A 57,671-nucleotide genomic window follows, 5' to 3' on the forward strand; every position below is an offset into this window, starting at 1 on the left:
GCGATCGACCGAGATTGGAGCCATATCGACCTGGGAAGACGCAGGACGGGCGTTTGCACGCCCGTCCTGCTAACTGCGAAAACGCCGGTTACGGCACGAGTGTTCGGCTAACAATGAAAATCAACCTTTACGCCGGTTGCCGAGCAGCGCCGACCCCTGAGCGATCAAAGCGTTTTGAGAATCGCCAAACCGCGCACAAGGGCCCGACTCGCGGCAATCGGCTCTACGCTCACGCCCTAGGGCGTCCTTCCGTAAAACCAAAAGCCGGCACCCCCGTTAACATGCTATACGCTCTGAGCATTGAATACATGGGGGGGGGCTTGCAATTAACCAGCGCTTCCTAAAGCGCGTTTCTTGCCGCGTCAAGCACAATGCCGATAAGAATATCACTCTCGCTCACCGTGAAGCCGTCAAGATTCGCAAGGTCCATGACCGCACCCAGAATCACAAGGCCCGCCGGAAAAATACCCGCCCGCTTGGGCTGGATGCCTGCAACCTTCATGCGTTCGGCGAGCGGCAACGCCCACATGCGCTTAGCCACTTCGTCGAATTCAGTGCGCGTCACGCGAGTACCATGAACCTTCGATGAGTCATAGGGCACCAAAGCGTCTCGCACGGCCACCACACTCGTGGGCGTCCCCGCAACCGCAACAAGACGGTCGCACAAATTGCGCGTTTCGAAAAACGGCGCGAGAGTCTCGTGCGCCCATGCCGAAGCCGCAGCAAGCTCGCCTTTCGTCGGCGGGTCACCGGCCAAGAATCGCTCCGTCATGCGACGGCAGCCGATGTTGAAAGAATGCGATGCTCGCACCGCAACATCAGGCACAAGGTCGCCAGCCGATCCATTCGCTCGACCAAATACCATCTCGGTCGAACCGCCACCGATATCGGCAAACAGCAAATCCTCATTGCGAAAATCATTCGACGCACCCAAAAACGACAGCGCCGCCTCACGCTCGCCCGGAATCACCGACAGTTCAACGCCGACTTCACGCAGACGCGACACGAATACTCCCGAATTGCGCGCATCGCGACTCGCGCTCGTGGCAAGAGCGACCACGCGATCGACCGCACATGCATCAATAACCTTGCGGTACTCAGCGACCTGGGCAACCGTGCGATCGATTGCCTCAGGCAAAAGTTCGCCTGAAGCATCGACCCCTTCGCCCAAATTCGTGATGGCGCTTTGGCGAGCCACCTGCCGCGTGCCCGAAGCATCCACGTCCGCAACGAGCAAACGGCTCGTTACTGTTCCGATATCGATTGCAGCGACCCTCATGCGACGCACCTTTCTGCTCGCTCTTCCATCTTGCTTTCATTGTAAAGAAAGAGCCGGGGAATTTCCCCGGCTCGAATCGTGCTTTATTGAGCGTCGCTATACCCGAAAAGAGGGTCGAGCACGCCCGAGTACCATGTGTCGGGCGTTTTCACGCTCGCGGAATCGATTTGAGAATGCACCGTATCAGGCGTCGACGACGTTTCGTCTTCAGAAAGGCCAACCACAACGCCAGCGGTCTCGCCCTTCGACACCCAACCAAGCTGCTCGCGCGCAACATCTTCGATGCCCTCGTCGGTCGAAAGCCGATCGATGTCGCTTTGGATAGCTGCGTTGCGCTCGCTGAGCAGGGCGTATTCCGCCTCAAGCTTGTCTTGCGTGCGCAAACCCACGTAATACTGCTGCGCCATAGGATACAAGAACCAAAGAGCCGCGGCGATGCAAATCAAAATGCCGAGCGCATAGACCCAAATCGGTGCGCTCAAATGGGCTTTTGTCTGCGACGCGCGACTTGTGGCAGCCGCGCCTCGGCCGCCACGAGCACTGCGTCCCTCGCTCGAACCGCCAAGGTCGTTGAAAGCTCGCTTATGATTACGACCCATCTCGCCCTTGTAGACCGCCGCCCGACTGCCCGCTTGCGCAGGAGCGCCAGCGTCGCCTCCAAATTGGCGATTGAAAAGCTTCTCGGCTTTGGCCTTGGCCTTCGACTTCTGACGGCGCTCCTTTTTCGAAAGGCGCGAACCATACGACGTCTCGTCCTCGTCATTCTCGATATCATCGGGATCGAATACCTCGACCGCAGCACGGGGCTGCGCCGATGCGCCACGCGAGTTGCGCGACTCGTCCGAACGAGAGGAGCGGCGCGAATTCAAGCGGGCCGAACCGTCGCCGAAGAGCTGCTCGTCAAGATCGTCGAATGCCGAAAAAGCACCCAAATCGAAGCCGGACGGCCTCGACGCCTTTCGGTCCGATGCCGAGCGCGAGGAGCGAGCCGGACGCGAACTCACGCGCGAATTCGCCGCGAACGATGCTTCGCGGTCATCGTAGGGAGTCGGCTCAACGATAGGCTGGATACGTCCAGAGCGCGTGACTTTCGAGAATCGGGCACGTTCGCCGCGGGCGAAACGGTCGCTTGAAAACGAATCGAGCGATTGGGAATAATCGAGCCCGCGAGCGGAAGAGGTTTCGCCAACAGCATGAGAGCCGACACGACCCGATGAGGCATAGACGTCGCGACCGCGCATGGATGCGCTTTCGTCATATCGAGCAGCACGCGACTCAACAACATCTCGCGACGCACGCGAAGATGCGCGGTTCGAGCCGTCAAATGAAATGATATTGCTGCTGTTGCGCGACATAAAAAAATGAGGCCCCTTGCATCGTGATGTGTTTGAAGTGGATGTAATGCTGTGAGCTAGTTTCCGTTCATGATACCACGCAGACGGCAGGCGCGGCATCCAATCGACCACGCGCATGCTTATTTTCACGAACAGAAAACAAGCCCAGGTTATCGCGCTGTATCCTCCCTCAACGCAAAAGGGCCAGGGAGCAATCCCCTGGCCCTAGCGCATCACTTCTGCGCAACGAAAACGTTCGAGTTAGATAACCGAAATCGTACCCGTCGCAATGCACACGATGCTGATCACGAAGAACGCGACAATAGCGGCGGCAACCACCTTGTCGAGCGTTTTCGGCAGGAACGCCTCGTTACGCTCTTTCTGGCCATACCAGTACAAAACAATGCCCGGCGCAAACAGAATGGTCGTGATCATGAGACCCGTAAGGCCGCCCGCGTAAATCAGGAAGATCGAGTAGAAGAAGCCGACGATGCCAATACCGCGGTAGAACGCTAGTTTGCCGCCCGTAACGCCTTCGAACCCGTCCTTCTTAAACGCACACACGAGCAAGAACATCGAACTGAAGAAGTACGGAATCAAAATCATCGAAACCGACACGCCATAGAAGAACTGGTACGTTTGCTCAGAGAACAAAATGATGATGAGGAACGCCTGAACGATGAGGCAGGTCACCGTAAGGGTGACGATAGGGGCGCCCTTGCGATTTTCCTTCGCGAAGACTTTCGGGAACACGCCCTGCTTCGCAGCCTCGTGAGGACATTCGGAAGAGATGATGGTGTAGCCCAGCATGGCACCCAGAAGAGACAGGGCAACGCCCAAATTCACAAGTGCCGCGCCCCACGGTCCAACGACGGCCTCGAGCACGCCCGCCATCGACGGGTTGGGAAGCTCTGCAAGCTCAGCGCGAGGCATAACGCCCATGGACAGAATGGAAACCAGCAGGTAGATGCACAGAATGCCAATGAATGCGGTGACGGTTGCGCGGCCTACGTCTTTGCTGTATTTCGCGCGACCGGAAATGGCGACAGCACCCTCGATGCCCAAGAAGATCCAGATGCTCACGCCCACGGTGCCAACAACCTGATCCCACAAGCTCGGTCCATCGGGCTCGCCCCAGAAGTTGTCCATGAAGATTTCCGGGTCGAAGTGCATGCTGAACAGGATTGCGACGATCGCAACGAACAGCGGAACCAGCTTGGCGATAGTCGTGATGATGTTGACGCTCGCAGCCTCTTTCACGCCGCGGCTCACCAAAAGCCAGCAAATCCAAACCACGATGGATGCGCCGATGACCGAAGGAAGGTTATTACCCTCTCCGAACAGGGGAACGAAGTACGAGATGGACGCGAACAGAAGCGTGGTGTAGGAAACGGTGGCAAGCAGCGCCGAAATCCAGTAGCCATAGGCCGAAATGAAGCCCATGAACTCGCCCCAACCTGCGCGAGCATACGAATAGATGCCGCCCACCAATTCAGATTTATATTTGCTCAGTGCGTAGAAGCACATCATGAGCGAGAAAACGCCGATGCCGCATACGACCCAGCCGATGAGCACGGCACCCGTATTCGCGCCCGCCGCGGCCATATCGCCGGCCATGGTGAAGACGCCACCGCCGATAACGGCGGTAATCACGGCCGCAATAAGATGCGGCAGCGACAGGCCATTGGGATCGTTCACCTGAGATGACGAGCCCCCGTTGGACTTTGCCATAGTATTCCTGCTTTCTTTAGCGACTCGTTGAAACACCGAACACCCCTGCACAGCGTTTCAACATAACTCATTCACTATACCCCACATAGTGCAGGGTTTTCGGACGAATTCGTCCCAAGTTTTCCCGCGGCAACAAGAAAGCCCCAGCAACTGCCAGGGCTTTCGCGATTCACTCTTGCGCAAAGTCGATTCGACGCAAAACTACTTGATGTTGTAGAACGCATCCTTGCCAGCATATGCGCCGGACATGCCGAGTTCTTCCTCGATGCGGATGAGCTGGTTGTATTTAGCGATGCGGTCGCTGCGGCACGGAGCGCCCGTCTTGATTTGGCCGGTATTCATGGCAACGGCCAAATCGGCGATCGTGGTATCTTCGCTCTCGCCAGAGCGGTGGCTCATGACGCACGCGTAACCGGCTTCCTTGGCCATCTCGATAGCCTCGAGCGCCTCGGTAAGGCTGCCAATCTGGTTCACCTTCACCAAAATGGCGTTGGCGACGCCCATCTCGATACCCTTCTTCAGACGCTCGGTGTTCGTGACAAACAAGTCGTCGCCGACAAGCTGCACGCGGTCGCCAATGCGATCGGTAAGAAGTTTCCAACCATCCCAGTCTTCCTCGGCCATGCCGTCTTCGATGGAGATAATGGGGTACTTATCGACGAGCTTCTCCCAGTAATCGACCATTTGCTCGCTCGTGTACTCAACGCCTTCGCCTGCGAGGCAATACATGCCGCGCTCAGCGTCGTAGTATTCCGTGGAAGCAGGGTCCATGGCAAACATGATGTCGCTGCCCAGCTTGTAGCCCGCGGCCTCGCATGCCTGAACGATGTATTTCAGAGGCTCTTCATTAGTCTTCAGGTTGGGAGCGAAACCGCCCTCGTCACCCACGCCGCCACCGAGGCCAGCTTCATGCAAAACCTTTTTCAACGTGTGATAAATCTCGGCGCACCAACGCAGGCCCTCGGCGAACGACTCAGCGCCAACAGGCATAATCATGAACTCCTGGAAGTCAACGTTGTTGTCGGCATGCACGCCGCCGTTGAGAATGTTCATCATGGGCGTCGGCAGCACATGGGCGTTTGCGCCGCCAACGTAGCGATACAGCGGCAGCTCGCTCGACTGGGCAGCGGCACGTGCGCAAGCGAGAGAAGCACCCAAAACGGCGTTCGCGCCCAGGTTGCCCTTGTTCGGAGTACCGTCGACGTCAATCATTTCGGCGTCGATAGCACGCTGGTCGCGAGCGTCCATGCCGATAATCGCTTCGGCAATTTCCTCATTCACATGGGCGACGGCCTTCTGAACGCCCTTGCCAAGGTAGCGGTCCTTATCGCCGTCACGCAGCTCAACAGCCTCGAATGCGCCAGTAGATGCGCCAGACGGAACGATCGCGCGTGCGAACGAACCGTCGTCGAGGGTAACCTCGACCTCAACCGTGGGGTTGCCGCGGGAATCGAGAACCTCTCGGCCGTAGACGTCGAAGATGATGCTCATGAAGTTTCCTCCTATGATGAACGAACCGGGGCCTACAAGCCCCGCCCTAACAGCGAAATTGTATACCACACACGAAAGGGCGATGCGGCAAACGGCGCAACTTAGCCGGCAAAGGGGCTCGAGCAACGGAGACTGGCGTACGAAGCATCGTCCAAAGGCGCTTTTTGACCCCTTGCAAACAGTCTCCTTTACAAGAGAACGCCCATAAAAATGCAGAAGACGGAAAAAGCCGCGACTAAAGCGACCGAACGCGGCCCCACGCGCTGCTCGCCGTGCAAGCATGTACGAACTCCGAGCGCACCATAACATCGAGCCTCCATGGCACATGCCAATACGCTCGCATGGCGAAACAATCCCACGAGCATCGCAACGAAAGCCCTACCCCGCTGCACTATCTTGTTCACAAGGCCACCATCGTCGAAATGCGCACACCGCGAACGTTGCGCCTGGCACACGGTCACATATTCGTCAAAACACGCCGGAATGAAGCGAAGAGCGAGCGAGAACGTCGTCGAAATATCGTCAACAGGAACCCCAAGATTCCGAAGAGGGCTCATCAAGCCCGAAAATGCGCGGGTGAACTGCGCGCTGTCATACGCGAGGGAGACCGAAAGCGCAGCCAAAGCAAGAACGATGATGCGTGCTGCATAGAAAAGCCCAGCACCAATGCCATGGGGAATTTGGGCGATGACGGTACACGCGAGAATGAATGCAAGCGGAGCTATGCATGCGCCCATATTGCGCAACGAAATACGAAAATACAGAAGCACCGCGACCAAGAGCAGAACAAATACGCCCAATCCCACCCACGTTGCCACGAAAAATAGCGAAACCGAATACGCAAATAAGCCCACAAGGGCGAAGCGAGCGTCAAGCGGAGTCGAATTATGTTGTGCGGACATGAGCATGCCGCAAGTATAAAAGAGGAAGGCCGAAGCCCTCCTCTTGAAATGCGTATTCCATTGTTTTCGCCCCGAGAAAGCCCGAGCAAGAATCGAGAGAACCTACTCCCCTGCCTTATTGGCATTGCGCTGCGAGACTTCCTTGGCCATTTCAGCCGCTTTGTCGCCAACTTCTTTCGCGGTGTCCATGAGCTTATCGCTTACAGCTTTCGCGTCATCCAACGCCTTCTCGGTCGCATTCTTCGCCTCGTCGATAAGGCCCGGAATATTTTCGCGCGCCTGGTCGGTCAACGCCTGGCGCTTTTCGCGAGCGCTTGCAACGACGCTTGGGGCCTGTTCTTGAGCGGTATCAATCATTTTGTCGGTCGCAGCTTTCATATCGCCCGCTAATTCCTGCGCGGCATCGATTGCGCTATTGAGGATTTTTCCAAACTCAGACATGAGATGCCTCCTTGCAATAGGTTCCCCTCGTCTTTATATGGTAACGCAAAAACGCCGCCCCGAAGGACGGCGTTTGTTTTGCTATATTCCCGTTGAAAAGCGAGTTATTCGGCTTTTTCCTCGGTAGCAGCTTCAGCCTCGACGGCTTCTTCAGCCTTGGGCTCTTCGACGGTCTCTTCGGCCTTGGCCTCTTCAACCTTCTTCGGAGCAGCCTTAACAGCTTCGGCCTTCTTCTCAGCCTTCTTCACGGGCTCGGTCACGAGCTCCATGATAACCATGCTAGCGTTGTCGCCCTTGCGGGTGCCAAGCTTCATGATGCGAGTGTAGCCACCCTGGCGGTCGGCCCACATGCCCTGCTGAACCTTCTCAAAGATCTCGCGAACGAGCTCTTTGTCGCCGAGAGCGGCGATAGCGAGACGGCGAGAATGCAGGTCGCCACGCTTGGCCCAGGTGATGATGCGGTCGACGTCGGGACGAATCTCCTTAGCGCGGGCTTCAATGGTCTTAATGCGATCATTGGTGAACAGCGCCTGCACCAGGGACTTCTTCATGGCCTTAGTATGGCTGGCATCGGTGCCCAGCTTGCGGCCCTTCTTGTAATGCCTCATCGTGTAGTCTCCTAGTTATTGCTTCAAGTTGAGGTCCATAGAGATCAGCTTGTCCTTGACCTCTTCGATGGACTTCGCGCCAAAGTTGCGGATGTTGAGCAGGTCGTTCTCGGAGAACTCGACCAGCTGACGCACCGAATGGATGCCTGCGCGCTTCAAGCAGTTGTAAGAGCGGACGGAAAGGTCCAAATCCTCAATCTGCTTGTCGAGCTCGGCGTTGGCCTCCTGGCCCTCCGGTGCGAAGATGGACGGAATCTCGCCCTCTTCCTCGTCGACAATATCAGCCAGCGAAAGGAAGGCACCCATGTACTGGTCGATGATGTTCGACGCACGACACACCGCTTCGTTAGGAGCGATGGAGCCATCAGTCTCAACTTCGAGAACCAGCTTGTCGAAGTCGGTGCGCTGACCCACACGCGTGTCGCTCACTGCGAGAGTGCAACGACGCACGGGAGAGAACAAGCTGTCGACGTGGATAATGCCAATGGGGTCCTCGGTGCGCTTGTTGCGCTCAGCCGAGACGTACCCACGGCCCACGCCAATGCGGATGCTCATGTTCAGCGTGCCGCCATCGGCAACGGTGCAAATGACGTGCTCGGGGTTAATGAGCGTGAACTCGGCGGGAACCTTCACATCGGCGCCGGTTACCGTGCACGGGCCCTCGACCGAAATGGTGGCCGTGGCTTCCGTGTAGTCCTCAGAGAGGGCCGAGAAAACAAGGCCCTTCACGTTGAGGACGATATCGGTGACGTCTTCGATGACGCCTTCAGCGGTCGTGAACTCATGCTGAACGCCTTCGATCTGGATAGCCGTGGCTTTGGCTCCGTCCAGCGACGACAGCAGAACGCGACGCATGCAGTTACCCAGCGTGTATCCGAAACCACGCTCAAGCGGCTCGACGATGAAGCGGGCGACGGTGTCGTTCACTTCTTCGGTAGTAACGGTTGGCCTCATGAACTCTGCCATAGTTTGTAAGCCTCCTTAAGCCGCGGTTAATTACTTCGAGTAGAGCTCGACGATAAGCTGCTCGTTGATGTCCAAATCGATCTGGTCGCGGTTGGGGAGAGACAGCACGTTGCCCTGAAGCTTCTCGATGTCAACCTCGAGCCATGCAGGAACCTGCATACGCTCATTGGAAACGAGAGCGCTCTTGATAACGAGCATCTCCTTGGCCTTGTCGGCCACAGCAACGACATCGCCGGGGCGAACGCGGTAAGACGGAATGTCGACGCGCTTGCCGTTAACGGTGATATGACCATGGGAAACGGTCTGACGGGCTTCCTTGCGGGTGCGAGCAAAGCCCAGACGGAACACGACGTTGTCGAGACGCGACTCAAGGATGCGCATCAGGTTCTCGCCGGTGATGCCGGGCTGACGCTTAGCCTTGTTGAAGTAGCCGCGGAACTGCTTCTCCAGAACGCCATAGATGAACTTGGCCTTCTGCTTCTCGCGCAGCTGCATGCCGTACTCAGATTCCTTACGGCGACGCTTGGGCTGGCGAATGGATTCCTTCTTAGAGCTGTAGCCGAGCACGACCGGATCAATACCGAGCTGGCGGCAGCGCTTAAGAACCGGAGTTCTGTTGATTGCCATAGTGATTCGATCCTCTCTTAATTAGCAGCGGCGACGCTTGCAGGGGCGGCAGCCGTTGTGCGGGATGGGCGTGCAATCCTGAATGCTAGAGACCTCGAGGCCAGCAGCCTGCAGGGAGCGGATGGCGGTCTCGCGACCAGAGCCGGGGCCCTTCACGAAGACGGCGACCTTTTTCAGGCCATGCTCCATAGCGGTTTTGGCAGCCTGCTCGGCAGCCATCTGCGCAGCAAACGGGGTGGACTTACGAGAGCCCTTGAAGCCCACGGTGCCAGCAGAATTCCAGGAAATCACGTTGCCCTGAGGGTCAGTGATGGAAACGATGGTGTTGTTGAAAGTGCTCTTGATGTGAGCCTGTCCCACCGCAATGTTCTTGCGCTCGGAGCGCTTGATGCGGGTGCGAACGTTCTTTTTAGCCATGTGTCAAACCCCTACTTCTTCTTGCCGCCGATTTGCTTACGCGGGCCCTTGCGGGTGCGAGCATTGGTGTGGGTACGCTGGCCACGAACGGGCAGACCCTTGCGGTGACGGAGGCCACGGTAGCAGCCAATCTCCATCAGACGCTTGATGTTCTGCGAAACCTCGCGGTGCAGGTCACCTTCGACGGTGAGGTTCTTGTCGATGTATTCGCGGATCTTCTGCAGATCGTCTTCGGAGATATCCTTGACACGGATGTCAGGGTTAACGCCGGTCTCTGCAATGATCTTCTTGGCGGTCGTGTTGCCGATGCCGTAAATGTAGGTCAAACCGATCTCGATGCGCTTCTCGCGAGGGAGGTCGACGCCGAAAAGACGAGCCATGGTATATCTTCCTCTCTCTTTTTAGCCCTGGCGCTGCTTGTGACGAGGGTTCTCGCAAATGACGAGGACCTTGCCATGACGCCTAATGATCTTGCACTTGTCGCACATCTTCTTGACCGAAGGACGGACCTTCATGCTTGTCTCCTTTGAATGTGCGGCTTCCCTTCGGCTGACGGATTTGCCTCTGGGGAACCATTTACTCTTCACTCTATGAAACACGCCCAGCCGCAGGCGATGTTTTCACTTTTTGCGCCCCGAAGGGCATGCGCTTGAGAGCGCACTAAAGCACCCTGCCGGCTCACTTGCGCGATATGGCGGGTGCAACGTACCGCTTATTTAAAGCGATAGGTGATACGGCCACGGCTCAGGTCGTAAATCGAAAGCTCGACCGTGACTTTGTCGCCGGGCAGAATCTTGATGTAATGCATGCGCATCTTGCCAGAGATATGAGCGAGAATCTCATGGCCGTTCTCGAGCTCGACTTTGAACATTGCGTTCGGGAGAGCCTCCAGAACGGTGCCCTCAAGTTCGATGACGTCTTCTTTAGCCAAGAATCTTCCTCTTCCCAAACTCTGTCGATTACGCTGTGCGCACTGCAAACGCAGCGACCGAATACTTTACCAGAGGTAAGGCAGAATCGCACGTATATTGATTAAGCTTTCACGAGGACACCACAACCCATGGCGCCTTCGCGTCGCACGTTGTGCATATTACCACGTTTTTCCCGTCTCCTTAGAACGTTCACCTGCGTTTTTCGTCTTTTTGTGAAACTTTATTTTAAGGAACTGCATACCGTTTTGGATATTGGTTTCTTATAGGAACCTATACCCTTTTCGGAAGAGTTGCCACAAGACTGAAACGGAGACGCTCGGGCGCGTTGGAAGACTTTAAAAGCCTCGCCCAATACCCCAGTGTTACAATAGAGCCATCGAAGGCGCGCATACCAATGCACGGCAAACTCAAGGGATTGGAGCCGTTATGTCAATGCAATACAAGCGTATTTTCGCTGCTCTCGATGGTGCGAAAACTCAGGAAATGGTCGCCGAACGCGCGATTGAGCTCGCTGCAAGCGAGCATGCCGATTTGGTGTTTGGCCACGTGGTTGATTCCGTGCCCTATGAGGCGGCAGGCACCGACTTTGCCGCACTGGCAATGGACATGAAGAAAAAGCTCGAAGAATCGCTCGGCGATATGCTAGAAGCCGCCCGCAACAACCCCGACATCCCCTCTGTTGGCGTCGTCGTGAAAGCCGGTCGCATTACCGAGACTTTGAACGAGGAGCTCATCCAGCCGTTCGATCCCGATTTGGTCATTTGCGGCGAGCGCGGCCTGAGCAACATCAAGTACGTGTTCGTTGGCAGCGTTTCCACGTACCTCATTCGTAATTTGCGCTGCGACGTCCTTGTTGTAAAACAGGATTAATTCAGTACGAACAACGGGAGCCCCTGCGGCTCCCGTTTCTTTTAGGTAGCTTAGTACCTTTTCGATACTTACTTTCTTTTTATTTAGTACTTAGTTCCTAGAGATTATTTAGGATATTTACAACTTCAAGAAACTAAAACAGACCGTCGACCATCTCGCGGGCACGCTCCCCCGTCGCATGTGCATGAATCGTGCGCGTGCCATCTTCAGACACCTTGAAATCGAGTACGAGGCAGTCGTCGGGTGCGGCCTCTTCGAATTTATCGCCCCATTCTACAAGCGACACGCCATCGCCTTCGGTAATGCCGTAATAGTCGATATCTTCGAGCTCTTCGGGCTCTTCCAAACGATACAAATCGAAGTGATACAGCGGCAAGCGGCCATCGTGGTATTCGCATACCAAATTGAACGTGGGGCTTGTGGGAACTTCGGCAATACCGAGTCCCGCAGCGAAGCCTTGCGTGAAGTGGGTTTTGCCCGCGCCCAAATCTCCCACGAGCAAAATCACATCGCCTGGCTGCACACGCTCAGAAATCGCGCGAGCAAGTTGCTGGGTTTCTTCAACGCTATGGCTTACGTACGGCATGCAAGTCCCTTTCTGAATGCCATCCCGAACGTCGAAAGCGAAGCGTCGGGCAATAAAAAGAAGGTCCCGTTGCCGGGACCTTCCGAACAAGCTCTTCGATTGTACGCGAATTCGACTTACAGCGCGAAGTCTTTCTCGCCCTTGAAGACCGCCAGAGCGTCGGCGACGCTGTAGTCAGCGAGGGTGATGGCGGAAATCGCCTTGGTCAAACGCACGGCCTCGTCGAGGGAGCGCTGGTGAATGTTGCGACCAGTCGCGTTGCCGCAGGCATGGCCAACATGGATCTGATCATGCAGCTGCGTGAGGAACGTTTCGGCGTCGACGGTGGAACCGCCAGCGCACACAAGGCCCGTGCGGCCAGCAGCGGCGGAAGCGACTGCGAGGTTCTCGGCGGAGGTTGCTTCGTCGGTGGCCTTCGGCGGGTTCACCTTCACGAAGTCGGCACCCAGGCACAGCGCGACGCCAGCGGCGCCAGCGATGAGGGCAGGAGCCTTCTCATCGGCAACAGCCTTGCCGCGAGGGTAAATCCACAGAACCACAAGCAAGCCGGCGGCATGGGCCTCGGCGATGAGCTGGCCGGCCTCGGCGAGCATGGTGCTTTCGTATTCAGAACCCAGGTAGATGGTGTAGCCCAAGCCCACCACGTTCACGCCGTTCGCGCGCATATCGAGCACGGCCTCGAGGTCGTGCAACTGCGGGCTGTAGGGATCGTCCTGGGCGGTTTTCACAAGATTGGTCTTCGAATTCATCTTGACCAGGTAGTTGACCTCGGGATAATCGGCAGCATAACGAGCAACGAGGCCGCGCTGGCCGGCGCACACGCCGCACACGCCTTCGCTGGCAATTTTGAACAGATGCTCGGGATCGAGGTCGGCGGGGTCGATGCCTTCGCCGTAGAAGTCGCCATTGAGATGCTCGATCTTCTGGTCGCATGCGAACAGCATCAAACGGCCGGTACCGCGCGTGGCGGCCATATAATTGTCAATGTACGTCTCGCGAGCGTCGGCGCTCACGTCGGCGGGAACCTTCACCTGATCACGGGTGATTTCGGGCATGTCGTTCCTCCTTGTGAAGATACGGTTTGCAAACGTCATCACCGCAGACGGCGCGATGGCCGCTTCGCGTATGACCAATCAAGTTTAGCCGATGCCGCACAGCTTCAAAGCGCTTTCACAGGAACGGCAGCGACATCGCCGCAGACGGCGCGATTTTGAGGGCGGGCGCAATATGCCCGCAGGCAACACTATTCCGCGTATGGAATAACGGGGAATTGCGGCTCGAGGGCACGCTTGAACGCATACGCCTCCACACGTTTGGTAATGCGTTCGACCTCTGCCGCGTCATAGCCGGCAGCAACGAGTTGCTCGACGCTTTTGCCGCGTTCTTTGTAATCGATGAGCAGCTTGTCGAGCTCGGCATAGGTGGTGCCGAGCGAGGTCTCATCTTGCTGGCCGGGAGCGAGCTCGGCACTCGGCGGCTTCACGAGCACATGTTCGGGAATGGGGGCCACCCGTCCCGCCGCTTCAGCGTGAGCATTCACCCAACGTGAAACTGCATACACGTCGGTTTTATACAAGCCGCCAATAGGGGCATAAGCGCCAGCCGTATCGCCATAAAGCGTGGAATAGCCCATCATGGCCTCGCTCTTGTTGCCAGTGTTCACCATGGTCCACCCGTAGAAGTTCGCAAGCGCCATGAGCACAATCATGCGGCATCGAGCCTGGGTGTTCTCACCCGCCGTTGAGCGATCGAAACTCGGGCACAGGTTCGACAACTGACTCTCGAACACCTGATATGCCTCCGCGATGCTTACGCGCTCGGCACGAATACCCAGGTTGCGGGCAAGTTCCTGAGCGTCGACCAAGGAATGTTCGGTGGAATAAGGACCGGGCAGCATATAGCCGTGCACGTTTTCGGCGCCGAAGGCATCCACGCACATGCATGCAACCAGGCTCGAATCGATTCCGCCCGAAAGTCCCAAAACAACGCCGCGGCCTCCAATGCCCTCTACGAATTCTTTCAGGCCCGCAACACAGGCCGTATATTGCTGTTCAGGGTTCATAGCACGCACTTCCTTTCACGTTTTTGAAAGTCTAGCTCAAGGCTGTTTCTAAGGCATTTCGAACAACGCATGACAATAAAATAAAGAAAAGCGGCCGCGCACCTTTGCGCAGCCGCTTGAAATCGAGAAAACAATGGCGGTCTCTCAAATGCCACAAGGGGCGCTCCGCTCGATTCAAAAGGAACCGCTCTAGCCAACCTTCACCCCAGATGATTCCAGCATAACAGGCTTAGGCCTGCTGGAGCGCATGGATGCGATCGCGCAGCCAATTGGCCCAAGCGTCAACGCCCTCACCCTTCGTCGCCGCGATGGGGAAAATAGGTGCCTTCGGATTGAGTTGGGCAACTTCGTCGCGGAAAGCTTTCTCGTCGAAATTGAACACGCTCATGGTGTCGACCTTGTTCAGGATGATGGCCTCGCTCGCCTGGAAAACGCCAGGATACTTCAGCGGCTTGTCGTCGCCTTCTGGCACGGACAAAATCATGACCTTGGCGCCTTCGCCCAAGTCGAAATCGGTGGGACACACGAGATTGCCCACATTTTCGACAATGATGAGGTCGAGGTTGTCCAAGTCGAGCGCATCGACCGCGCGGCGAATCATGTCGCTTTCAAGATGGCACGCGCCACCCGTGTTGATTTGCACCGCAGCAATGCCCTGAGCGCCAATGCGCTTCGCATCGACGTCGCTCGCGATATCGCCTTCGATAACGGCGATGTTGAACTCGTCGCGCAGCGCTTCAATGGTGGCAAGAATGGTAGACGTTTTGCCTGAGCCGGGGCTTGCGAGCAAATCGAGCACGAACACGCGCTTTTCGGCGAACAGTGCGCGGTTCTCCTGCGCAAGGCGATCGTTCTTGTCGAGAATGGGTTGTTTCATATCTATTTGCATGGGATTCCTCCTCTTCTAACGCTGCGCTCAGTGTAGTGCATTTCGTGCGCGATGCGACGCGCGGCGGCACCGCAGCACACCAATGGCATGTATCGCGCGGAAACGGTATTGAAGGCGAGATGAACGATTCGTCAGATGTTTCCCTTGGCTTTCTTTCTGCAATGACCACGCCTGAAATGAGCGCTACAATATCTGAAACTATTTTTGCGGCCGATCGCGGCCGCCCGAGCGAAACGAGGATCGCAATGTACGACGGCGAAGGCCAGCCGGGACGCAACGACGAATGCTGGTGCGGCAGCGGCAAGAAGTACAAGAAGTGCCATTGGCAAACCGATGAACACCTGCAAGAGCTCTATGACAAGGGCTACGAGGTTCCCACGCGCGACATTCTGAAAGGCCCCGCTGACATCGAGGCCATCAAAGCAAGCGCAGCCATCAACGTGGGCGTGCTCGACATGGTAGCCGAGCGCATTGCGCCGGGCGTGTCCACCGAAGAAATCGACCAGTGGATTTACGATTACACCATCGAACATGGCGGCACGCCGGCCGACCTGGGATACGGCGGCTTCCCGAAAAGCGTGTGCACGTCCATCAACGACGTCATTTGCCACGGCATTCCCTGCAAAGAGGACGTGCTGAAAGAGGGCGATATCGTCAATATTGACTGCTCCACCATTCTTGACGGCTATTACAGCGATTCGTCGCGCATGTTCTGCATTGGCGAAGTCTCGCCCGAACGCCGCCGTCTGGTTGAAGAAACCAAGAAGGCCGTGGAAGCGGGCCTTGCCGCCATTAAGCCCTGGGGGCTGTTGGGCGACGTGGGCGCCGCCGTACACGAATACGCCAAATCGCAGGGCTATTCGGTCGTGCGCGAATACGGCGGACACGGCTGCGGCTTTGAATTCCACGAAGACCCGTTCGTGAGCTTCGTGAGCGAGCCAGGCGAAGGCATGGTGCTCGTACCGGGCATGACGTTCACCATCGAGCCCATGGTGAACGCGGGCGCGCCCGACATTGATTCGAGCGACCCGAACGGCTGGACCGTGCGCACTGCCGACGGCAGCGACACGGCCCAATGGGAAGTTCAGGTTTTGATTACCGAAACTGGATATGAGCTTTTGAGCTGGTAATTTCTTCTACTTCTATCATGGTCGCCATTCATGCGCCCCATACAAAATCGCCCCGAGAAAAACTCGGGGCGATTTTTTACTCTTCGTTTTCGTCGGGAATATCGACTTCGATCGAATCGATTCGCAGTTCCTTGCCTTCGATAAGGTCGGCAAAACCACCGCATTCAGGACACATCACATGGAAGCGATCATGGGTAAATTCATGGCCACACTCCACGCAGCGGCTCTTCGGCGGCACCATGGTGATGTCGAGCTTCGAGCCTGAGAACAGCGGATCGTTGTCGGTAATGGCCTCGTACGCAAAGGTGAGAGCGTCCTCGATAGCCTCGGTCATCTCGCCTACGGAAAGCGACACTTTCAATACCTTGTCGGCATGGTTCGCCTCGGCCGCCTGGCGCACGCTCTCAACAACGCCCGTCACCATTCCAAGCTCGTGCATGATTACCCTTTCCGCCGTTCTGCCGAACGGCGGAACGGATTGACGCTACAAAGCTGTCCAGCACGGCATCTTGGCCCTCAGACTTCACCTTGCGTAGCGCTGCTACGCGGCGGCTTGCCTTCGGGCCAACCTGCCGCACCGGACAGCTTTTCGCTGACTTTTCCTATCAAGTAAGAATACCGAAAGCGCCACCTTCGCAGATGGCGCTTTCGGTTAGTCGTCCAGGTCCATGTGTTCTTTGAACTTCTTCTTGGCCTTCTTCTTGGTTTCGTCCCATTCGGCAGCAATCTCGGCATCTTCGGCCGCCTCGCGGGCCTCTTCCTCCTGGCGCTTCTTTAAACGGTTGCCCAGAACGATTCGTGCGACCAGCAAGCTGGCTTCATACAGAATGATCATGGCGCCAAACATGAGCAGCATGGTAACAGGCGAAGCGTCGGGCGTTGCCATAGCGGAAATGACCATAAGCACGATGTAAACCGTACGCCACGAGCTGCGAAGCTTCTTATAGGGAACGATGTCGAAAATAACCAAGTAGAACACGACGAGCGGCAGTTCGAATGCGACGCCGAAACACAGCTCGAAGTTGATGATGACATCGACCCACGATTTGGCGTCGGGCAGGATTTGCGCGAAGCCGCCAGCCTGATCGGTGAGCCACTGCACAGCCGGATGCAAAATGAACAGATAGCAGAACACCGTGCCGAAGATGAACAAGAACACGCCCACGGCGAACGTGGGAATGAACCACTTGCGCTCGTTAGGCTTCAAGGCCGGCAGGAAGAACGCGAGAATCTGCCACAGAATAATAGGCATGCATGCGACAACCGACGCCCATAGCGCAACCTTGAAACGAATCGTGAACGAGCCGAACACGTCGAGCACGTTCAAAACCACCAAGCCATCGTCGCCCTTTGGCAGGTAATCAGCTACGGGCAGGCACATAAATTGAATGATGGTAGGCGTTGCCATATAGAACACGCACATGGCAATAAACAGGGAAACCACGATGCGCACCAAACGCATGCGCAGCTCACCCAGGTGATCAAAAAGCGGCATTCTCGCCGGACCGATAGGCATGGGCTACTCCTCCTTCTGGGTCGCGGCGGACTCGTTGGCAGCGTCGGCCGCTGCGGGACGCTTCTTCTTTTTAGCAGGCTTGGCCGTGCCGAGAATCTCGCTCGCGAGTTCGGCCTCGGCGGCACGCTCGGCGTTGACTTCGGCTTGGGCTTTTTCGGTTGCTTCCATGCGCGCGGCCATGACTTTCTCATGCACCGTTGCGGGCTTGGTTGCGGCAGCCAGCTCTTCAGCTTTCGCCTTCGCCTTGGCGGCATCGCCGCTCAGGGCCTTGGCGGCCTCGGCGCTCAAGGCAGCGTTCGCAGCAGTCGCGGCCGCAATGCCCGCGCCAGCCTCGCCGGGCTTCGCCTGCACTGCGGCGGCAGCGGCGGCTTCGGCTTTCTTCTTGGCGGCTTCGGCTTCGGCAGCGGCTTCAGCGCGCACTTCCTTGGCGGCTTTCATCGCAGCCTCGCGCTTCACCTTGTCGGCGCGCTCTTTGTCGTATTTCGCCTTACGAGAAGCGAACGATTCCTTCTTCTCGATTTTCTGCTTGTTCTCTTTGTCGATCTGCTCCATCGGGTTTTTGACGGAGTCATCGGTCAAGGGGTCGTAGATTTCAGTCTTTACGACCTTGTTCATTTCATCCTGGGCGCTGCGGAACTTCGAAATCGCCTTGCCAACGGTTTTCGCGATGGCGGGCAATTTGTCGGGACCGAAAATCAAAAAGCCGAACAGGAGAATGAGGAAGAGCTCAGTTCCACCGATACCAAACACGGGACGACCTTTCCATTCGTGCATACAACCGTGCCATATTACCACACGCACGGGCGGGGCTAGCGCGCAAGGGGGTGTGAAACGCCCTCCATATTGAACCCATGCCACGTGCATACTTGGTTCACTTCTTACACATATGAGCACGTGGACATAAAGAAAGCCCCATTCTCTCAGAAGAATGGGGCTTGTTCGTGCACGTCAAGAATCGACAGACGGCAATCTGGCGAGTGCGGTTCAGGAGCAACCCTATACCGCCCCTTCTCCGCTTTCGCCAGTACGAATGCGAACCACCTGCTCGACGGGCGAGACGAAAATCTTGCCGTCGCCTACCTCGCCGGTACGGGCGGTATTGCAAATAAGCTCGACGGTGGAATTGACCTTATCATCCTCGACGACCACGGTGAGCATAATCTTCGGCAGCATGTTCACGATAACCTCGCTGCCGCGGTAGTACTCTTTCCAGCCATGCTGATTTCCGCAACCCTGCACCTGGGAAATAGTCATGCCTTTGATGCCAGCCTCGAGAAACGCATCCTTGAGCGCTTCAAGCTTCGCCGGACGAACGATGGCTTCAATCTTTTTCATCGATGGCTCCTTTCGAAATTCCGAGCTACCAGTTAGTCCAGGCCATTGAACGCGGGGTATGCGCTCTCGCCGTGCTCGCGAGCATCAAGGCCTTCAGCTTCTTCCTCGACGGACACGCGCAGGCTGCCCTTAAACAGAACCTTCACCACAAGGCCGATGATGGCCGACATTACAGCAACGAACACGATAGTGATAAGGATGCCCTCAATCTGAGCGATGAGCAGCGTGGGATCACCGGTGTACAGCAGGCCGCCGAAGTCGGTCCAGGAGAGGTCGGGCACACAGAAGATGCCGGTGAGCACGCCGCCCACCATGCCGCCGATGCCGTGGCAGCCGAATGCGTCAAGAGCATCGTCGTAGCCAAGCTTCGGCTTGAGGAACGCCATGGCCGAATAGCAAATGGGGGAAACGATGAGGCCCATGACAACAGCGGCCCACACATCAACGAAGCCAGCAGCCGGGGTGATGACGACCAAGCCGGCAACGATGCCCGTGCATGCGCCAACGAGCGTCGCCTTGCCAGAGCGCAGACGCTCAACGAGCATCCAGGAAATCATAGCGGCAGCAGGTGCAACCATAGTGTTGAGGAACGCGAGCGCAGCAACGCCATCGGCAGCGAATGCAGAAGCGCCGTTGAAACCGAACCAGCCGAACCACAGAAGCGAAGCACCCAAAGCAACAAAGGGAATGTTGTGCGGGCGATAGCTCATCATGCCGTAGCCGCGACGCTTGCCGAGCAGCACGCACAGGATGAGACCCGTAAGACCAGAAGAGATATGCACAACGTCGCCGCCAGCGAAGTCGAGCGCACCAATGGTGTCGCCGATGAGCGGGCCGTCGCCACCCCACACCATGTGGGCCAAGGGGGCATACACGAGCAACAGCCAAATAGAGATGAACGCGAGCACCGCACCAAACTTCATGCGGCCAGCCAAGGAACCCGTGATAATGGCGATGGTGATAATGGCGAACGCAGCCTGGAAAGCGACGTCAACGAGCACGGGGTACGTGTCGTGGGAAAGCGCCAGATCGCTGCCACCCAACATGTTATCGAGCAGCCCCACGCAGAAAATCTGGTCGAAGCCGCCGAAGAACGGACAGCTGCCGTCGCCGCCGTAGGCGAACGACCAGCCGGCCACAATCCACAACACGCCAACGAAACCAATTACGGCGATTGACATGAACATGGTGTTCAACACATTTTTGCGGCGAGAAAGGCCGCCATAGAAAAATGCAAGTGCCGGCGTCATCAAGAACACCAACATTGCGCCCAGAATCATGAATCCGGTGCTGCCTGGATCAAACATGATTGCTCCCTTCTTCCGGCGGGCGCATTGATTGTCGTTTGTGGAGTGGCCGTTCCCCATGCGTTTCCGAAATAAGGCTCGCGAAACCGAATATTCGAAAATGGCCTCTCCACACCCGGCGTTCTGTGCGCCCATGGATATGACGCACTTCATTATGGGGAGCTTCGACGCGCGCAAGGGGCGCACAAAGATGAGTTAACGGCTGAAAAACCAAGCCGTAACAAAGGCGAAACTGGCGTTACGAACAGGAAATATTCAAGTAATGAGGACGAAATAAACGCGCGCGTCTCCCGAATTCGGCCGCGGAAAGCGCAAGCATGGGACCGCCCTGCCGCAAGCCAGGCTTACACGCGCGAGATGAGCAGCTGGTTCACCGAAACGCCCTGCTCCGCCGCCTCCATTACCACACGCCGATGCTGCTCGGGGGTCATGCGCAGAGCGTATTTTCCCGAATAGGTGCGGCATCCCAAAGGAACAGGCGGCTGTTCTCCGCTTTCACGCATATCGGCAAGAACATCGGCGACAAGCTCGCTCAAGCCGTTGAGCGCCTCTTTCTGAGAATCGGCAACATTCGACAAGCTCGGGAATTCCGAAACGGACGCCACGAATGCGCCATCTTCGCCCGACCAAAAAACGCGATACGTATACATGTCAGCGGTTGCCTTCATCGCTCAACACCTCCATAAGGTCGATTGCTCGAAGCAGTTGCGAAACCTGATATGGCGCGACGAACCCTTTACGATTTTGGATATTGATGCGCGGATTGCCTTGCCAGGACGTTTTGAACACATGATGCGAACCGTGCGTTCGCGGCTCACCAAAATATGCCCTGCGCACCCTATCGGCATCACGAAATCGCACGTGGCGAGGGTTGCGGCGCAGTTCCTCGAGCAATTCTTCTATCGTAGCCATACCTCCTCCGAATGATATCATATTTAATATCATTAATGAAGGCTTGCCTTCCTGTGCGAGCCTTCGCGTGGAAAGAAGTTAGCACTGAAACCTTGCCCGATTCTTGCCTAGACCCCCTGCTTTTCCTCTTGTTTTCGCGCCGTTTTCCTGCACTTTCGCTATTGCACGGTCTGCTTCGCCCCCACCAAATCGAGCAGCTCTTGTTTCGAGTGGACCTCAAGCCTGGAATAGAAATGCCGCGCATGTGTCGACCAGGGCAGCACGTACTGCGTGCCTTATTACGACAACCCGGGCTCTTCCGTCGGCCTTGCCCCTGGCTCCGGCGTGTACGCGGGCAACGTCATCAACGAGTTTCTGGGCTAAACCCAGAAACTTCGCTTTCTGCGATACCCCTCTTTTAACCCCTCCCATACAAGAGAAGACCAACCCTCAGGTTGGTCTTCTCTTCATTGCATGCAAATGGGCCTTGCGCGTTTAGCTCTGCCACAAATAGCCAGCGCCACGCACGGTTTCGATATGCTGGGCAACCTCGGGGCCGAGCTTAGCGCGCAGGCGGCGCACATGCACATCGACCGTGCGGCTGCCGCCGTAATAGTCGAAGCCCCACACCTGGGAGAGCAGCACCTCGCGCGAGTAAATTCGTCCCGGATGCGTGACCAAAAACGACAGCAGGGCATATTCCATGAACGTCAAATCGATAGGCTCGCCATTGACCTTCACCTGATATGTCGCCAAGTTCACCGTGAGCGCGCCCATATGGATGAAGTCGGCATCGCTCGTCATTTCGCCTGGCCACAATAGGCGACGGCAGCGAAGCTTGATCTCGTCGTCACTCGCGCCGCTGCATGCAAAATCGCTCGTCACGCGCACGGGCAGGCGCACCGACTTCATGCGCGATTCGTCGAGCATCAAAAACAGCGCGGAATCGCCGCCGCTGGCAAGCTCGGCTTCGATGGCCGAAATGTCACACCCGCCATTGGTATCGTCAATCACGAGCAAGTCAACGCCCAAACCGTGACCGGAAGAAAGCGCCTGCGCAGGCGGCACTTTCAGCGAACGCACGTCGGCATCCATAGAAGAGAATAACGCGGACGCACGTTCGAGCGTGATAGTGCGGCCGCACGAAACAAGAATCGTCTTGGAATGCATAGCGCGCCTCCCTACAGCCTTGCCAGATAACGATCGATTTCCCACGAGCTCACGTGCGCGCGATATTCCTCCCATTCGGCGCGTTTGGCCGAAATGAGGTTCTCGCAAATCACATCGCCAAGAATCTCGTGCATGAGTTCCGATTTCTCGAACTCGTCAATCGCCTGGGAGAGGTCGCGCGGCAAGTATTTCAAGCCGCGTTCGGCGATTTCAGCCTGAGAAAGCTTGAATAGGTTTTCTTCAACCGGCGCACACAGATCGAGGCCTTCCTCGATGCCCTTGAGGCCCGCTCCAAGCATGGCAGCGTACGCTAAATACGGATTCGCCGCCGAATCGACGCTGCGCACCGCAATGCGCGTCGATGAGGGCTTGCTCGGCTTGTAGCGAGGCACGCGCACCATGGCCGAACGGTTTCGGCTTCCCCACGACACGAGCACGGGAGCGTCGAAGCCTGGCACCAAGCGCTTGTAGGAATTCACATATTGGTTGGTGATCAGCATGTATTCTGGCGCGTACTTCAAAAGGCCGGCGATATAGCTCTTGGCGACCGATGAAAGCCCCATGCCATCGGGGTCGTTCGTATCAGCAAATGCGTTGCCGCGCTCGTCGAACAGCGACTGATGCACATGCATCGCGCTTCCCGGTTGACCCTCGATAGGCTTCGGCATGAACGAAGCATGCACGCCCTGCGCATGGGCCGTTTCCTTAATGACAAGGCGCGCGGTTACCACGGCATCGGCGGCGGAAAGCGCGTCGCAGAAACGCAAGTCGATTTCCTGCTGTGCCGGAGCCGCTTCATGATGCGAGTACTCAACGGGAATGCCCATCTTCTCGAGCGTGAGCACCGTTTCACGGCGAAGGTCGGACGCATTGTCGAGCGGCGCCAAGTCGAAATAGCCGCCCTTGTCGATAGGCTCAGGCGCGGAATCGCTCTTGAAGCAGAAATACTCGACCGCCGTGCCGATATTGACCGAATAGCCCATCGCGCCTGCACGCTTCAGCATATTCATGAGCACATGGCGCGAGTCGCCGGCAGCCGGCGCCCCGTCGGGCGTGCGCAAATCGCAGAACATGCGCGCCACGCCATCGTCGCTCGGGCGCCATGGCAGCACTTGGAAAGTCGACGGATCAGGGTGCACGAGCATATCGGAATCTTGCAAACTCGCAAGCCCTTCGATAGACGAGCCGTCAAAGCCGATGCCTTCTTCAAACGCGATTTCGATATCGGAAGGCGTAATGGCGACATTTTTCAGATTGCCGAAAATATCGGTGAACCACAATCGCAAAAAGCGAATGTTGCGCTCTTCGATTTGCTTGATGACATATTGCTTCGTATCAATCATGAAAGCCCCCTGACGGCCGTTTTGAGCAAAGTCCGCTTGCGGCGAAAAGCGGACCGCAGTTATCAGGAATAATAGCATCGTGGGTGTTTATGCGGCTGTTAAAGGAATGTTACGAAGAAAACTCGAATCTATGAATAAGCGCCCGAACGAATTCGGGCGCTTGAAGTTTCGGATTCTGTAGCATGAGCCGTTATTCGATGGCCTGCGGCGAAGCCGATTGGGTCTGGCTCGCGATGAGTTCCTCGCAATCGGCTGGAGGCATGGGCTTGTGGTAATAAAAGCCCTGCACAAAACGACAACCGAGATTTTTAAGGAAGTCGACCTGACCTTTCGTTTCAACGCCCTCAACAACCACGGGCAGCTTAATCTTCTTCACCAGATTGATGGCCGATTGTACGATTTCGCTGCCGCGCTCGCTCGGCTCGACCGACATGAAACAACCATCGAGCTTCACGCAGTCGATATTCATGTCGCGCAGCATAGAAAGCGAGGATTGACCGCTGCCGAAATCGTCCATATATACAGCGTAGCCCATCGACTGTACTTGTCGTGCGAGCCTGTTCACGGACTCGCAGTCGCTCACGAATGCGCTTTCGGTTATTTCGACTTTCACATAGCGCGCAGGCACGCGATAGCGCCGCGCGAACCGATCGAGAACCGCCGCGACATCCATAGACATGATGTCGACATGAGAAACGTTAATGGAAATGGGAATCACGGGATCACCCGCATCAAGGCGATCACCTATCCATTTAAAGACCTGCTTCCAAATACAACGGTCGAGCGAGCTCACAAAGCCGTTACGCTCAAGCACCGGCACAAATACCGCAGGCGATACGTAAGCCCCGTCAGCGGTTCGCCACCGCGCAAGCGCTTCAGCGCCCACAATACGACCCGTCGAAATGTCGCACTGGGGCTGCAGGAAGAACGTGACGTTTCCGCTATTCAAAGCGCGCTGGAAATCGGAGAGCAACGAGTGCTCCATCTCGTTTTGCTGGTATTCGCCCGCATCGAAATATTGAATACGATCTTTGAGCTCATGCTTCGCCTTGCCCAGGGCGAATTTCGCCTTGTCGCAATCGGCAAGCGAAATATCGGCACCGCGTTCAAGCGGAAAAACGCCAAACGCTGGCAAGAAACCGATGGCATCATCATGAGCGGAAACGATAGCGAAAATGCGGTAGTACAGGCCATCGATTTGCTTTTTGTCGAATGGCATGCATACCATAAAATTGTCTTGGCCCCAATGGCCCGCGAAGCCCACGCCGTGCGCCTCCATATCGCGCAAAACGTCGCCAACCTCACCGAGCAGCGCGTCGCCCTCCCGCTTTCCATACCAATCGTTGAAAATGCGCATATGGCCCAAATCAATGGATACCATACAGCGCCGATCATCGGGATGCTTTATCGCATAGTCGTTTGCGTGGCGCAAGAAGTCGTTGATACGAGACAAACCCGTGATTGGATCGGTACTATGGGCCGCCGTCGCGTTGCGCGTTGCGGCACATGAAAGAGGGTGACTCTGCCCGGAAGATTGCCTGGAATGATTCACGACCTCAGCGACACGACGATACAAATCGTCAATCACCATCGTGGGACGTACCGCAATACGCGGATATCGCGCAATTGCCACCGTGGCGGGAAGCAGAACGTCCATACTGCCCACACGCACGGGTTCGGTCACAAGACGAAGAACGTCATTCGCCCAGCCTTGCAAATTGCGGCCATCGTCGCGATCGAGTACAAGCACGTATTGCAAACCGTATGAGCGATATAGATGGGCGCCTTCCGCAAATCGCACATCGGCGCCTATACGCTCGATGGCCCGAGTGATTACACCGTTTGACACCTCGATGCCGTATGACACAATAAATTCTGACATGTCTCCGATTTGCAGCACGATGAAATCGGCACCCTGGTTGTTTTCGCGCCTATGGGTCAACTCAGCATTGAGTTCGCGAACATCGTCGATGCCCGTTATTGGGTCGCTTCCCGCCGCTATGCTGCGATTCACGATGGTTCCCGCAAATATGCGCGGCTCGTCGGAACCGCCTTCCATCACGACGCCTTGGCAATCGACCGTCACATAGCGCCCCGACGCGTTTTTCGCGCGATACGTGAGACGGTGGGCCTTCTTCTCACCAGAAAAAACCTGGTCGATATCGTTGGACCAGGCCCCACGATCGGAAGGATGAATGCGTTCAATCCAAATAGAGCCGGCATCGTACATCATGTCACCCGGCAAACCGAAATCGACCACCGCGTTATGCGACCACCGCGACCAATTGCTTTCGATATCGCACATAAATAGATAATGGCCTTCAGCCGTGAACGACATAGCCTGGAAAAGACGGCGTTGAATGCCCTGAGGGTCTTGGAACGCACGAGGGGGCGCCGTGACGTCGGCCGGCCCCTGCACCTCGATAGCATCGTTTTTTGGGGTCCCTTCCTGAGGCACCACCGCATTTTGTCGCGCCATACAGTACCTTCTCACAATCCACGCACTATTGAGGTGCTGTCGGTCGTGAACAAGCTGTTCACGTGCCGCATAATCCACTCATCGCCAGAAATCAAGCGATAACTGCTCAAATTATCGCACATTCAAACGTTTCGCCATCACACGATTTGCCTCAAGCTCAACGGCATCGTCGAGCGGAACCAGCTCGAGCGCATCGCCGCGACGGTCAAAGGCCCGCGCGATAAGATAGTCGGCGACCTGCGGGTTTTTCGGCAACAGGGGGCCATGCAGGTAGGTTCCAATAAGGTTGCCCTGATGCACGCCCTCAAAGCCGTCTTCACCATTGTTGCCGAATGTTTTGCCGAGCACGCGGCCAAGCGGCTTTGCGTCGGAGCCGAGCGTCGTGCGTCCGCCGTGGTTTTCGAACCCGACAATCGGCGCATCGCAAATATCGCTTTGGATAACGGCATTGCCGATAAGACGGCCCTCGCCGCGCACGGTTTCCATATCGATGACCCCAAGGCCTTCGACCACCACATCGTCCATGGCGTAGCTATGACCCAAGAATTGGTAGCCGCCGCATACCGCGAGCAGCACGCCGCCATCGGCCACATAGGCGGAAAGCTCGCTTTTTCGCGCGACCATGGCGTCTTTCACGATCATTTGCTCTCGATCGGCGCCACCGCCGATGAACACGATATCGGCTTGCGAGAAATCCATGGCGTCGCCCATACCAATCTCGCGCACCTCGACGGGCAAACCGCGCCACTGCAAACGGCGCGTAAGGGCAATCACGTTGCCACCATCGCCGTAAAGGTTCAAAAGCTCGGGGAACAAATGCACGATGGTAAGCGGTTTCACATCGTCGCGCACCGAGGGCATGTGAGCCCATTTCAAAGAATCGACCATGGCTTATTCCTCCCCCTTCGCGGCGGCTTCAAGGCCTTCGAGCTCGCGGCGAACGGCCGGCAGCGCGGTGTAGTTCGCAATGATGTACACCTTGCCATCGTCGACGCGCGTCGCAGCCAACACATCGGCGACGTTCTCAACGATTTCGGCCTGGATGCCCGCATACTTCAAGCGCACCTGCATATCGTTCGCGCGCGTGCCGCCCACAAAGGCGCGCAGGCCTTCGATCTGCGACCAACGTTCGAAGTCGATATCCCAAAACCACGACACGTCGTGACCATCGGCGTCGTTGTCATTCACGAATAGCGCGAGCACGCGACCGCGCTCGTTGAGCACGATGCGAATGTTTTGGTTGAAGCCCGTGGGATTCTTCGCGAGGTTCGTCATGACCTTGCGCTCTCCCAAATCAAACGTTTGAAGGCGACCGTTCGTCGGGTGGTACTCGCGCACGGCAGCCTGATAGTTTTCGAAAGACACGATGCCCGACAGCTTCGAGATGGCATAGGCGGCAAGCACGTTGTACACCATGTAGGCGCCCGTGTGCCCCGTATGCACGCTGCGGCCATCGATATCGAACACGAAGCCGTCTTCCTCCAGACGCACATTCGTCGCCGCAAAAGCGAGCTCGGGACGCGCCCACCCGCAATCGGGACAACGATAGGCGCCGAGCTGGCCATAGTGCACGTAGTCGTATTCCAACGCGCCGCCGCACTTTTGGCAGAAACGGCTATCGGAAATGCGGTCGGCGGAAAGGCCCATGTCGCTCGCGATGCCGAACGCAAGCGATTTGTTGGGAATGCGGTCGGCAATGGCCGCGCACAGCGGATCGTCGCCGTTGAACACGAACGTGGTTTCAGGCGTTTTCGCGAGCGCTTCGGCGATGGTGGCCTGAATGCGGTCGATTTCGCCAAAACGGTCGAGCTGGTCGCGGAACAGGTTCAGCAGCATGAAATAATGCGGGCGAAGGCGAGGCAGCACATACTTGGTGTACATCTCGTCGCATTCGAAGCAACCCACGGGCGCCTGCGCGGCGCTCGCGGCGTCGACAACCTTCGACGTGTCAGGCGCGAGCATGAGCGACGTCACGATGCCCGACTGCAGGTTGTTTCCCTCGCGATTGCAATACAGCGGCACGCCCGCGGTTTGCAAGCAATCGGCAACGAGGTTCGTGGTGGTGGTTTTGCCGTTCGTGCCCGAAATCACGGCTACGGGATTCACCTTTTTCGCCAGGTCGACCAAAACCATGGGGTCAACCTTAAGCGCCATAGCGCCCGGGATATTTCCCGCAGAGCGATGCATGAACGTTTCGCCGCCCCATCGGGCCGCTCGACCCAAAGCCACGGCAGCCGTCGCACGAATTCCCATATATGTCACCTCGCGAATATCGCCACAACAAGAAAGGGGCATGCGGCCCCTTTCGCTTCTTATCATTCTATCATTGGCGCCAATGCGTCACCCGCAGACCTGTTAAACGCTCAGAGCATTTAACAGGTCTGCCGAATAAACGTCAGCGAGCACGGGCCCATGAGTCTAGCCGCAAGGCCAGACTAGCAGTAGAAAAGCATGTCGTCGTATGTCGGAACGGGCCAATAGTCGCTTGCGACAATAGGCTCCATAGCGTCAACCGCGGCACGCAGGGCATCCATCGCGGGGCGCACCTTGTGGGCGTACGCGTTGGCCTGCTCTTGGGAATCGGCAATCGCCTCGGCCGCGACATGGGCATCGCGCAAAGCATCGAGGCCGTCGTAAATCGCGTTCACGCCTTCGGTGAGCGTCTTGAGTTCTCGGTGCTCGTGCGACATGGGCGCATCGGGCATCGCGGCGGTCACCGTGGTAATGCCCTTGGCGATCTTCGTGGCATATGCGCTGATCACGGGCAAATACGTGCGACGCGCCATGACTTCCATGGTGTTCGCTTCAATATTCATGAGCTTGTTATACTTCTCAAGCTTCACCTCGTAACGGCTGCGTGCCTCGACGGGCGAAAGCACGCCCATCTCAGAGAACAGCTCGAGGTTCTTCTCGGCAACGAAGCACGGCAACGCATCGGCGGTCGTGGCGAAGTTGCACAGGCCACGGCGCTCGGCTTCGACATGCCATTCCTCAGAATAGCCGTCGCCCGAGAACAGGATGCGCTTGTGCGCCTGCAGGCTCTTGCGAACCCAATTGAGCGCGGCATGCTCGAATTCCATGTCGCCGCGCGCCTCCATGGCATCGGCGAATTCCTTGAGCGTTTTCGCCACGGCGGTGTCGAGCACGGTATTCGCGTCGGACACGTTCACGCTCGAACCCGGCATGCGGAATTCGAATTTGTTGCCCGTGAAGGCGAAGGGGCTCGTACGATTGCGGTCGGTCGTATCACGCTCGAGGTTCGGCAGCACGTCAACGCCGAAGTCGAGCTGCTCGCGCAACGTGTGCGCGGCAGTTTCGCCCGAAGTAAGCGCGTCGATGATGCTCGAAAGCTCATCGCCCAAGAAGATCGAGATAATGGCCGGCGGAGCCTCATGCGCGCCCAAGCGATGGTCGTTTCCGCAGCTTGCAACGCTCATGCGCAGCAAGTCTTGATAATTGTCGACCGCCTCAATAACACAGGTAAGGAATACGATGAACTGCAAGTTCGCCTCAGGCGTGTCGCCCGGGTCGAGCAGGTTCTCGTCCTCGGTGCCGAAGCTCCAGTTGTTGTGCTTGCCCGAGCCGTTAATGCCCTCAAACGGCTTTTCGTGCTGCAAGCACACGAGGCCATGGTGGCTCGCGAGCAGCTTCATCATTTCCATGGTGAGCAGGTTCTCGTCAACCGCGCGGTTCACGTTGCAAAACACCGGGGCGAGCTCATGCTGGCATGGCGCGACTTCGTTGTGCTTGGTTTTCGCGGCAACCGCGAAGCCCCACAACTCGTCGTCGAGCTCTTTCATAAACGAATTCACCGTAGGGCGAATGGCGCCGAAGTAATGCTCGTCGAGCTCTTGGCCCTTGCACGGCGGCGCGCCAAACAGTGTGCGGCCGCACACGATGAGGTCTTGGCGACGCTCGTAATCTTTTTCAGAAATAAGGAAGTATTCCTGCTCGGTGCCCACGTTGACCGTGACGTGAGCGGGATTTTTGCCGAACAGCGCAAGCACGCGTTTCGTCTGCTTGTCGAGCGTGGCCATAGAGCGCAGAAGCGGAGTCTTCTTGTCGAGCGCCTCGCCCGAATAAGAGCAAAACGCCGTGGGCACGCACAGCACTTCGTCTTTAATGAATGCGGGGCTCGTGGGATCCCACGCGGAATAGCCGCGCGCCTCAAACGTTGCGCGCAAACCGCCATTGGGGAAGCTCGATGCATCGGGCTCGCCCTGAACAAGCTCTTTGCCCGAGAATTTCACAATCGCCGTGCCATCGCCCACCGGATCGAGAAAAGCGTCGTGCTTTTCCGACGTGATGCCCGTAAGGGGCTGGAACCAGTGCGCGAAATGCGTGGCGCCATGCTTGAGGGCCCATTCCTTCATGCCGTGGGCGACGGCGTTTGCCACGTCAAGATCGAGCGGCTTGCCCTCCTTCACGGTTTCAGAAAGCTTCTTGTACACGTCAGAGGGCAAATATTCCTTCATGACGTGATCGGAGAAGACCATGGTTCCATAACGACTCGTGAGGTCGGCGTTCATGTGGGCTCCTAAATCGATTGTTCGTTCAGTGAAAACGAGGCCGTGGCATGCCTTCATAAAAGTTTCCACCATGTTTCGAGAGCCATTCTAACGGTATGTGTGCGCTTTCGCCGCCTAAAGCGCGCAAGCGGCAAAAACTATACGAATCAATGCAAGATGGTCGTCACACGACGAAGGGGTGTATGCCCCGCAAGCAAAACGCCCCGCTTCATACCAAAGCGGGGCGCTCTTCATAGTTTTTAGGAAAGGCGCAGCGACGTGTTGAGCCAATCGCTGTCGGGCCGACAAATGAGCCTTGCATTGTTGTAAGCCATCTTCATGGTAAGGATCGTTTGCCCAATATAGGCCCCCGATTCCATAAGCTCAACGACAAGCGCGACATCGGGCTGCTCGTTTTCGGTAAGATCGAGCGGAAGAAGCAGGCTCATCGTGTTCTTTGTGGGATAAAACGCCGGAACGGCCGTTTTGAAATTCCACTCGACACGCTTTTGGGCAAGCTCGATAGCGTCATCGAGCCTATTGATAAGCCTGCGCTTGATTCTCACGTTGTCCTCGACAGCCTCGCGAAGCTCATCGTACGCGGCGCATCTCGACGTGTCGTCCTCGGCATGCATCGTTTTGTCGAGCGCCTCTATCGCATCATCTGCGCCACGAAGCTCTTCAGCGAGAAATGCCTTCGGCAATCGATCGATGTTGTCGAGAAGAATGTGGTCGACATCGCGCTGAAGCGTTCGACTCCCGTCAAAAAGCAGGTCATCCTTCTTTTCGACATACGACGCCCTTTGCGGCAGAGGCTCAAACGAAGCCACGAGCTTCTTTCCCCACATTCTCGAACCCGCTTTGCAGAACGCCTCGAAGCGCCAAGGCTGCTCCATGTTCGACGGGGAGAAGCACGCATAAATCGCCTCATACGTTGCGTCGACGAGGCCCGTATTGAATGCGGCAATTCCCCTTTCGCGGTTTTCGAGCACTTTGCCCTCAGCCTGCAACCTATAGAAGGTATACGTGAGATAGCTTTTGAGAATCGAATTCGACTTCGGCTCATCGTCGGCTTCGAACCCCCACTTTTCAGCGAGAGCCATCTCGGCAAGGCTTTCGATCGTATCGTCGAAATTCCCCAGGTAGGCCCAATCGAAAAGCGCGTGGCCAGCGCGCACCTTTTGCCGAGCGAAGTTGTCCACGAAGCAGACATGCCACGGCAACGCACCCGGCCTTTCCGCCCCGCGATCGCGTTTGATGGAAACCTCGACGAGCGTTTCTCCGTCGTCGCGCACGATGCTCACGGGGAAAATGACCTTGCCTTCGTAATACCGAAGCACACGGTTGGACAGCGCATAGTCCCAATCGCGATTCAGCAATTCCAATACGTCGATATTGCGCTGCTCATATTCGGCAATCTGCTCGTTGCGACGCTGCGACACCCAGACGAACGAAGAAAACTCGGCATCCATTGAATCGAGCTCGTTCAAAACGGCAAGGGGCACAGGGTTCACGAGATAATCTTCGGATTCCTGCATACCCGCAAAACCGTCCTCCATAAGCGCCGGGAGCGGCTCTTTGGGGAGTCGGGGCTTTTCCGATTCGGCCTTCGCCTCGGCAACGCAATCGCGACGCAGCTTCATATGCTCGACAATGGGAACATACGACAGAAACCACGCAGGCCCACCTTCCTGCGCATTCTCAGAGATAGAGAGCTCAACGGCCTCGCCATTCGCCATTTCGATATGCGTTGGGAAGCTGATCGTTTTCGCGTTGTGCATGCGCAATGCACCCTGAGAAAAAGCCTCGCGCCAGTCGGCGCTGACAAGGCTCATGAAATCGAGACCCGGCCCATACAAGCTCGAGAGTTTCGACCTCGACGCATACGGAATGAAAGCGAGCTTCAGCAAATCGTCCGACAACTCGCCAAGAAGCCCTGCAGGAACGGGGGCTTCGACATATTTCTGCAAGCGAGCAGCGCTTGCGATGAGCTGGCGATCGGCATCGCATAAAAGGCCTTCGTTCATCTGCTGCTCATCCATAGAGGTCTCCTTGACTCTCAATACATACCGTCGCGATTCGTTGGGTTTCGCGCTTGTGTTCGCCCAGCGTTATTCTGCCAGAAAATCGATGGCATATTGGGCGGCAAGCGCCGCACCGTTTTTCAGAACGCTTTCATCGACCGTATAGTACCCGCTGTGCTGAGGATACACCGCATCAACATCGGGGTTTCGGCAGCCAAGGAACACAAACACGCCAGGCACGATATCGAGATATTCGCTAAAGTCTTCACCTGCGAGGGTACCTTCGTAATCGCTGACCGCCTCTTCGCCGAACAGCTTCACGACAGACTTGCGGCAACGCTCGGCGCATTCGGAATCGTTCGACAGGCCGGCATTGCCTTCTTGATACGTGAGTTTCGCCTTCGCGTTGAACGCTTTCGCCGAACGCTGGATAAGATGTTCCAGGCGCTCGGGCATGGCTTTGCGCGTTTTGTCGCTCCACGTACGAATCGTGCCCGTAAGGTAGGCCGAGCCAGCCATGATGTTGCGGGCTTCGCCTCCATGGATTTCGCCCACGGTAACCACGAGGGGCTCGAAGGGGGAAATGTCGCGGCTCACAAGAACCTGAAGCGCCACCACGATTTCGGCCGCAACCACCACGGCATCGACGCCCTTGTGGGGCATGGAGCCATGAGCGCTCACGCCCTTGATATCGATACGGAACCAATCGGTGTTGGCCATACGCTGACCAGGCGCGCATGAAATAGTTCCCGCATCGACTTCGCTCCAAATATGCGTGCCGAAAATCGTATCGACGCCATCGAGCGCCCCCGCCTTGATCATCATGCGAGAGCCAACGGAGCATTCCTCGGCAGGCTGGAACAGCAGGCGCACTTCCCCATGGATTTCATCGGTCATGCCCAAAAGAATGCGCGCCGCGCCGAGCAGCATGGACATATGGCAGTCGTGGCCACACGCATGCATGACGCCTTCGTTTTCCGACGCATACGGAGCGCCCGTGAGCTCGGTTACAGGCAGGGCGTCAATGTCGCTTCGCAGCGCGATGCGACGGCGCGGATTTCCCTCTGCGTCATACGCGTCGGGCGCCGTTCCTTTGATGGTCGCGATAATACCGTTTCCAGGTACGCGGGTGTATTCGATACCCATAGAGGCAAGACGCCAGCAAAGGGCATTTGCCGTCTCGGTCTCTTTCAGCGATAGCTCGGGATGCTTATGGAAATAACGGCGCTCAGCGATGATTTCCTTCTCTATGTCTGCCGCGCGTTGCTTGATTTCCTCGCTGACTTTGCAGCACTCCTGGTTGCGCTGCTTTTTCTTGGCTTTTTCGGCGCTTGACATCTCGCGTACCTTCCTCGCCCATACCGGCGTTTTACATATTTCCCATTCAACCCTAACACAAGCATGCTACGGCAGCGGTCACAAGGGCGTGAGCTGTGCTCATGATTCGTATCTTTGCCATAGTTCGCAACCGCCCATTCCACTGGCGACTCAAAGAAGGCGCCCAACAATGAAAACTCCACGGGCGCGCTGGCCCCAAACGCAAAAATGCCGCCCCGGTTTCCCGGAGCGGCATTCAATGTCGTTTATGCGACTCGCACGTTACTCTTCGTCTTCGTCGGACTCAGCTTCGTGCTTCTCGCTCGTCTCGCCGAAGCCCAAGTCGCCCAGGCCGCCCAGCAGGGCGTCAAGTTCGCTCAGGTCGCGATGATAGCTGCGCGGCGGCAGAGCCTCGCCCAGCATTTCCTCGCCTTCGGTGTTGAACGTCGCCGGCGAATCGCCGCCGATGAGCACCGTGTCGTCGGGGCTGAAGACCATGTCGAGCAACTGGCTCATGTCGTCGTTGGACGCAGCCAGGTCGTCCTCGATGAGATAGCTCAGGCTATGCTCAGCAAGGCCGGTCTTGAGCTCTTCGATAGCCTTGGCGCCAATGCCTTCGATGCGCAAAAGCTCATCTTCGGTGTAGCCGACCAAGTCGCCAACGGTCTCGATGCCCGCTTCGCTGAACTTGTTAGCCCAACGCTGCGAAACGCCCAGGTCGTCGTAGAGGTACAGACGCGCGTCCTCGTCGGAGAGCTGGTTAGCGCGGCCACCACGGAAGCTGCCGCCACCGAAGTAGTTGCCGTAGCCACCCATGTAGTTCTCGTCGAGCGACCAGTCCTGAGGCTGGGGCAGCAGGTCTTCGATTTCGCGAAGCTCACGCGGCGCGTAATCGGGCAGCTGCTCCTCACCTTCGGGATGCACGGGAGCACCCTTGTAGGTGAGGCCGACCTTGTGGTAGCGAGGAAGACCCGTACCAGCAGGAATCGGCTTGCCGATGATGACGTTCTCCTTCAGGCCGGCGAGAACGTCGGTCTTGCCTTCGATCGCGGCATCGGTGAGAACCTTGGTGGTCTCCTGGAACGACGCGGCCGACAGGAACGAGTCGGTAGCCAACGAAGCCTTGGTGATACCGAGCAGCAGAGGCTGGCCCACGGGGGGCTGCTTGCCTTCTGCAATGAGTTCGTTGGCAACGCGCTCGAACTCGTGGCGATTCACCTGACGACCGGGCAAAAGCTCGGAATCGCCGGCTTCCATAACAACGACCTTGCGCAGCATCTGACGCGCGATGACCTCGATGTGCTTGTCGTTGATGTCTACACCCTGGGACACGTACACGTCCTGGACCTGGGCAACGATGTAGCGCAGCGTGGTGTTCGGGTCGGTCAAACGCAGCAAGTCGTGCGGGTTCACAGAACCCTTGGTGAGCTGCTGGCCAACCTTCACAGCGCAGCCGTCGATGATGCCAGGCAACATCTGCGCACGCGCCGAAACGACGTACTCGCGGAAGTTGCCCTCGGTGTCATGCACGGTGAGCGTTTTGGTGGTCTTGTCGCCGGTAATCTGCAGGGTACCTGCGATTTCGGCGAGCACAGCCTGGCCCTTAGGCTTGCGAGCCTCGAAAAGCTCGGTAACACGAGGCAGACCGTGCGTAATGTCGTCGCCAGCAACGCCGCCGGCGTGGAACGTACGCATGGTGAGCTGCGTGCCCGGCTCGCCAATGGACTGAGCGGCGATAATGCCGACTGCAGTGCCAATGTTCACCGGACGGCCCGTGGCCAAGTCCCAACCGTAGCACTTCTGGCACACGCCATGCTCAGCGTGGCAGGTCATGACCGTGCGAATGACGACCGTGTCAATGCCAGCAGCCTCAAACGCCTTGAGCTGATCCATGCTGGTGATGTAATCGCCAGCGAGCAGATCGCCCGTGTCCTCGAGCAGGCAGCGGCCGATGAGGTTCTCGTCGATCTCGCCCTTCTCGTTATGCAGCGGATAAGGAACGCCCTCGGGCGTGCCGCAGTCGATCTCGCGAACGATAACGTCCTGCGCGACGTCGACGAGACGACGGGTCAGGTAACCCGAGTCAGCCGTACGCAGAGCGGTGTCAGTCATGCCCTTACGAGTGCCGTGCGTGGAGATGAAGTACTCCAGAACCGAAAGGCCCTCGCGGAAGTTCGACTTAACCGGGCGGTCGATGGTGCCACCCTTGGTGTTGCCCATGAGGCCGCGCATACCAGCCAGCTGGCGAATCTGCTTGATGTTACCACGAGCACCAGAGTCGGCCATCATGTAGATGGGGTTGTACTGGTCGAAGTTGGCAGCCATGGCCTCGCCGATTTCCTCGGTGGTGTCGTTCCAAATGTCAACGACCTGCTTATGGCGCTCTTCAGGGCTCATGAGGCCCATCTCGTAGTCTTCATCGATTGCGTCGACCTTGGCGTCGGCAGCGGCAAGCAGCTCAGCCTTGTTCGGCGGCATGGTGGCGTCGAAAACGGACACCGTGATGCCAGCCTTGGTGGCGTAGTGGTAGCCAGCGTTCTTCAAGCCGTCCAAAATGGCGGGCATCTCGGAAACGTCGTAGCGGTTCGAGCACTCTTCAATGAGGCGGCCGATTTCCTTTTTGTTCACAACGTAGTTGACGAACTGATGGTCCTCAGGCAGCACGTTGTTGAAGATGATGCGGCCGATGCTCGTTTCGAAGCGCTCGCCGGCCTTCACGGTCTCGAAATCGCTGAACGATTTTGCAATCTGCATGTCGCGCGTAGCACGAACAGAGATGCGAGCCTGAATGTCTACGCCCGTACCAGCCTCGAACTCGTCGAGCGCGTCCTTGACGCTCGCGAAAACGCGGCCCTCGCCCGGGAAGCCATCGCGAACCGTGGTGAGGAAGTACATACCGATGATCATGTCCTGAGTAGGAATGGTCAGCGGGCGGCCATGAGCCGGCGACTTGATGTTGTTGGCGGACAGCATGAGCACGCGAGCCTCAGCCTGGGCTTCGTTGCCCAGCGGCACATGCACAGCCATCTGGTCGCCGTCGAAGTCGGCGTTGAACGCGGTGCAGACCAACGGGTGCAGCTTGATGGCCTTACCCTCGACGAGCACAGGCTCGAAGGCCTGGATGCCCAGACGGTGCAGGGTAGGTGCGCGGTTCAGCAGCACGGGGTGGTCGACGATGACCTCTTCGAGGACATCCCACACGTAGCTCGCACCACGGTCGACAGCGCGCTTGGCAGCCTTGATGTTGGCGGCGTACTCGAGCTCGACCAGGCGCTTCATAACGAAGGGCTTGAACAGCTCCAGAGCCATCTGCTGCGGCAGGCCGCACTGGTGAATCTTCAGCTGAGGACCAACGACGATAACCGAACGGCCAGAGTAGTCGACGCGCTTGCCGAGCAGGTTCTGGCGGAAGCGGCCCTGCTTGCCCTTGAGCATGTCAGAGAGCGACTTCAGCGGACGGTTGCCCGGACCCGTGACGGGACGGCCACGACGGCCGTTGTCGAACAGCGAGTCGACAGCTTCCTGAAGCATGCGCTTCTCGTTGTTCACGATGATCTCGGGGGCACCGAGGTCGAGCAGGCGCTTCAAACGGTTGTTGCGGTTGATCACGCGACGATACAGGTCGTTGAGGTCGCTCGTTGCGAAGCGGCCACCGTCGAGCTGCACCATGGGGCGCAAATCGGGCGGAATAACCGGAATGACGTCAAGAATCATATCGGAAGGCTTGTTGTCGCTCTTCATGAAAGCGTCAACGACCTTCAGGCGCTTAATAGCCTTGGCGCGCTTCTGGCCCTTGCCATTCTCGATGGTATCTTTGAGCTCTTCGGCAACAGCCTCCAGGTCCATGTCGTCAAGCAGGTCGCGCACGGCCTCGGCGCCCATTCCGCCACGGAAGTAGTCGCTGTAGTTCATGCGCATCTCGCGATACAAGGCCTCGTCGGGCACGAGCTGCTTCGGCACGATCTTCAAAAACGCGTCGAATGCCTCGGTGCGCAGAGCCTTGCGCTCATTGTATTCGTCATAGATGTCGGCGATTTCAGCCTCGACCTCTTCGGGCTCCATGCGCTCGTCGTCGTCGATTTCGTCGGCGAACTCGTCGTCTTCCGGAACGTATTCCGTGGACAGACGGCGGGTGGCCTCGATCAGGCGATCGCGCTCGGCATCGAGTTCTTCAAGGTCGGCGGCGAGCTCGTCGCGCAACTCTTCGACATCCTCATCGCGAGCCTCGGTATCGACCCAGGTCACAATGGAGCTGGCGAAGTACAGAACCTTCTCGAGCTCTTTCGGGGCAATGTCAAGCAGGTAACCCAAGCGGCTCGGGGAGCCCTTGAAGTACCAGATGTGGCTCACGGGAGCCGCAAGCTCGATGTGGCCCATGCGCTCGCGGCGAACCTTGCTGCGGGTAACTTCAACGCCGCAGCGCTCGCACACGATGCCCTTGAAGCGAACGCGCTTGTACTTGCCGCAGGCGCATTCCCAGTCTTTAGTGGGGCCAAAAATTTTCTCGCAGAACAAGCCGTCCTTTTCGGGCTTGAGCGTGCGGTAGTTGATGGTTTCGGCCTTCTTGACCTCGCCATGCGACCAGCTGCGAATATCCTCGGCGCTCGCGAGAGAGATGCGCAGGGCGCTGAAGTTGCTCACGTCGTAATCGCTCATTTACTCTTCCTCTCCTTCGCCGAAGGTGGACTTCGGCTCATCGGAGCCGATCAGGCTCTCAACATCGGGGTTCGCGTCGGTCACGTCGTTCATCATGCTCTGAAGGTCGGCAGCGATGTCGCTCAAGGCATCGGCCTGTTCCTTCTCGGTCTTGGAAGCGTCGTTCATCATGTTCGAGAGCATGTCATCGTCACCCTCGTTGTGATGACGGCTCGCCATGGCCGCCTTGGCTTCAAGCTCGGCGGCGTCGAAGTCGATCGCCTTGTGGTCTTCGCCGATCATCTCGACGTTGAGGCCCAAGGACTTGATTTCCTTCAACAGAACCTTGAACGACTCGGGCACCTCCGCGGGCGGGATGTTCTCGCCCTTGACGATGGCCTCGTACGCCTTCACACGGCCCGACGTGTCGTCGGACTTGATGGTCAAAATCTCCTGCAGCACGTTGGAAGCGCCGTACGCGTACAGCGCCCAAACTTCCATCTCGCCGAAGCGCTGGCCACCGAACTGGGCCTTGCCGCCAAGAGGCTGCTGGGTGATGAGGCTGTAAGGGCCGGTCGAGCGAGCGTGGATCTTGTCGTCGACCATGTGGCCCAACTTCAAGATGTAGGGGAAGCCGACCGTGATGGGCTCGCGGAAGCGCTCGCCCGTGCGGCCGTCGTAGAGCCACGTCTTGCCGAACTCATTGAGCTGCGGCACGAACTCGTCGCGGGCTTTATCGCCGTACTTCGCATGGTTCAGGTTGATGAGGTTGCGGTTCGCCTTGCCAATGACGTCGACGATCTCTTCCTCGGTCGCGCCGTCGAACACGGGGGTTGCGACGTACTTCGGACCCTCGACGGCCTCGGTGGTTTCGGCCTCGTCGGACCAACCCCACTTAGCAGCCCAGCCAAGGTGGCATTCGAGCAGCTGGCCGACGTTCATACGGGAAGGAACGCCCAGCGGGTTCAGCATGACGTCGATCGGCGTGCCGTCGGCGAGGTAAGGCATGTCTTCAACAGGCAGAACGCGAGAGATAACACCCTTGTTGCCGTGGCGGCCAGACAACTTGTCGCCCTGCTGCACCTTACGCTTCTGAGCGATGTACACGCGCACGAGTTCGTTGACGCCCGGAGCCATGTCGTCGCCGTTTTCGCGGCTGAAGCGATAGATGCCCACAACGCGTCCGCCAGCGCCATGAGGCACCTTGAGGGACGTGTCGCGAACCTCGCGAGCCTTATCGCCGAAGATGGCGCGCAGCAGGCGCTCCTCAGCGGTGAGCTCGGTTTCGCCCTTCGGGGTGACCTTGCCGACCAGAACGTCGCCAGGGAACACCTCGGCGCCAACGCGAATGATGCCGTCGGCATCGAGGTCGGCAATCATGTCGTCGGAGATGTTCGGAATCTCGCGGGTGATTTCCTCGGGGCCGAGCTTCGTGTCGCGAGCGTCGACTTCGTATTCAGAAATATGGATAGACGTGAGCAGGTCTTCAGCAACAACGCGCTCGGACACGATGATAGCGTCCTCGTAGTTGTAGCCTTCCCAGGTCATGTAAGCGACCATGAGGTTCTGACCAAGCGCCAGCTCTGCGTGGTCGCAGCTGGGGCCGTCGGCCAAAACGTCGCCCGCATGGACTTCGTCGCCCTTGCGCACGATAGGCTTGTTGTTGATGCAGCCGCTCTGGTTGGAACGCTGGAACTTCGGAACCAGGTACTCGTCGAACTCGCCTTCATCATTCTTGATGATGATGGTAGAGCCGTCGACGTAGTCGACCACGCCAGGGTTCTGGGCAACGAGCACTTCGCCCGAGTCAACCGCGATGCGGTGCTCGATGCCGGTGCCGACGTACGGAGCGTGGGGCTGCAGCAAAGGCACAGCCTGACGCTGCATGTTCGAACCCATGAGGGCGCGGTTTGCGTCGTCGTGCTCCAAGAACGGAATGAGCGAGGTAGCGACAGAAGTCATCTGACGAGGAGACACGTCCATGTAGCCGACGCGCTCGGGAGCGACTTCCTCGGGCTCGCCGAAGACGCCGTCGGCGTCACGGGTGCGGCACAGAATCTTTTCAGACGGCACGAACACGCCATCGATGGTCTCGCCGAATACGCGCGTCTCGGGGTCGAACTTCTCCATAGCCTGGGCGATGGCATAGTTCTCTTCCTCGTCGGCGGTGAGGTAGTCGACCTCGTCGGTCACCTTGCCGTCGATAACGCGACGGTACGGAGTTTCGATGAAGCCGTAGCTGTTCACGCGAGCGAAGGTCGCCAGCGAGCCGATAAGGCCGATGTTCGGGCCTTCAGGCGTCTCGATGGGGCACATGCGGCCGTAGTGCGAATTGTGAACGTCGCGAACCTCGAAGCCTGCGCGCTCGCGCGACAGACCGCCAGGGCCCAGAGCAGACAGACGACGCTTGTGCGTGATGCCTGCGGCGGGGTTTGCCTGGTCCATGAACTGCGACAGCTGCGAAGAGCCGAAGAATTCCTTGATGGCAGCCACAATGGGGCGAATGTTCACGAGGCTCTGCGGAGTGATTTCGTCAGGCTCCTGCATGCTCATGCGCTCGCGCACAACGCGCTCCATGCGCGAAAGGCCGATGCGGAACTGGTTCTGGATGAGCTCGCCGACCGTGCGGATACGACGGTTGCCGAAGTGGTCGATGTCGTCGACCTGATAGCCCTCTTCACCCTCATGAAGGGCAACGATGTAGCGCATGGTTGCGACGATGTCTTCAATGGTGAGCGTAGAAGCGTCGAATTCGGGATCGAAGCCAAGCTTCTTGTTCGCCTTGTAGCGGCCGACCTTGGCGAGGTCGTAGCGCTGCGGGTTGAAGAACAGGCCGTCGAGCAGCGTGCGCGCGGAGTCGATCGTAGGAGGCTCGCCCGGACGGAAACGCTTGTACAGCTCGATGAGCGCCTCTTCCTTGGTGGTCGCGGGGTCGCGATCGAGCGTGCGCAGAACCATCTCGGAGCTGCCGAGGATATCGATGATTTCTTCGCGGGTGTCGGCGATGCCGAGGGCGCGCAAAAGCAGCGTGGCCGGCTGCTTGCGCTTGCGGTCGATGCGAACCGACAGAATGTCGCGCTTGTCGGTCTCAAACTCGAGCCATGCGCCACGAGAAGGAATAACCTTCGCGCCGTAGATGGTCTTGTCGGACGTCTTGTCGCGCTCGGCGCTGAAATAGATGCCGGGCGAACGAACGAGCTGGGAAACCACAACGCGCTCGGTGCCGTTAATAATGAACGTGCCACGAGGGGTCATGAGCGGGAAATCGCCCATGAACAGGTCGTTCTGATCTTTGATTTCGCCGGTTTCGCGGTTGATGAAACGAATCTTGGCATAGAGGGGCGCCTGGTAGGAGACGTCTTTCTCTTTGCATTCGTCGACGGTGTACTTCGGTTCGCCGAAGTGATGCTCGCCGAGCTCGACGCACATATCTTTGGTCGAATTCTCGATGGGGCACACGTCGTTGAAGGCTTCGGTAATGCCTTCTTCCATGAACCACTTGAAACTGTCGGTCTGGATGGCGATGAGGTTGGGGACATCGACGATGCCAGGGATCTTCGCGAACGAATGACGCTCCCTGTATACGCCGGCGCCGGTCTTTTCTGCCTTGGCCACAGGTCTTCCTTCCTTTGGGGTAAAAAGACGATATTCTTACCGTTTCGGCAGCCCTTTGGACGTGCTTACACGGCTAATTACGTAAACGAAAAATTTAAACACATTGAGAAATTAAGTCAAGACTTTTTTTCACGAACTGTGTTGAGTTTCTGGTTTTGGAGATTTCCTTCAAGAGCTGGAACAGGCAAAATGGCATGCGACAATCTTTTTGCGCCTTAGTTTCTTTTAGATAGTACTGCCTTGAACCTGTTAAACGCTACGAGCATTTAACAGGTGGCGAGCTCAAAAAGGCAACACCCACGGGGATAAAACTGGGCAAGAAAAAGCCGCCCTTTCGAGCGGCTTTCAAGAAACATCCGCTGCCCCAAGGGCGCGCTTTGGGAAGATCGCGGCCTCGGAGAGAGAAGACAGCGCGAATGCTTACAGCGAGTGATTCATGCTCGTACGAGTCTGCGCGACCTCGAAGGCGGGGTCGAATGCGGGAAGCTCTTCGACCTGGTCTTTTTCGGCGCGAGAATCGAGCAGCGTGGCGGCAACGGTGCAGCCCACGATAATCGCGGCACCCAGCACGCCCATCATCGAGAGCACCTCGCCGAGCACGAAGAAGGAAATAATCGCCGTAACAACGGGCTCAGAGCACAGGATGACCGAAACGGTCGCGGCGGGAATGTGCGCGAGGGCCTTATTCTGCAGCCAGAACGCCAAGCACGTGCCGGCGATGGCGAGGAAGGCAACCGCAGCCCACGTGCCCACTGAAACGGTGCCGAAGGCAGGCGCGGGCTCGGTCGCAACCGCGCCGCCCAGCGAGAACAGGAAAGCTCCGCCGGTCTGCACGGCCGACATGGCGGCAGGGCCGATTTCAGAAAGGCCGCGTTCGGAGAGCACGATGCCCAGCGCGAACAAAGCGGAAGAGCCAAGGCCCACGAACTCGCCCATGCCGAACGACAGCGCGCCGCCGTTGCAGCACAGAAGGTACAGGCCCGCGAGCACCGCGATTTGCAGGACCAACGTGCTCAAGCGATACGTGCGGCGCATAAGCGCGAGCGCGATCACCGGCGTGAACAACATCGGCAGAGAAATGAAGAAGCCCGCGTTGGTGGCGCTCGTCATATCGACGGCCAGCGAGCTCGCGACGAACGCGACCGCGTACACCACGCCGACGGGGAGCCACGCGCTCACGCGGGAGCCGCGCAGACCTTTGACGATTTGCTTACCAAACAGAGCCATGAACAAAGCGAAGGCCAGGCCAAAACGAAGGGTTTGGCACCACAGCGGAGAAACCTCGCCATAAGCAACCTTCATAACGACGTTGTCTGCGCCGTAGAAAATCGCCTGCAGCACAACGAATGCCGCAAATACCATGTTCTTACCCTGCGTCACTTTGAGCCGTCCTCTTTCTTCAATAAGCGCAAGAAGCTCCAAGGCCTTATCGAAGAGCCTTGAAACCACTTGCTTGTTTTGGGTGTTTACGGGAGCTTCATCGTCGTTTCGGCGGTCGCCATTGCCTACTTCGACTTCCCGATGATGCGTATACTACGAGGTTGTTGAAATAAAGTAAAACTAGAGTATTTTGTAATAGGTAAAGAGTTTCTTATACCCCGTTGATTTCACACGTAAAGAAGGAAATAGCAGGAGAAACGGCAGGTTTTCATGACGTCGAAGTATGAAGCCTTTGTGTTGGCGGCCGAGACAGGTAGCTTCAAAAGCACCGCCGAACAGCTTGGCTACACCCAGGCGGGCATTAGCTATATGATGAGCTCGCTCGAATCCGAAATGGGCACGGCACTTTTCGCGCGCGATCATTCGGGCGTTCGCCTCACCGAGGACGGCCGCAACCTTTTACCTTGGATTCAAGACGTGTGCACGAGCGAGCGAGCGCTTCAAGCGCGTTTGGGCGAAGTGAGGCATTTGGAAAGCGGCACGGTGCGCGTCGCTGCATTCGCATCGACCGCCATTCGCTGGCTGCCAGGCATCGTAGATGAATTCACAAACGCCCATCCGAAAGTCGAACTCGAATTCGCGTGTTTCGAAGACCAAAGAGCAATCGAAGAAGGCGTGCTGCGCGGAGAATTCGACTGCGGATTCATCGTTTTGCCTCCTCGGGAAAAGTTTTTCGTCATACCCCTGGTCCAAGACCCGATTTATGTCGCGCTGGCTCCGCACCATCCCCTCGCCCAAGAAGACTTTTTCCCTCGCGAGGCGCTTGCAAGCGAACCGTACATCAAAATTCGAAACCCAGACTACAGCGAATACGACGCCGTATTCGATCGGCATGAGGTTGTGCCGCGCACGCGTTTCGTCATGGATAACGACTTCGCCGTTATGGGCATGGTGAACAAAGGCCTCGGCTACAGCCTTTTCCCAAAGCTCATTTTGCGCAAGGCGCCCTTCCAGCTTGCGCGCATCGAGCTGGAGATTCCCACCCACCGCGAACTTGGAATCGCCATGCGGTCATGGGACCGCGCCTCAATGGCCGCGAAAGCCTTCGTTGAAACCGTTCGAACCTGGGTTGCCGCTTGGGACGAGCGCGTTGAATTCGATGAACGCTGGGATAATCTGGGATAGCAGCAAACGCCGCACACGAAAAAGCTTTCGCATACGCAACGCGGCCGAGGCGCAATGCCCCGGCCGCGTTCGTTACTTCGAAATCGTCCCCGCAAGAAGATGCCGCGACTACGCCGGCAACCGAGGCGCCTCACCGCGCGCATGGCGGCTACAAGGAAAGTGCTCAGCCCTTGTAGTCTTTGCCCACGATAACCAAATAGGAGCCCTCATAGGTGTAGCTGCCATCATTTACCGTAGGAGTGCCGCAGCCAAGTAACTTGGCGATGCTCTTCGCAACGCTTTCGTCGGTCCCCTTGTCGTAAATGACGAGCGTTTTGCCGTAGTTATACGAATCGGCATCGAGCGTATTCGTTACGTCGTAGCCTTTGTTCGTAAGCGTGCTTGCAGCTGTGGCGGCAACGCCCGATACGCCGCTTCCGTTTTGCACTTCGACCTGTTCACCGTGGCCATAGTCGGAAAGGCTCGACTCCTCGCCGCTCAAAACGGCTTGAGCCACCGCTTCGCCACCAATACTGCCGTCGGTCACGCCGCCGTTATTCATCGAAGCCGACTCGTCGGGCGTGGGAGAAAGGCCCTGATCGATGCGCTTCATCATGGCCGCCCAAGCTTCGTTATTGCTATATTCGTACCAACCGCCATCTTCATACGATGAAATGGTCGGGTTCATGGTCGAATAGATATCGGTAGACGGGTCCATGCCTCGCATCGAATTGGCGACAGCGGCAATATCGGTCACCGACATGTCAGTGGTAATGTAATCGCACAGCGCCGTAACGGTGCTCGCCATGGTCGCCGGGTCGCTGGCCAACAGCTTCTTCGCAATCGCGCCAAGCACCATGCGCTGGTTCGCCGCGCGATAGTAGTCGCCGCCGCCGTAGCCAGCATCTTCGTAGGCATGGCGGCTGCGGCACAGAATAAGCGCCTGGTCGCCATTGATCGTCTGTTCGCCGGCAGAGAGGCTGCCACCCGCTTCGGGATCGTCGATATCAATGGACACATTCACATCGACTCCGCCAAGCGCATCGACGACCGCTTTGAAGCCATCAAAGTTGATTTCCGCATAATGGGAGATTGGCACGCCCGCAAATTCCGAAACCGTTTTCACCGCAAGCGACGGGCCGCCAAGCGCATAGGCGGCATTGATCTTATTTATGCCGTAGCCGTCGATATCAACCAGCGTATCGCGCTCAATGGAAACGAGCGTCACCTTCTTTTGCTGCGGATCGATGCGCGCGAGCATCATAGAGTCGCTGCGATACGCATCGCCAAATTCACCGCTCGCATCACGGTCTTCTGATTTGTCAGTGCCCATGAGGAGCATATAGAACGGTTCGGAAAGCGACTTGTCGACAAGCGCGCCGCGCGTTTCGTCATCGATGCCAAAGCTCAACTTGCCGTTGAGAATCCCCATATAGGCAAGCACCGCGCCGCCGCCCACGAGCAACACCGCAAACAACGCTCCTATTACGCCACCAATGATTTTTCGGCGCTTCTTCTTTGCGCGAATGCGCGCATATTCAGCTTGAGTTGAATCGCGGGAAAACGATGCGGCGCGCTGGCGCGCACCCGTATCGCCATACGCAGCGCGCGAATAGGAACGGGCAGCAGAAGCCTGGGGGCGCGATGCATCCTCATTGCGGCGAGGGGTATTTGACCGACGAGACGACTCACCCGACGGGAAAGAATCAAAAGAGCTACGGTGCCGAGGGGCCATAGGTTTGCTCCTTGCTATCGAACGTCAAACGCGACGCGCTCAATGCACGCGCAAAACGAATAATTATCCTATCAGGCAAGATATGCATTGCGTCGACAATTCCACAAAAGCCCACAGCACTGAAAACCTCCTGAAAGGTTCACTACAAAAAAGGCGGCCGGAGCCGCCTTGGTTATTTCGGATTAATATGCACCACTCGTCGAGTCCGAGGCGCCATCGTATGCATCCGTTCCACCGCTCGATAGGCCGTCGGCCCCATACGCCGAACCGGCTCCAGAAGTACCGTAGTCATAATCATACGTGGAGGAATTCGACGACCCATAGTCCGACCCGTAGCTGCCGTCATAGCCAGAACCATAGCTGCCGCTTTCGTAACCGGAATTGTAGCCAGAACTATAGCCGGAGCCCGTAGCCGAATCGTAACCGCCATAGCTCGAGCCGCCCGACGAGACACTCGACCCCGAAAGCAAGCCGCCCGTTTCCTGAATACCAGTTACGGTGCCGTCAAGAGTTCCGCCATTGTTGGCATTGCGATTCTCGTCCTCATACGGCGGCAGGCCCGCATCGACACGCTCCATCATTTTGCGCCATGCATTGTTGTCGCTGTATTCGTACCAAATATTGTTCTCATACGATGCATACGTGGGGTTCATCGCCGACCAAATATCGCTATCGACATCAATGCCGCGCATGCTCGTGGCAACGGAAATGATATCGGTCACTTCCATGTCGGTCGTAACATAACTTGCCATGGCAGAAAGCGTATTGGTCATGGTAACGACGTCGGCAGACATGAGCTTCTTCGCAATTGCGCCGAGTACCATGCGCTGGTTCGCCATGCGGTAATAATCGCCCGATCCGTAATCGTCGTAGGCATGGCGGCTGCGGCACAGAATAAGCGCCTGGTCGCCATTGAGCGTTTGCTGGCCCGCTTCAACGCGTCCGCCCGCTTCGTCGTCATCAATGGCCATGGGAACATCGACTTCGATGCCTCCCAAGCCGTCAACCGCCGCTTTAAACCCATCGAAGTCAACCGATACGTAATGGGAAATGGGCACGCCGGCGAACCTCGAAATAGTGCTCACCACGAGCGGCGCTCCGCCATATGAGGCGGCGGCGTTGAGCTTGTTCGGACCATAGCCCTCGATATCCACATAGGTATCGCGCTCGATGGACACCAGGGCCACGGTTTTCTGAGTAGGATCGATTCGGGCGAGAATCATGGAATCGCTGCGGAAGGTGTCACCCGCGAATTCGGCGCTCTGCTCACGTTCTTCGGACTTGTCGACGCCCATAATAAGGCAATAGAATGGCTCGCCCGGCTGCACTGTTTCGTTCGACAGGGAAGCTTTCAGCTCGTCAGACACGTCCTCGTGAAGCTTGTTGCCGATAGAGTTCATGTAGACCACGCCCGCGAATGCCGCGCCTCCCACAAGAAGAGCCAAGGCCAGCACCACGATAAGGGCAATTATGGGACCACGCCTGCGCTTTTTGGGCGGTTGGTAGCAATCGCGCGAATAGGCTTGAGCGCCATAGCCCGCGCTTGTAGGAGCGCCCATAGGCGCATAAGTGATTGCTCCGCGAGAATTGCGGTGCACAGAGACGGGACGCATTCCCTGAGGAACCGCGCCCTGGTTTTGTTGTGTGTGTTTGCGTTTATTCATGGAGCGTATTATCGCCCCTTTCGAGGTCAACAACCAAAAGCACACGCAAGTGTTCGAAACCTTAACACAACCTAACAACAAAACCATATGCCGAAACTGCACCCAACGTCCCAAACTCTTTTGAAAAAAGCGAGTCGTTACCTTTCCAGCCACACAACGCGTTACACTGAAGGTATAGCAAACCCAAACGAAACCGCCCACGCCAACCGAGGAGCGAGAGTGTCGCACGATAACGACTTTCCCGAAAAGCACGGCGCACAGCGCACGCGCACGCACGCTCGCCCTCGCCCGGCCAAAAAGCCGCTTGCCGCGCAAGAGGGGCAGCGCATTCCCGCGCGTCACGCCGATGAGCACGCATACCCGGCCAAAGCGCTCAGCCGCTCGAGCGAACCGCGCACGCCACGCGCTCAGGTTCCCACCGATTCACGCGCGCCGCACGTCCAGGCATCCGCCGAGCAGCACATGCCGACAAGCAGAAAGCCCATCGACTCCCACGCTCGGCGCACCCATGCGCCCGGCGAGCCGCGCCCGCCTCGCAACCAAACACCCGTTGCCCAAACATCAACGTCGAGGCCCCAAAAAACCGTGTTCGCCATTGCTGGCGCGTGCGTTGCGCTCGCACTCGTCCTGTTCGGCGTCGTGCATTGGCAAAGCACTAGACCCATCGACATCATGGTGAACGGTCAAGAACTGCAGCTGCCTCGCACCGCAACCGTTAACGACGCATTCGAGGCAGCGGGCTCGCCCGCAACGGCAGGCAACATGCTCGATATTGACGGCGAACTGCTGCAAGAAGGCAGCGGCACAGCCTATACGGCAACGCTCGATGGACACGAGCTCGACCCCACTACCGCAGCCGACACACCGCTCGATGGCCACACGAGCATCGATTTCACAAACGGAGTCGACGTCGAAGAGCCATCCAACGTAGCCGAAAACCAGCCCATCGCCCATGGCGCCCAAGACGTCGGACATGGGCCGCTGCACATCGTCACCCAGAAAGGACAAGATGGCTCAGGCACAATTAAAACCGGCCAGGTTTCCGGAAAACATCAGGTCATCGAGGTAACGAGCGACCCCGTCGACACCATCATGAAGCGCTGCTACCCCGACACGCAAGGTGAAAAGGTCGTGGCCCTCACTTTTGACGACGGCCCATGGGACGACACCAACGAGCTGCTCGACGTGCTGCGCGACAATGGCGCGAAAGCCACGTTCTTCACCGTTGGCAACCGAATTTCGGGCAACGGAGTCGATACCGTGAAACGAGAGGTCGCCGAGGGCCATCAAGTCGCGACCCACACGTGGGACCACGCGGCGGGCGACGGCCAAAGCGTGAACCTTTCCTATATGAGCGCCGAACAACAGCGCGAAGAAGTCACGAAAGGCCTTCAGGCAATCGAAGACGCCACCGGACAAAAGCCAAGCTTCGTGATGCGCGCGCCCGGAGGCAACTTCCCTACCGAAGTATGGAGCAATGTGGAAGACCTCGTGGTTGCCGACATTGGTTGGGACGTCGACACCACCGATTGGAAGCGGCCGGAGGCGAGCCGCATCGCGGCAGAGCTTATGCGGATTACGCCCGGCGATATCGTGCTCATGCATGATGGCGGCGGAAACCGAGAGAACACCATTGAAGGCCTGCGCATTGCTCTGCCGAAGCTCGTGCAAGACGGCTGGAAGTTCGTCACGATTGACGAACTTATGAAATACCCTACAAAAGACAGCTGAACGAACTTACGCTCAGCATTCATAATCGCCCGCACCCATAAACGCAAAATGGCGGCCTCGAAGTGCGAGGCCGCCATTTGTTTTACTCAATCTCAATCGATGTTTTCACTCTAATGCCGATTTCGGCCATACGCTTGCGAAGCACAGCATACGTCACGCCCAAGAGCTCTGCCGCCAAAAGCAAATCGCCATCAGCCCCTCGAATCGCCTTGACGATACGCATGCGATCAGCTTCTGCCACATTTTCATCTTGCGAAAACGCGCCCGTAGTTCCGGCGGGGAACCCCGCGCTTGAAGCAACGGAAAAAGCGGCATCCTGGTCTTGTCCCGAATGCAATTCCCCCGATTGCCAACCTGCCGAATGCTCGCTCGGCTCATCGGCCGCACGCAACCCAAAACCAGCCATCGCATCGAAGCCGACGCCATAGGGCGACGCCCCAGAAACAACCTCGCCAAAAGGAGTCGACTCCTGGTAGCCATACCCCATTGCCGACGGCCTATCGTACGCTCCTGCCCCAACGCGGTCGAACACCGCCGAAGGCGAATACATGCCCGTCGGCAAGCCTCCACCCACCGGCGCCATGCGGCCAGACTGCCCAGCGACCGCCGCCATTGAGAGCGCGGGGCCTTCGAACGACATGCCCACCGATACGGCGTTCGCGACATGGACGGGCAAATCCTCAAGGGTCACCTTGGCCCCCTCTCCTGCCATAATAAGGCTGCGTTCAACAACGTTGCGCAACTCTCGCACATTGCCGGGCCAAGTGTAATTCGCAAGCGCCTTCATAACGTCTTCAGGCAGGGGAGTGCACGGCAGACGAAGCGAGTCTGACAAATCTCGATTGAAATGATCGACGAGCAAGGCCACATCGCCTTCACGCTCGCGCAAAGGCGGCAGGGATATTTCGACCATGCTCAGGCGATAGTACAAATCGGCGCGGAAACGGCGCTCATTGATAAGGCATCGAATATTCTGATTCGTAGCAGCCAGAAAACGCACGTCAAGCTGATGCGGCTCGGTCGACCCAAGGCGCGTGACGCTTTGTTCCTGAATGACGCGCAGCAAGCCCACCTGCAAATCGAGGGGCATTTCGCCAATCTCGTCCAAAAACAGCGTTCCGCCTTCGGCCGCTTCAATCTTTCCGATCGAACCGCCTTCTTTGGCTCCCGTAAACGCGCCCGCCTCGTAGCCAAACAGCTCGGCCGCGAAGAGGTCACGGGGAATCGCCCCGCAATTGATTGCAACGAACGGCCCCTTGCGGCCGGACATGCGATGCAAGGCGCGCGCCACAACCTCTTTGCCTGCACCCGTCTCACCCAAAAGCAAGACATTGGTCTTAATGGGCGCCACCTTGCGAACGAGTTTATCGACCTTGCCCCATGCAGGCGACTCGCCGATATAGTCGACAACGTCTTTCACCGAAGCGCGGCCAAGCGACTTGCGGCTCCCCTCTGCGCGAGCCCCTCCCCCGTTCGATGCCTGGCCCTTTCCCGACTTTGAAGAAGAGTCAGCCCCAACGGACGGCACATCGAACACGCACACAACGAACGAGAGCCCGTTGCCAACGTCAACCGCCGACCGATGCAAAAGCGCCAACTCGCGTTCTACCTTCTTTCGCCCCTCTTTGAATACCACGGGCAAGGGCTCGCCTTCTTTCACGGGCGACTCGAGTACATATTTCACGCCCGTCTTCTTCGAGAGGTACGCGGAAAGCGATTGGGACCCATAGGAAAACGTCTCATACCGAGGGATATAGGAATGCATGGCTTCATTTGCGATGAGCACATTGCCGCGCCTGTCGAGAACAAGCACCGGCTGATTCATGAGGCGAATAAGCGGCTTGAAGAATTCAGCCGTCGATAGTTTCGCCCGCATGCCACGACCGGCAAGGAAGAGCTCATTGGCCAAATCGACCGCTGTCGCGCACATATCAAGGGCGCATTCGGGAAGCATTCCGAACGGGTTATTGAGGTTCATGGCGCCGAAATACACCCCTCGGTTATCGAGGAAGGGGGCGCTCACGCCAGAATAGGTTTGAGAAATGGCCCTATACTGTTCGAAGCCATCAGCGCGTACGGGCTTCTTCTCGTAAGGAACAATGGTCGCGTTTCCCGTTCCCACGACTTCCTCGAGCACATACGTGCCGAACGTGCGCGGATAATAGCTCAAGGGCGACTGAAAGCCGAACACAAAGCTTTCCTGATCCATAAGCGAGACGTTGCAATTCAGTAATGCCACAAGCATGCGCATAACGGGCATATTCGCCGCCAGCGAGTGGGCATAAGCCCGCTGCTTTTCGGCAAGCAGCTTTTCGTCCATAGAAGGAAAGTCGCTCGACCAAGGATTCACGCCCGCCGCTCGGCAGCGCTTCCATGAACGCGCGATTTCGGGGCGAACAACGCTTTCGTCGATTTCGCCCGTCGCAATGAACCTTCGCCACGCTTCAACTTGACTTTTCTGATCGTACATCGACCCCTTCTTCCCCATTGCCTCTATGCGGGCCCCCCAATTGGCCCATCGTCACGCAACGTCGCGCGCGTCCACTACGAATCGCACGACCACCGACGACGCGATTGCGCTTCGATGCCGAGAGACTCTCGATACTTCGCAACCGTGCGTCGCTTTATCTCAATGCCCTTCTCATTCAGCGCGGCGCATATCTTCGCATCGCTCAATGGATGGCTCTTGTCCTCTGCGGCGATAAGGTCTTTAATCATCTGCTTGATTTCGAACGACGAAACAGCACCCGTTGTCGCCTGCGCCCCAAGACCCATGCCAGAAGAAACCCGCGGCATGGCGCGCGTGAAAAACATTTTCAGCGGGAACGTTCCCCATGGCGTTTGGATATATTTTCCCTGCACAGCTCGACTCACCGTAGATACATGAATGTCAAGAGCATCGGCCGCCTGCTGCATGGTCAGCGGCGAGAGCGCCGAGCCGCCCGTGAGGAAAAACTTGAACTGCCGTTCTACCAGAAACACGCCGAATCGCTGCAGCGTTTGACGACGTTGTTCAAGATTGCGCAAAAAGGAATCAGCTTCCTCGCGCTTCTCGCTCAAATACGCCGCTACCTCACGCGCAAGGCCCTCTTCTTCCATCATCGCCACGTACTCGGCGTTCAACGCCAGGCAATTTTTGGAAGCTCCCACCACCTCAACGGTAAAATCGGAGCCCTTTCGGCGCACGATGATATCGGGGATGACATAGCGCGAATCGGGGCGTTGATAGAACGCCGAGCCTGGACGAGGGTTCATGCCGCGAACCACGCGCTTCATGCGAGCGACCTCATCGACGGACACGCCAAGTTCTCGAGCGATTGCAGGTAGCCTGCCTTGGGCGAGATCGTCGAGGTAGCCTTCTATGAGCTCCGACATAACTTCGGGATGCGGCTCGTCGTCGGGAATCTGAAGCTTCAGACATTCACGAACATCATGCGCGCCAACGCCTCGCGGCTGAAGGCGCTGCAACGCCTCGAGCAGCCTTTCGGCACACGCATATTCGACATCGCACTCAAACGCCACCATGCCGACATCGCCAACGAAGTACCCGTCGTCGGTCACGTTATCGATAAGAGCATTCATGACCCCAAGGTCGCAAGCGCTCAGATGCAAATCGGTCACCTGAAGGTGCAGGAACTCATGCAGCGTTTCGGTCTCTATGCAATCATCCTGGATACGAGAAAAGTCCCACTCGGTTGCGCCCGCGATTCCAAGCGTATGGCGAGGAGCCGACCAACCCGTAACGTCGTACGCCTTCGCTTCGGCACGCTCCTTCGCCTCTTCGAATGCCGACTCGCTCGGAAGGGCATCGTAGCTGAATAAATCGTCTTCGTAATTGATTTCAAGAAGAGGGTTCGACTCGGCCATAGAGGCAATGCGATCGGGAAGCGAGGCAACTGGCAACGCAAGCACTTCAAGGCCCTGCATCGAAACGGGGGCGAGACGCGTTTTCGTCTTCGTGGACGTTCTCGGCGTCAAGCCCGTCGACAAAGTACCAGAAACCACAAACGCCCCCTTCGCTTTGGTTTAGGCCTATCTATTCCGACCCGGTTTCACGCACGCACGTCCGAGGACGCACGGGTCGTTAAGCCGTTTACATTGCACTATGCAATTCCGCATCTGATATTCTATCTATTTCAAATGGCATATAAAGACGAAAAGCATCGAATTTGACTATGAGTTTCTGAAAAGTCGAACAAATATGACATTCTGGCACAAAATATGCTTGACATATAAGCGTTAGTATATGCCAGAAATGCCGTTTAAATCTTTCTGGGGGATGAACATGAACACATCGGGGAACGGCATCGCACAGACGCATGAAACGGACGCGTTGGATTTGAGTACCATGACGAAGCACGAAATGCCTTACGGAATTGACGCCATAGCCGAAATTCGTATGTCGACCCCAGCGGATTATCCCGCCATTATTCGCATGGGCGAGGCGGCCGACATGGGCACGCTCGACGGCTTCGAGGACACGCTTGTCGCGACACATCTCTCTGGCGGCATCGCGGCATTTTGCCGCCTTCGCATCTACGACGGCATCGCACACGTCAATCCAATCGTCGTCGACGAATCGCTGCGCGGCCATGGCGTGGGCGCAGCGCTCATGAAAGCCGCGCGGGAGCGCTACGGCGAACTCCGCTTCGTCGCTCGCGGCTATGCGGTGGGGTTCTACAAGTTCATTGGATGCACCCCCGTCGAATGGGATGAAATTGCCCCCGAAGTCGCATCCGATTGCGATGATTGCGAAAAGCGGGACGAATGCCAGCCGCTCCCGATGAAGTACCCTATCGAAAACGAAGAGCGCGCAATCACCACTTCCCTCGATTAATCAGGACAAACAAAAAAACGCGCGACAAATGCCGCGCGACGTAGCCTCATAGCCTCTTTATCGCATGAAGCGGGTTATTCAATCCCTACCAAGAACGCTTTGCCGGCATCAGTGACGGAAAGCGCATTCGCCAAACGACCGCCATCGTCTCGATAGCGCGCTTCGCTGTTCACGAGGCCCGAGCCGACAAGACGGCGTATGGCCGCATGTACGCGATATTCGCTCACGCCGACAACCTTCGCCATCTCTCGACGAGAAAGCGAAGCAGGCTCGCCATTCTGCTTTTCATAACGCGCGACAAGACGCAGAATCGACACCGTAACCACGGCAACGTCATCCCAGCTCGTACGGCCATGACCTGCCATGGAACCGCCTCCTTCACCAAAGACGCGTCCGCCGTTTCGTCCTCCAAGCAAAACGCAACTTATACATACATACATATTCGCATTGACAAATCATTAACAAGCTTCAGTGCGAATCCCCCCAAAGGGATGAGCCGTATGATAGGAGACCCCTCCCCCCATCGTCAATTAAAAACTGCACAACATTCGCCATCGTTGTGCGAGCGGCGTCTACGCGCCCTCAAACGTAGAAATGCCCCGACAATTGCGGGGCATTTCTACACAAGCTTGGTAAGCGCAAGGCAACCAGCGGCGCTCTGGCTTCACGCCGCTCATAATTCGCATCGCGCATACGATGCAGCCCTAAGGAGATGGCTGCGGCGAGGCCCCCTGTCCGACCGGGGGCCTCGCCGCAGCCAGGTCTCGCAACCTGGCCTTGGAGCGAAGAGAATGATTAGCGCTGATTCTTTGCCTCGGGAGCAGGATCTGCGGGACCAGCATATGTCTGAACGATAGAGGCATACGTGCGAGCTTCGTCGCCCACAACCTCAAGATCGGTGTCCATCCAATTGCGACGGCGAATCGCCACGAGCGCCCAGTCACGAGCGGAGCCCTTAATATAATTCGGGCTCGCAGGATCACCCTTCGCCCATACCTCACCCGAAGGCAAGGTGAGCTCAAGGTACATCGGAACCTCGGGGTCGAAGGTGAGGCCATTCACGTTGTACATGTTCGGACGGCCCTGCCACGAGAGGAACAGCGTGGAGGCAATGCGATCTTTGACAACGGGTTCAATGCCAAGAGCGTCGTAGATATCGACGCTATGAGCCCAAAGCTCCATAAGGCGCGCAGACGCAAGCGAACGATTGGACATGGGGGGAATGCCGGCCGCCCAAGGCACGCGGCTCTTGGGGCCACCCGCAATAAACGCCTCATTCATGATGGTGCGCTGCTCGCGCCACCAGGAAAGAATTTCGGCGCCGGTCATGTCCTGGCACTTCAAAACATGGTAATGCTCGTCCTGGTCGCTGAATGCGTCCGCGACGGCATTCACGCTCTCACCACGGCCATTAAGCAGCTCCGCGGCGCAATAATCGAAAAACGCGATATGGGCAATGACGTCTTTCAGCTTCCACGTCGTGCAATACGACGCCATTTTGTTCCAGTCTTCCTCAGAGAAATCCTGGACAAGCACGTCAACCTGCGCCTGCTCAGCAAGCAAGTCACCCATCGGGTCAAAGAATTCAGCCATGTCGTTCCCCTTTCTTTTGATTCCGTCGCCCATCGCGCGATGAAATCACGTCACTACACGGAAGCCTGAGTGCTTTGGCTTTGGCCACGCGTCAAAGCCTGCATGCTCTTTAGGCACGCTCGATACACCAGACTCCCATTCGTTGGCTTTTCACGCGAGCAATACACGCCCGCGACCCACATTAGTCTTGATAGAGTTTCTGAATAGCGCGGCCTGCAATATGAATCATGATTTCATCGGTGCCGGCGCCAATACGATAGACGCGCTGGTCACGCCACAAGCGAGAAATACGGCAATCCTTGGTGTAGCCGATACCGCCCATGACCTGCAAGGCCGTGTCGCACACCTCGAACGCCGCGCGGCCACAATACAGTTTCGCCACCGCGGAATCGATTTGCACCGGTTCGCCGTTGTCAATCTTCCATGCGGTCTTGTACACCCAGTTGCGCATGTTTTCAATCTTCATGTACATCTCGGTGATGTGCTCCTGGATGAGCTGGTTCTTGCCGATGGGCTTGCCAAACTGCACGCGCTGGGTTGCGTAATGCGTCGCATCCTCAAACGCGCATTCGGCGGCACCGAGGCTCTGGGCACATGCGATAAGGCGCTCGACCTCGAAATTCACCATTGCCTGCATGAAGCCATTGCCCTCAACGCCCACGAGGTCCTTCTCTTCGAGGACGACGTCTTCCATATGAAGCTCGCAGGTATTGCCCATATTCCAGCCGATTTTCTCAAGCGGCTCGATGGAGATACCCGGCGTGAGGTTGCCCTCGTCATCGCGCAGGGGTACCCACCACATGCTGAACTTCGAACGATTCTCGCGCAAAGTGGGATCGTCGGCCGCATTGCGTGCGACGCAAAGCATGTACTTCGAGTTCACGGCGTTGGTCATGAACGATTTATTGCCATTGAGGTACACCTTACCATCGCGACGCTCGTACGTAGAAGCGAGCGAGCTCGAGTCGGAGCCGGCACCAGGCTCGGTGAAACCAAGCACGAAGCCCGGTCGACCAGCCATAACCTCAGCGAAACACTGCTCCTGCTGCTCAGGGGAACCGTATTCCGTCATGTCTTTGAGCGCGCACAGGTTGCCGTACACATAGATGGGCGCACCATTTTTGCAGATGCGCTCAGAAACCAGCATAAGCGTCATCACGTC

At 57.3% G+C, this 57,671-nt stretch carries 47 protein-coding genes (1 of these 47 running past the window's edge); 5 read left to right on the forward strand and 42 right to left on the reverse strand.

Annotated elements, in window-relative coordinates; all coding sequences use genetic code 11:
* Positions 1 to 340: 340 nt before the first annotated feature.
* From DMP05_RS04950 to infA, 13 genes are all read right to left on the reverse strand, one after another.
* Positions 341 to 1,279 (reverse strand): Ppx/GppA phosphatase family protein, encoded by a 939-nt coding sequence (locus DMP05_RS04950; protein WP_123219439.1) that lies wholly within the window; start codon positions 1,277 to 1,279, stop codon positions 341 to 343.
* Between the two features lie 83 nt (positions 1,280 to 1,362).
* Positions 1,363 to 2,634: an FtsB family cell division protein gene (locus DMP05_RS04955; RefSeq protein WP_161957471.1), complete on the reverse strand. Its 1,272-nt coding sequence runs from the start codon at positions 2,632 to 2,634 to the stop codon at positions 1,363 to 1,365.
* Between the two features lie 240 nt (positions 2,635 to 2,874).
* On the reverse strand, positions 2,875 to 4,344 hold the full coding sequence (locus DMP05_RS04960; RefSeq protein ID WP_114614650.1) for a basic amino acid/polyamine antiporter: 1,470 nt from the start codon (positions 4,342 to 4,344) through the stop codon (positions 2,875 to 2,877).
* 201 nt (positions 4,345 to 4,545) lie between these two features.
* A complete protein-coding gene (eno, locus tag DMP05_RS04965) occupies positions 4,546 to 5,835 on the reverse strand; it encodes a phosphopyruvate hydratase (protein ID WP_123219441.1) in 1,290 nt (429 codons plus the stop codon).
* Positions 5,836 to 6,023: 188 nt separating this feature from the next.
* Positions 6,024 to 6,743, reverse strand: a complete 720-nt coding sequence (locus tag DMP05_RS10270; protein WP_123219442.1) for an energy-coupling factor transporter transmembrane component T family protein — start codon at positions 6,741 to 6,743, stop codon at positions 6,024 to 6,026.
* 96 nt (positions 6,744 to 6,839) lie between these two features.
* Positions 6,840 to 7,178 (reverse strand): hypothetical protein, encoded by a 339-nt coding sequence (locus DMP05_RS04975; protein WP_123219443.1) that lies wholly within the window; start codon positions 7,176 to 7,178, stop codon positions 6,840 to 6,842.
* 104 nt (positions 7,179 to 7,282) lie between these two features.
* Positions 7,283 to 7,786 carry a 50S ribosomal protein L17 gene (gene rplQ / locus DMP05_RS04980; RefSeq protein WP_123219444.1) on the reverse strand — a complete coding sequence of 168 codons (504 nt, stop codon included), beginning with the start codon at positions 7,784 to 7,786 and terminating at the stop codon, positions 7,283 to 7,285.
* A gap of 15 nt (positions 7,787 to 7,801) precedes the next feature.
* On the reverse strand, positions 7,802 to 8,752 hold the full coding sequence (locus tag DMP05_RS04985) for a DNA-directed RNA polymerase subunit alpha (RefSeq protein WP_114614655.1): 951 nt from the start codon (positions 8,750 to 8,752) through the stop codon (positions 7,802 to 7,804).
* Between the two features lie 30 nt (positions 8,753 to 8,782).
* The gene (rpsD, locus tag DMP05_RS04990) at positions 8,783 to 9,379 is read right to left on the reverse strand and encodes a 30S ribosomal protein S4 (protein WP_114614656.1); all 597 of its coding nucleotides are present in this window, start codon (positions 9,377 to 9,379) and stop codon (positions 8,783 to 8,785) included.
* A 21-nt stretch (positions 9,380 to 9,400) separates the two neighbouring features.
* Complete coding sequence (gene rpsK / locus DMP05_RS04995; RefSeq protein WP_114614657.1) at positions 9,401 to 9,796, reverse strand: 30S ribosomal protein S11; 396 nt, start codon at positions 9,794 to 9,796, stop codon at positions 9,401 to 9,403.
* Positions 9,797 to 9,807: 11 nt separating this feature from the next.
* Entirely contained in the window at positions 9,808 to 10,176 is a 369-nt protein-coding gene (gene rpsM / locus DMP05_RS05000; RefSeq protein WP_114614658.1) for a 30S ribosomal protein S13, read from the reverse strand.
* Positions 10,177 to 10,197: 21 nt separating this feature from the next.
* Positions 10,198 to 10,311, reverse strand: a complete 114-nt coding sequence (gene rpmJ, locus DMP05_RS05005) for a 50S ribosomal protein L36 (protein WP_006363204.1) — start codon at positions 10,309 to 10,311, stop codon at positions 10,198 to 10,200.
* 197 nt (positions 10,312 to 10,508) lie between these two features.
* The gene (gene infA / locus DMP05_RS05010; protein ID WP_114614659.1) at positions 10,509 to 10,727 is read right to left on the reverse strand and encodes a translation initiation factor IF-1; all 219 of its coding nucleotides are present in this window, start codon (positions 10,725 to 10,727) and stop codon (positions 10,509 to 10,511) included.
* 427 nt (positions 10,728 to 11,154) lie between these two features.
* Here infA and DMP05_RS05015 point away from each other — a divergent pair, with 427 nt between their 5' ends.
* Positions 11,155 to 11,598 carry a universal stress protein gene (locus DMP05_RS05015; protein ID WP_123219445.1) on the forward strand — a complete coding sequence of 148 codons (444 nt, stop codon included), beginning with the start codon at positions 11,155 to 11,157 and terminating at the stop codon, positions 11,596 to 11,598.
* Between the two features lie 133 nt (positions 11,599 to 11,731).
* Here the strand turns inward: DMP05_RS05015 and tsaE are convergent, their stop codons facing one another.
* From tsaE to hypB, 4 genes are all read right to left on the reverse strand, one after another.
* Positions 11,732 to 12,184: a tRNA (adenosine(37)-N6)-threonylcarbamoyltransferase complex ATPase subunit type 1 TsaE gene (tsaE, locus tag DMP05_RS05020; protein ID WP_123219446.1), complete on the reverse strand. Its 453-nt coding sequence runs from the start codon at positions 12,182 to 12,184 to the stop codon at positions 11,732 to 11,734.
* Positions 12,185 to 12,300: 116 nt separating this feature from the next.
* The gene (locus DMP05_RS05025) at positions 12,301 to 13,239 is read right to left on the reverse strand and encodes a beta/alpha barrel domain-containing protein (protein ID WP_123219501.1); all 939 of its coding nucleotides are present in this window, start codon (positions 13,237 to 13,239) and stop codon (positions 12,301 to 12,303) included.
* A gap of 188 nt (positions 13,240 to 13,427) precedes the next feature.
* Positions 13,428 to 14,246: an NAD(+) synthase gene (nadE, locus tag DMP05_RS05030; RefSeq protein ID WP_123219447.1), complete on the reverse strand. Its 819-nt coding sequence runs from the start codon at positions 14,244 to 14,246 to the stop codon at positions 13,428 to 13,430.
* A 229-nt stretch (positions 14,247 to 14,475) separates the two neighbouring features.
* Positions 14,476 to 15,135, reverse strand: coding sequence for a hydrogenase nickel incorporation protein HypB (hypB, locus tag DMP05_RS05035; RefSeq protein ID WP_114614663.1), 660 nt, complete (start codon positions 15,133 to 15,135; stop codon positions 14,476 to 14,478).
* A 245-nt stretch (positions 15,136 to 15,380) separates the two neighbouring features.
* Between hypB and DMP05_RS05040 the strand changes: the two genes are divergently transcribed.
* The gene (locus DMP05_RS05040; protein WP_123219502.1) at positions 15,381 to 16,265 is read left to right on the forward strand and encodes a methionyl aminopeptidase; all 885 of its coding nucleotides are present in this window, start codon (positions 15,381 to 15,383) and stop codon (positions 16,263 to 16,265) included.
* A gap of 76 nt (positions 16,266 to 16,341) precedes the next feature.
* Here the strand turns inward: DMP05_RS05040 and DMP05_RS05045 are convergent, their stop codons facing one another.
* The 18 genes from DMP05_RS05045 to DMP05_RS05125 all read right to left on the reverse strand — a co-directional run bounded on the left by DMP05_RS05045 (position 16,342) and on the right by DMP05_RS05125 (position 43,785).
* Positions 16,342 to 16,704, reverse strand: a complete 363-nt coding sequence (locus tag DMP05_RS05045) for a hydrogenase maturation nickel metallochaperone HypA/HybF (RefSeq protein WP_114614664.1) — start codon at positions 16,702 to 16,704, stop codon at positions 16,342 to 16,344.
* Positions 16,705 to 16,917: 213 nt separating this feature from the next.
* Entirely contained in the window at positions 16,918 to 17,781 is an 864-nt protein-coding gene (gene tatC, locus DMP05_RS05050) for a twin-arginine translocase subunit TatC (protein WP_123219448.1), read from the reverse strand.
* Positions 17,782 to 17,784: 3 nt separating this feature from the next.
* Entirely contained in the window at positions 17,785 to 18,531 is a 747-nt protein-coding gene (locus tag DMP05_RS05055; protein ID WP_123219449.1) for a twin-arginine translocase TatA/TatE family subunit, read from the reverse strand.
* Positions 18,532 to 18,777: 246 nt separating this feature from the next.
* On the reverse strand, positions 18,778 to 19,116 hold the full coding sequence (locus DMP05_RS05060) for a P-II family nitrogen regulator (RefSeq protein ID WP_114614667.1): 339 nt from the start codon (positions 19,114 to 19,116) through the stop codon (positions 18,778 to 18,780).
* A 32-nt stretch (positions 19,117 to 19,148) separates the two neighbouring features.
* Positions 19,149 to 20,423, reverse strand: coding sequence for an ammonium transporter (locus DMP05_RS05065; RefSeq protein ID WP_123219450.1), 1,275 nt, complete (start codon positions 20,421 to 20,423; stop codon positions 19,149 to 19,151).
* A 344-nt stretch (positions 20,424 to 20,767) separates the two neighbouring features.
* On the reverse strand, positions 20,768 to 21,091 hold the full coding sequence (locus DMP05_RS05070) for a type II toxin-antitoxin system HicB family antitoxin (protein ID WP_114614670.1): 324 nt from the start codon (positions 21,089 to 21,091) through the stop codon (positions 20,768 to 20,770).
* Positions 21,075 to 21,368: a toxin HicA gene (locus DMP05_RS05075; protein WP_244595054.1), complete on the reverse strand. Its 294-nt coding sequence runs from the start codon at positions 21,366 to 21,368 to the stop codon at positions 21,075 to 21,077. Before DMP05_RS05075 ends, DMP05_RS05070 begins: the two co-directional genes overlap by 17 nt.
* A gap of 441 nt (positions 21,369 to 21,809) precedes the next feature.
* The gene (locus tag DMP05_RS05080; RefSeq protein WP_123219452.1) at positions 21,810 to 22,484 is read right to left on the reverse strand and encodes a winged helix family transcriptional regulator; all 675 of its coding nucleotides are present in this window, start codon (positions 22,482 to 22,484) and stop codon (positions 21,810 to 21,812) included.
* Positions 22,485 to 22,495: 11 nt separating this feature from the next.
* Positions 22,496 to 23,827: a glutamine synthetase family protein gene (locus DMP05_RS05085; protein WP_123219453.1), complete on the reverse strand. Its 1,332-nt coding sequence runs from the start codon at positions 23,825 to 23,827 to the stop codon at positions 22,496 to 22,498.
* Between the two features lie 190 nt (positions 23,828 to 24,017).
* Complete coding sequence (locus DMP05_RS05090; protein ID WP_123219454.1) at positions 24,018 to 26,306, reverse strand: EAL domain-containing protein; 2,289 nt, start codon at positions 26,304 to 26,306, stop codon at positions 24,018 to 24,020.
* Between the two features lie 111 nt (positions 26,307 to 26,417).
* Positions 26,418 to 27,194, reverse strand: coding sequence for a type 1 glutamine amidotransferase (locus DMP05_RS10130; RefSeq protein ID WP_244595055.1), 777 nt, complete (start codon positions 27,192 to 27,194; stop codon positions 26,418 to 26,420).
* Positions 27,195 to 27,197: 3 nt separating this feature from the next.
* Positions 27,198 to 28,601 carry a Mur ligase family protein gene (locus DMP05_RS10135; RefSeq protein WP_244595056.1) on the reverse strand — a complete coding sequence of 468 codons (1,404 nt, stop codon included), beginning with the start codon at positions 28,599 to 28,601 and terminating at the stop codon, positions 27,198 to 27,200.
* A gap of 140 nt (positions 28,602 to 28,741) precedes the next feature.
* A complete protein-coding gene (locus DMP05_RS05100) occupies positions 28,742 to 30,835 on the reverse strand; it encodes a glutamine synthetase III family protein (protein ID WP_123219503.1) in 2,094 nt (697 codons plus the stop codon).
* A 239-nt stretch (positions 30,836 to 31,074) separates the two neighbouring features.
* Positions 31,075 to 32,856, reverse strand: coding sequence for a DUF3825 domain-containing protein (locus DMP05_RS05105; RefSeq protein ID WP_123219455.1), 1,782 nt, complete (start codon positions 32,854 to 32,856; stop codon positions 31,075 to 31,077).
* A 69-nt stretch (positions 32,857 to 32,925) separates the two neighbouring features.
* Positions 32,926 to 34,176, reverse strand: coding sequence for an amidohydrolase (locus DMP05_RS05110; protein WP_123219456.1), 1,251 nt, complete (start codon positions 34,174 to 34,176; stop codon positions 32,926 to 32,928).
* Between the two features lie 261 nt (positions 34,177 to 34,437).
* Positions 34,438 to 38,811, reverse strand: coding sequence for a DNA-directed RNA polymerase subunit beta' (locus DMP05_RS05115; protein ID WP_123219457.1), 4,374 nt, complete (start codon positions 38,809 to 38,811; stop codon positions 34,438 to 34,440).
* Positions 38,812 to 42,405 (reverse strand): DNA-directed RNA polymerase subunit beta, encoded by a 3,594-nt coding sequence (rpoB, locus tag DMP05_RS05120; protein WP_114614675.1) that lies wholly within the window; start codon positions 42,403 to 42,405, stop codon positions 38,812 to 38,814.
* Between the two features lie 420 nt (positions 42,406 to 42,825).
* A complete protein-coding gene (locus DMP05_RS05125; RefSeq protein ID WP_123219458.1) occupies positions 42,826 to 43,785 on the reverse strand; it encodes a DMT family transporter in 960 nt (319 codons plus the stop codon).
* A gap of 270 nt (positions 43,786 to 44,055) precedes the next feature.
* On the opposite strand from DMP05_RS05125, the gene DMP05_RS05130 reads away from it, so the two are divergent.
* Complete coding sequence (locus tag DMP05_RS05130) at positions 44,056 to 44,970, forward strand: LysR family transcriptional regulator (protein ID WP_123219459.1); 915 nt, start codon at positions 44,056 to 44,058, stop codon at positions 44,968 to 44,970.
* Positions 44,971 to 45,133: 163 nt separating this feature from the next.
* Here the strand turns inward: DMP05_RS05130 and DMP05_RS05135 are convergent, their stop codons facing one another.
* Together DMP05_RS05135 and DMP05_RS05140 are read right to left on the reverse strand one after the other, a co-directional pair.
* Positions 45,134 to 46,684, reverse strand: a complete 1,551-nt coding sequence (locus tag DMP05_RS05135) for an LCP family protein (RefSeq protein WP_123219460.1) — start codon at positions 46,682 to 46,684, stop codon at positions 45,134 to 45,136.
* Positions 46,685 to 46,866: 182 nt separating this feature from the next.
* Entirely contained in the window at positions 46,867 to 48,348 is a 1,482-nt protein-coding gene (locus DMP05_RS05140) for an LCP family protein (protein ID WP_244595057.1), read from the reverse strand.
* A 219-nt stretch (positions 48,349 to 48,567) separates the two neighbouring features.
* Here DMP05_RS05140 and DMP05_RS05145 point away from each other — a divergent pair, with 219 nt between their 5' ends.
* Positions 48,568 to 50,079: a polysaccharide deacetylase family protein gene (locus tag DMP05_RS05145; RefSeq protein WP_161957473.1), complete on the forward strand. Its 1,512-nt coding sequence runs from the start codon at positions 48,568 to 48,570 to the stop codon at positions 50,077 to 50,079.
* 82 nt (positions 50,080 to 50,161) lie between these two features.
* On the opposite strand, the gene DMP05_RS05150 is transcribed toward DMP05_RS05145, so the two are convergent.
* Entirely contained in the window at positions 50,162 to 52,549 is a 2,388-nt protein-coding gene (locus tag DMP05_RS05150; protein WP_161957474.1) for a sigma 54-interacting transcriptional regulator, read from the reverse strand.
* Positions 52,550 to 52,623: 74 nt separating this feature from the next.
* The gene (rpoN, locus tag DMP05_RS05155) at positions 52,624 to 54,084 is read right to left on the reverse strand and encodes an RNA polymerase factor sigma-54 (protein WP_123219463.1); all 1,461 of its coding nucleotides are present in this window, start codon (positions 54,082 to 54,084) and stop codon (positions 52,624 to 52,626) included.
* A gap of 328 nt (positions 54,085 to 54,412) precedes the next feature.
* On the opposite strand from rpoN, the gene DMP05_RS05160 reads away from it, so the two are divergent.
* Positions 54,413 to 54,916 (forward strand): GNAT family N-acetyltransferase, encoded by a 504-nt coding sequence (locus tag DMP05_RS05160; RefSeq protein ID WP_161957475.1) that lies wholly within the window; start codon positions 54,413 to 54,415, stop codon positions 54,914 to 54,916.
* A gap of 74 nt (positions 54,917 to 54,990) precedes the next feature.
* On the opposite strand, the gene DMP05_RS05165 is transcribed toward DMP05_RS05160, so the two are convergent.
* The 3 genes from DMP05_RS05165 to DMP05_RS05175 form a co-directional block, all read right to left on the reverse strand.
* Positions 54,991 to 55,281 (reverse strand): MarR family winged helix-turn-helix transcriptional regulator, encoded by a 291-nt coding sequence (locus DMP05_RS05165; RefSeq protein ID WP_114614685.1) that lies wholly within the window; start codon positions 55,279 to 55,281, stop codon positions 54,991 to 54,993.
* A gap of 430 nt (positions 55,282 to 55,711) precedes the next feature.
* Positions 55,712 to 56,509: a TIGR03084 family metal-binding protein gene (locus DMP05_RS05170; RefSeq protein WP_114614686.1), complete on the reverse strand. Its 798-nt coding sequence runs from the start codon at positions 56,507 to 56,509 to the stop codon at positions 55,712 to 55,714.
* A gap of 181 nt (positions 56,510 to 56,690) precedes the next feature.
* Positions 56,691 to 57,671, reverse strand: the 3' portion of a protein-coding gene (locus DMP05_RS05175) for an acyl-CoA dehydrogenase (RefSeq protein WP_123219465.1). It continues 195 nt past the right edge of the window; only the last 981 of its 1,176 coding nucleotides appear in the window; its start codon lies beyond the right edge, outside the window — the gene reads right to left on this strand; its stop codon occupies positions 56,691 to 56,693.

It is taken from the genome of Slackia isoflavoniconvertens (assembly GCF_003725955.1).
Classification (GTDB): Bacteria; Actinomycetota; Coriobacteriia; order Coriobacteriales; family Eggerthellaceae; genus Slackia; species Slackia isoflavoniconvertens.

Coding starts and splice junctions, on each gene's coding strand:
- DMP05_RS04950 (WP_123219439.1), bottom strand. CDS start 1,279: ATGAGGGTCGCTGCAATCGATATCGGAACAGTAACGAGCCGTTTGCTC.
- DMP05_RS04955 (WP_161957471.1), bottom strand. CDS start 2,634: ATGTCGCGCAACAGCAGCAATATCATTTCATTTGACGGCTCGAACCGC.
- DMP05_RS04960 (WP_114614650.1), bottom strand. CDS start 4,344: ATGGCAAAGTCCAACGGGGGCTCGTCATCTCAGGTGAACGATCCCAAT.
- eno (WP_123219441.1), bottom strand. CDS start 5,835: ATGAGCATCATCTTCGACGTCTACGGCCGAGAGGTTCTCGATTCCCGC.
- DMP05_RS10270 (WP_123219442.1), bottom strand. CDS start 6,743: ATGCTCATGTCCGCACAACATAATTCGACTCCGCTTGACGCTCGCTTC.
- DMP05_RS04975 (WP_123219443.1), bottom strand. CDS start 7,178: ATGTCTGAGTTTGGAAAAATCCTCAATAGCGCAATCGATGCCGCGCAG.
- rplQ (WP_123219444.1), bottom strand. CDS start 7,786: ATGAGGCATTACAAGAAGGGCCGCAAGCTGGGCACCGATGCCAGCCAT.
- DMP05_RS04985 (WP_114614655.1), bottom strand. CDS start 8,752: ATGGCAGAGTTCATGAGGCCAACCGTTACTACCGAAGAAGTGAACGAC.
- rpsD (WP_114614656.1), bottom strand. CDS start 9,379: ATGGCAATCAACAGAACTCCGGTTCTTAAGCGCTGCCGCCAGCTCGGT.
- rpsK (WP_114614657.1), bottom strand. CDS start 9,796: ATGGCTAAAAAGAACGTTCGCACCCGCATCAAGCGCTCCGAGCGCAAG.
- rpsM (WP_114614658.1), bottom strand. CDS start 10,176: ATGGCTCGTCTTTTCGGCGTCGACCTCCCTCGCGAGAAGCGCATCGAG.
- rpmJ (WP_006363204.1), bottom strand. CDS start 10,311: ATGAAGGTCCGTCCTTCGGTCAAGAAGATGTGCGACAAGTGCAAGATC.
- DMP05_RS05015 (WP_123219445.1), top strand. CDS start 11,155: ATGTCAATGCAATACAAGCGTATTTTCGCTGCTCTCGATGGTGCGAAA.
- tsaE (WP_123219446.1), bottom strand. CDS start 12,184: ATGCCGTACGTAAGCCATAGCGTTGAAGAAACCCAGCAACTTGCTCGC.
- DMP05_RS05025 (WP_123219501.1), bottom strand. CDS start 13,239: ATGCCCGAAATCACCCGTGATCAGGTGAAGGTTCCCGCCGACGTGAGC.
- nadE (WP_123219447.1), bottom strand. CDS start 14,246: ATGAACCCTGAACAGCAATATACGGCCTGTGTTGCGGGCCTGAAAGAA.
- hypB (WP_114614663.1), bottom strand. CDS start 15,135: ATGCAAATAGATATGAAACAACCCATTCTCGACAAGAACGATCGCCTT.
- DMP05_RS05040 (WP_123219502.1), top strand. CDS start 15,381: ATGTACGACGGCGAAGGCCAGCCGGGACGCAACGACGAATGCTGGTGC.
- DMP05_RS05045 (WP_114614664.1), bottom strand. CDS start 16,704: ATGCACGAGCTTGGAATGGTGACGGGCGTTGTTGAGAGCGTGCGCCAG.
- tatC (WP_123219448.1), bottom strand. CDS start 17,781: ATGCCTATCGGTCCGGCGAGAATGCCGCTTTTTGATCACCTGGGTGAG.
- DMP05_RS05060 (WP_114614667.1), bottom strand. CDS start 19,116: ATGAAAAAGATTGAAGCCATCGTTCGTCCGGCGAAGCTTGAAGCGCTC.
- DMP05_RS05065 (WP_123219450.1), bottom strand. CDS start 20,423: ATGTTTGATCCAGGCAGCACCGGATTCATGATTCTGGGCGCAATGTTG.
- DMP05_RS05070 (WP_114614670.1), bottom strand. CDS start 21,091: ATGAAGGCAACCGCTGACATGTATACGTATCGCGTTTTTTGGTCGGGC.
- DMP05_RS05075 (WP_244595054.1), bottom strand. CDS start 21,368: ATGATATTAAATATGATATCATTCGGAGGAGGTATGGCTACGATAGAA.
- DMP05_RS05080 (WP_123219452.1), bottom strand. CDS start 22,484: ATGCATTCCAAGACGATTCTTGTTTCGTGCGGCCGCACTATCACGCTC.
- DMP05_RS05085 (WP_123219453.1), bottom strand. CDS start 23,827: ATGATTGATACGAAGCAATATGTCATCAAGCAAATCGAAGAGCGCAAC.
- DMP05_RS05090 (WP_123219454.1), bottom strand. CDS start 26,306: ATGGCGCGACAAAATGCGGTGGTGCCTCAGGAAGGGACCCCAAAAAAC.
- DMP05_RS10130 (WP_244595055.1), bottom strand. CDS start 27,194: ATGGTCGATTCTTTGAAATGGGCTCACATGCCCTCGGTGCGCGACGAT.
- DMP05_RS10135 (WP_244595056.1), bottom strand. CDS start 28,601: ATGCCCCTTTCTTGTTGTGGCGATATTCGCGAGGTGACATATATGGGA.
- DMP05_RS05100 (WP_123219503.1), bottom strand. CDS start 30,835: ATGAACGCCGACCTCACGAGTCGTTATGGAACCATGGTCTTCTCCGAT.
- DMP05_RS05105 (WP_123219455.1), bottom strand. CDS start 32,856: ATGGATGAGCAGCAGATGAACGAAGGCCTTTTATGCGATGCCGATCGC.
- DMP05_RS05110 (WP_123219456.1), bottom strand. CDS start 34,176: ATGTCAAGCGCCGAAAAAGCCAAGAAAAAGCAGCGCAACCAGGAGTGC.
- DMP05_RS05115 (WP_123219457.1), bottom strand. CDS start 38,811: ATGAGCGATTACGACGTGAGCAACTTCAGCGCCCTGCGCATCTCTCTC.
- DMP05_RS05130 (WP_123219459.1), top strand. CDS start 44,056: ATGACGTCGAAGTATGAAGCCTTTGTGTTGGCGGCCGAGACAGGTAGC.
- DMP05_RS05135 (WP_123219460.1), bottom strand. CDS start 46,684: ATGGCCCCTCGGCACCGTAGCTCTTTTGATTCTTTCCCGTCGGGTGAG.
- DMP05_RS05140 (WP_244595057.1), bottom strand. CDS start 48,348: ATGAATAAACGCAAACACACACAACAAAACCAGGGCGCGGTTCCTCAG.
- DMP05_RS05150 (WP_161957474.1), bottom strand. CDS start 52,549: ATGTACGATCAGAAAAGTCAAGTTGAAGCGTGGCGAAGGTTCATTGCG.
- DMP05_RS05165 (WP_114614685.1), bottom strand. CDS start 55,281: ATGGCAGGTCATGGCCGTACGAGCTGGGATGACGTTGCCGTGGTTACG.
- DMP05_RS05170 (WP_114614686.1), bottom strand. CDS start 56,509: ATGGCTGAATTCTTTGACCCGATGGGTGACTTGCTTGCTGAGCAGGCG.